Source organism: Kitasatospora sp. NPDC053308 (assembly GCF_055585785.1).
In genome coordinates, this window is sequence record NZ_JBVJJY010000009.1 from 168,531 (window position 1) to 224,247 (window position 55,717).

Consider the following 55,717-nt stretch of genomic DNA (forward strand, 5'->3'; position numbering starts at 1 on the left):
GCTCGCCGATGTGCTCGGCGACGTGCTGGTCCTTGTCCCAGCGGGCCCAGGACTGCGCGCCCCAGCCGTTGAAGATCCAGTCGGCGGCGGCCACCGAGCCCTTGCCGTCGATCAGGAAGGACGGGCCGATGTCGCGCATCCACGCGTCGTTCAGCGGGCGCTCGACGATCTCGACCCGCTCGGAGACGTACTTGCGGGCCTCGGCCGTCTCGCCGGTGTTGACGATCAGCGTCACCGGCTCGTACTTCACGATGGTGTCGGCGACGGCGGCCCACGCCTCCCGGCCGGCGTGCAGCGCCTCGGGGCTGTCGAAGGTGGGGTTGGTGGTGGGGAAGGCCATCCAGGTGCGGTCGTGCGGGTGCCACTCGGCGGGCATCCGGTAGCCGAGCGAGGCGGGCGTGGGGGTGGTGGGGGTGGTCATCGTCGAGTCCTTGGGGGCGGGGGAGATCAGGGGAGATCAGAGGAAGTAGAGCCGGCTGAGCGAGACGCTGTCGGCCGGTTCGGAGCGCAGCGGCGAGCCGTCCAGCGAGACCAGCCCGGTCTCGGTGACCTCGACGTGGCCGACGCGGGCGTTGCGCACCATGTCGCGCGGCCCGATGCCGCGGGTGCCCCGGACGCCGACGCGGCGGCGGCGGGTGGGCAGCCCGTCGGCGGGGCGGTCGAGGTAGGCGCCGTCGGCGGCGGCCTGGGCGACGAAGGCCACCGAGATGTCGGCGGCGGTGGCCCCGTGGGCGCCGAACTGCGGCCCCAGGACGAGGGGTTCGCAGCGGTCGGTGGAGGCGTTGGGGTCGCCGACCACACCGTACGCGGGGAATCCGGCCTTGAGGACGAGCTGCGGCTTGGCGCCGAAGTGGTCCGGGCGCCAGAGCACGATGTCGGCGAGCTTGCCGACCTCGATCGAGCCGACCTCGTGGACGAGGCCGTGCGCGATGGCCGGGTTGATGGTGAGCTTGGCGATGTAGCGCAGCACGCGCTCGTTGTCGTCGCCGCTCTCCGTCGTCCCGTACGAGCCGGTGCCGTCGAGCGGGCCGAGCTCCGCCTTCATCTTGCCGGCCATGGCGAAGGTGCGGCGCACGGTCTCGCCGGCCCGGCCCATGCCCTGGGCGTCGGAGGAGGTGATGCCGATGACCCCGAGGTCGTGCAGCACGTCCTCGGCGCCCATGGTGCCGGCGCGGATGCGGTCGCGGGCCATCGCGGCGTCGCCGGGCAGGTCGACCTTGAGGTCGTGCGCGGAGACGATCATGCCGAAGTGCTCGCCGAGGGCGTCCCGGCCGAACGGCAGGGTGGGGTTGGTGGAGGAGCCGATGACGTTCGGCACGCCCGCCATCTTCAGCACGTTGGGGACGTGTCCGCCGCCGCAGCCCTCGATGTGGAAGGCGTGGATGGTCCGGCCCTCCAGCACCTTCAGGGTGTCCTCGACGGACAGGCACTCGTTCAACCCGTCGGTGTGCAGGGCGACCTGGACGTCGTACTCCTCGGCGACCCGCAGCGCGGTGTCCAGCGCGCGGGTGTGGGCGCCCATGTCCTCGTGCACCTTGAAGCCGGACGCGCCGCCCTCGGCCAGCGCCTCCACCAGCGGGGCCGGGTCGGAGGACGAACCGCGGCCCAGGAAGCCGATGTTGACCGGCCAGGCGTCGAAGGCGTTGAACGCGTGCCGCAGGGCCCAGGGCGAGTTGACGCCGACGCCCCAGACCGGGCCGAACTCCTGGCCGATGATCGTGGTGACGCCGGAGGCCAGCGAGGCCTCCATGATCCGCGGCGAGAGCAGGTGGACGTGGGTGTCGATGGCGCCGGCGGTGGCGATCATGCCCTCGCCGGAGACGATCGTGGTGCCGGTGCCGACCACGACGTCGACGCCGTCCAGGGTGTCCGGGTTGCCGGCCCGGCCGATCGAGGCGATCCGGCCGCCGATCAGGCCGATCGAGGTCTTGCGGATGCCCTGGACCGCGTCGATCACCAGCACGTTGCTGATCACCACGTCGCAGGTGTCGCGGACGGCCGCGGGCTTGAGGTGCAGGCCGTCGCGGGCGGTCTTGCCGAAGCCGGCCAGGAACTCGTCGCCGGGTGCCTGGGAGTCGGACTCGACGCGGACGATCAGACCGCTGTCGCCGAGCCGGATCCGGTCCCCGGCGCGCGGGCCGTGCACGGAGATGTAGTCGTGGGGGGTGATCGAACTCATGACGGCACCTCCGCGTCGTCGAAGCTGGTCAGGTAGCCGGTCGCGCGGGCCTTGGCCAGGGCGGCCTCCTTGGCGCCGGGCGCGTCCAGCGGCCCGTCCACGAGCCCCGCGAAGCCGATCGCGACCCGCTCGCCGCCGATCGGCACCAGGCCGACCTCGACGGTGGCGCCCGGGTCGAAGCGCACCGAGGAGCCGGCCGGTACGGCCAGGTGGGTGCCGTACGCGGCGGCGCGGTCGAAGGCCAGGCGCGGGTTGGCCTCGAAGAAGTGGAAGTGCGAGGTGACCGAGATCGGCACCTCGGAGGTGTTGTGGACGGGGAGCAGCAGCGTCTCCTCGACCGGGTCGTAGCCGGCGCCGTCGCCGATCAGCGCTCCGCCGGGCGCCTCGTCGCCGAGCGAGCCGGCGCCCTTGAACGGGTCGTTGACCACGGCGAGGCGGGTGCCGTCCTCGAAGACGGCCTCGACCTGGACGACGGTGACCACGTCCGGCACGCCGGGCAGCACGTCGTCGGCGGTCAGCACGGAACGGCCGGCCTCGATGGCCTCGGCCAGGCGCCGGCCGTCGCGGGCGGCCTCGCAGACGGTGTCCGCGATCAGGGCGGTGGCCTCGGGGATGTTGAGGCGTACGCCTCGGGCTCGGCGGGCGCGGGCCAGTTCGGCTGCTGTGAAGATCAGCAGCCGGTCCCGCTCGGTGGGGGTCAGTCGCACGGTTCCTCGCTCGCGGTCGCCGGGGGAGGGGGGTCGGCTCGGGGGCCTCGGGGGCTTCCGGGGTCGATGTTAGAACGTCGTTCAAACATCTCGGGCCATTGAACCCGGACCGGGCCGCCCTGTCCAGCGTTGCCGGTCCGCGCGGGTTCGGCTCCCTGGGCGGGGGATGGGGGTGAGGGGCCCGGGCCGGGGCGCCGGACCGGACCGAGGGGCCGGGCGCGCGGCGGGGGTGGAGCAGGGGGCGCGCGGTCGGGCGCACGGCTCGTACGGGCGCGGGGTGTGCGCGGGATCGGGCGGCGGCGGGTTCGGAACGGGCCTCTGCGCTTCGCAAACCTGTCCGGCGCGGGCAGTTGGATCACGCGAACCTCCCCGTGCCCCTTTCACCCCACGTGATCGGACGCACACTGTTGCAAACGCCGTCAACTGGGCATGAGGATGGTGGTCAGATCGAGGGGGCCACCCGGCCGGCGGGGGATCCGGAGGCGGGGGCCGGATTCCAGGGCGGGGGCATGTGGTGATGGACGGTCAGTCGCGATTCCCGCGTCAGCGCACGAGTTCGGGCGACGCCTACCGGTCCGGGCCGCCCCGGGGCACGGCCGGCGGCACCGGGGCGACGGGCACCACCGGTCCCGCCGGCGCCGCGGGGGCGAACGGTGCCACCGGCTCGACCGGCTCGACCGGCTCGACCGGGACGGCCCTGCCGGGCGCGTCGGCCCCCGGCTGCGCACTGCACCGGCGGCTGCACCTGACGCTCGACGCGGCCGATCTGGTCGCGGTGGGCTCGGTGCGGCGGCGGCTGCGCACCGCGCTGAGCCACTGGGGGGTGCCGGAGCTGTCCGACACCGCCGAGCTGCTCTCCTCCGAGCTGGTCACCAACGCGCTGCTGCACACCGCCAAGGGCGCGGTCTTCGACGCGGTGCTCGGCTCGGACCACCGGCTGCGCATCGAGGTGCAGGACGGCACGAGCAGGCTGCCCGGTCGCCGGCGCGACCCGGAGGGCGAGTACGCGACCTCGGGGCGCGGCCTGATGCTGGTGGAGGCGCTGGCGGACTCCTGGGGCGTGCAGCTGAGAGGGGACGGAAAGGTCACCTGGTTCGAACTCGCGTCCCCCTGAGCCCGGTCGCACGGCCGTACGATTGTTCGCGGTCGATTGATTCGCTGTCGAAGGAAGCCCTGAACAGAAGGCGGGGCGGAAGATTTCCGGCCCGTTGGCATTGCCGCTCGGCGGAACATTGGCCAGGATGGTGGGAATGTGTGTCCACGTGCGGGAAGCAGCGGGGAGACCGAACCTCGACTGACCACCGTCCGCCGGCACCGTCCCATCCAGCACGACCCATCACATCGCCACGCGGCCCGTCCGGACGGTCGGCGCGGTCCGCCACGGCAGCGGCAGGAGCAGCATGCCCACTGAGCCCGAGTCGCCGGGGCCGGCGCTAACTCCCGGCGTGTCCGCCGCCGAGCCGCGAACCGCAGAGCCCAGAACCGCAGCACCCGGCGCCGTGGAGCCCGGAGTCGTGGAGCCGCGCACGGCGGGGCCGCGCGCCGCCGAGCCGCGCGTCGCCCACCCGCGGACCCCCGAGCCGCGTGTCGCCGAGGCCCGCGTCGCCGCGCAGCCCGCCCGGCGGTCCCACGCCGTGCGTCCGTCCCCCGGCCTCGCCGCCGCCCGGCTGGCGCCCGTGCTGTCCGGCGGACTGCCGCCCGCCTCCGCCGACTCCATGCCGGACTGGCTGGAGCCTGCGATGGCGGCCAACGGCATCGGCTCCTTCGACTGGGACATCCGCCGCGACGTCCTGGAGGGCGACCAGCGGGCCTGCGCGATCATGGGCCTGGACACCGCCGAGCAGGCCCGCTTCGACCGCACCGCCGACTCCTTCCTGGCCCTGCTGCACCCCGAGGACGCCCCGGTGGTGCGCCGCCGGGTCGAGCGGGCGGTCGCCGAACTCGGCCAGTGCGGCGCCTACTACCGCACCGTCGGGCCCAGCGGCACCATGCGCGCGGTCCGCTTCCGCGGCCGGGTGCTCGCCGACGCCTTCGGCCGCGCCTCCCGGATGGTCGGCTTCGTCTGGGACGCCACCGTCGAACTGCACAAGCGCGACCGCGCCGACCGGATGGCCCTGCTGCGCGAGGAGCGCTCCCGGTTCATCAAGGAGGCGGCCCGGGCCCTCTCCGAAGCCGTCACCGTCCGTGACGTGGCCCGGGTGTTCACCGAGCTGCCGCTGCCCGGACTGCCCCCGGACGGCCTGGTGCTGGCCTCCTTCGAAGCCGGACGGGCCAAGATCCTCGGCGCCTCGGGCTACCGCGCCGAGACGCTGGCGGTCTGGGACCGCGCCGTCCTGCCCGCCGGCCACCCGGCCGCCGAGGCGCTGCGGCACCGGGCGCCGGTGTTCGTCTCGACCCGCGAGGAGTTCCGCGACGGCTACCCCGAGGTGTGGGAGCCGACCAGCCGCACCGGCCGCGGCTCCTGGGCGTATCTGCCGCTGGTGGCCAGCGGCCGGGCGATCGGCGTCTGCGTGGTCAGCTTCGACGACGAGCGCGAGCTGGACGCGGACGAGCGCACCCTGCTGACCACCCTGGGCGGACTGGTCGCCCAGTCGCTGGCCCGGGCCCGGCTGCACGACGCCGAGCACGAGCTGGCGGCCGGCCTGCAGCGGGTGATGCTGCCGCGCACCGTCCCGTCCGTCCCGGGCGTGACCACCGCGGTGCGCTACCTCGCGGCCGGCTCCGGGCTGCAGATCGGCGGCGACTGGTACGACGTGGTGCCGCTGCCCGGCGGGCACGTCGGCCTGGTGATCGGCGACGTCCAGGGCCACGACGTGCACGCCGCCGGGATCATGGGCCAGCTGCGGATCGCGCTGCGCGCCTACGCGGCCGAGGGCCACCCGCCCGCCGCCGTGATGGCCCGCGCCTCCCGCTTCCTCGCCGACCTGGACACCGACCACTTCGCGACCTGCACCTACGCCGAGGTCAACGTGGACTACGGCGTGGTCTACGCCGTCCGGGCCGGCCACCTCGACCCGGTGGTGCGCCGCGCGGACGGCACCGCCGCCGCGGTGCCGGTGGCGGGCGGGCTGCCGCTGGGCATCGACCCGGACCAGGAGTACCGGGTCACCCGGTTCAGCCTGGACCCGGGCGAGACGGTGCTGCTCTGCACCGACGGCCTGGTCGAGGCGCGCGGCATGGACCTGGACGAGGGCATCGCCCGGCTCACCCGGACGCTCGCCCACCCGCTGCCGCCCACCGCGCAGGCGGCCCGCGACCCGCTGGAGGAGCTGGCCGACCGGATCGCCTCCCAGGCCGCCGACTCCAGCGAGCGCGAGGACGACATAGCGCTGCTGCTGCTGCGCTGGGACGGCCCGGCGGGCGGCCTCGCCGCCCAGCAGCTGCGCCGCCGGATCGGCCAGGCCGACCTGGCGCGGGTCGCCGAGGTCCGGGCCGAGCTGCGCGACGCGCTGCGCCGCTGGGGCGTGGCCGAGTTCATCGACACCGCCGAGCTGCTCTCCTCCGAACTGGTCACCAACGCGATCCGGCACACCGACCGGGACGCCATGTTCACCGCCCGGCTCTACCGGGAGCCGGAGCAGGACGGCGGACGGGCCCGGCTGCGGGTCGAGGTGGAGGACGAGTCGGATCTGTGGCCGACCCGCCGGACCCCGGGGGAGCAGGCCTCCTCCGGGCGCGGCCTGATGCTGGTGGAGGCGCTGGCGGACTCCTGGGGCGTGGAGCCGCGCGGGTCCGGCAAGCGGATGTGGTTCGAGCTCAGCGGCGCGGCGGCCTGAGCACTGAGCGCCCAGGGCGGCCAGGCGGCCAGGCGGCCAGGGCGGCGACCGGGGGGGGCGAGCGCCCTGCGTGCCTGACGTGTCCGGCGCGCCTGAAGCGTCGGGCGCGAACGAAGCGGCCGGGGCGACCCAAGCGGCCGGGGCGCCGACGGCTCCCGGACGGGATCGCCGGCGCCCCGGGGAGCGCGCGGGGCGGCGGGGTGTCAGCCGAACTGCTGCTCTAGGTCCTTCAGTTTGCGCTCCAGCGAGTCCAGCCGGGGGAGCGTCACGGTGTCCTCCTCCAGGGTCAGGTCGATGGTGCGCCGCTCCGGGCGGGCCGGCAGCCCGGGCTGGACGACCGTGCCCTCGGCGGGCTCGACCTCGCGCGGTGCGGCGGCCCGTTCCACTCCGGCCCGTTCGGTGGCGGCTGGTCGCTCGGCCCCGGGCCCGCCGGCTATGGCGGGCTCCGAGCCGGACTCCAGCTGTCGCGCGCCGGTGCCGCGGCGCCAGGAGCTGTGGGAGCGGTTGATGGCCCGGATCTCGGCCCGCTCGCGGCGCCCGGCCAACTTGCGGCGTTCCTTGTCCAGGGCGCGTTCCCGCCTGTCCTCGCGGACCTCGTCCACCGCCTCGTCCAGGCTGCGCACGCCCTCCAGGAGCATCAGCGACCAGGCCGCGTAGGTCTCGCGCGGGGCGCGCAGCCAGCGGACGATGCGGATCTGCGGCAGGGGCCGGGGGACCAGGCCCTGCTCGCGCAGTGCGGCCCGGCGGGTCTGCTTGAGCGCCCGGTCGAACAGGATCGCCGCCGAGAGGGACATCCCGGAGAAGAACTGCGGGGCGCCGGCGTGGCCGAAGCCGCGCGGGGCGTGCACCCAGTTGAACCAGGCCGAGGCGCCGGCGAAGAGCCAGACCAGCAGCCGTGAGCCGAAGGCCGCGTCGCCGTGGCTGGCCTCGCGGACGGCGAGGACCGAGCAGAACATCGCAGCGCCGTCCAGGCCGAACGGGACGAGGTACTCCCAGCCGTCGGACAGGCCCAGGTTCTGCACGCCGAAGCCGACCAGCCCGTGGAAGGAGAGCGCGGCGGCGACGGCGGCACAGCAGAACAGCAGGGTGTACGAGGCGGCCCCGTACAGGGATTCCTTGCGGCGGCGCCGTTCCTCGGAGCGCTCCCAGGAATCCGGGCCGGAGGCGCTCGCGGATCCCCGGCTGCGGAGCAGGGCCACCAGGAGCGCGCTGACCAGCAGCCCCGCGACCCCGGTGACGGCCCACCCGAGCGGTATGTCGGACAATTTCATCGCCGGAACCAGCCTCGCTTTCCTGCGTCGCGTTCCCACGTCGTGATGGCGGGGACCATCATGACGGATGCTCGGCGGTCGAATGACTGATTCGCTGTCAATGCGCTGAGGAGAGGGATTTCTGGCTCCGCGCCAATCGCATCGTCGTATGAATTCGATGTGGGCGATTCCCGGAATGACCGGCTTTTCGGTTTCCCGGTCGAAGGGATTTTCGTCAACATCGCGTGACGCGGGGGCAGCCGCCGCACATCTCCCGCGGTTCGGCGGTGTAGACGAGGCAACAGCTGGCCCGGAGCCGGTCCGTACTCGAAGCGTCCCCGTGCCCGGGCGCCGGGGGCGCGAAGCCGGCTCCCGGGGTGAAGGGGGCCGGGGCGGCGGCGGGGCCCCCGTCCGCGCCGGGCGCGTGCGCGGGGTCGGTGGGTTCCAACAGCGCGGACAGCTCGGCGCGCGCCCGTTCCGGCTCCCCGAGCAGTCCGCCCGCGTAGCAGAGCCCCTCGACCACCGCGTCGGTGGCCATCGCCCAGAGCACCCGGGGGCCGCGGCGCGCCTCCGGGCGGAAGGCGGCCAGCACCGGGGCGAGGAACCCGCCCAGGGCGCACCGCAGTTCGGCGGCCAGCGCGCCCTCGTCCGGCACCGTACGGGCGCGCGGTGAACCGGCCACCGGGTCGTCCGGCAGGCAGGCGAACTCCCCCGGGCGGACGGTCAGTTCGACGGACTCGGGCCGACGGCGCAGTGCGACGTCCGCGAGGGGGAGCAGCGGCACCCGGCGCTCCAGGAACCACGGCAGCGTGAACAGCAGGGAGACCGGCCAGACGAAGCGGTGCAGCCCGAAGCCGGCCGCGACGTCCGGGCGCAGCGGCCGCCCGTAGCGGGCGAGTCCGCGCCGGGCGTCGTGGGCGATCAGCGCGCGCACCGCCTCGGGCCGGGTGGCCAGGTCGGCGGCGCGGAGCCAGCCGCGGCCGCGCGGGGGTGGGGCGCAGCGCACGCTGAGCACGGGGGTGAGCCCGGTCAGCCGGTGGTACGAGGGGGCGCCCGGGGTGTCGGGCGCCGGAGCGGAGGAAGGGGCGTGCGCGCCGGGGGTGCGGGGAGCGGCCGGTGGGCCGGGGGTGGCCGGTGGGCTGGGGGTGGCCCGGGCGGCGGGCCGGGCGGAGGTGTCCGGGGTGCTCGCAGTGCCCGGGAGGTCGGGTGCGGAGGCGTGCGCGCCGGGGGTGCGGGGGGCGCACGGCGCGCGGCCGGGCCTGGTGCTGCTCGCGGACATGGGCAGGCCCCATCGGGTCGACCGGGGTCGCCCATGGACCGCCCGGCCGCGCCCGCCGGCGGTGTCGGTGCCGGGCGCGGCCGGACCGGGGCATGGCGGTGCCCGGGGAACGGCAAGGCGCCCCGGCCGGGGTACTGCTCCCCCCGGCCAGGTTAGGCTCACCTTAGCTGATGGTTCCCCGGGTCTCGCCGACGATGCGTCCGTCCGGGGGAGGCACCGGCGCGCGGGCGGCGCCCAGCTGGCGCGCGAGCCAGACCGGCACCCCGCCCAGGGCGTGCACCAGGCGGGTCGCCTCGGCGCGCAGCCGGGCGGCCTCGGCGGCCTCGGACACCTCGGCGAGCGCCGCGAGCGCCGGAGCCACCCCCACCGTGAACCCGAGTTGCTCGCGCAGCCGCAGGGAGGCGTCGAAGCCCTCCCGGGCGTTGCCGCGGTCCCCGCGGGAGAGCGCCAGCGCGCCCAGGTGGCGCCAGGTGTACGAGCGCAGCAGTTCGTCCCCGCGCTCGCCGGCGCCCTCGTGCGCCCGCCGGTAGGCGATCCAGGCGGCGCTGCGGTCGCGCAGCAGGTTCTCGGCGACCAGTCCGCGCCGGAAGTCCAGCAGCGGGCGGCCGGGCGCGTCCGGCGGCAGCAGGGCCGAGGTGCGGCCGAGCGCGGCCTGTGCCTCGTCCAGCCGGTCGCGCGGACCGAGCACGCTCGCCACGTACGCGAGGAAGCCGCGGGCGCAGGCGGCGGCCGCGCGCTGCTCGGTGCCGGCCGCCAGTGCCTCCGCCAGGCGCAGCGCCTGCTCCGCCTGGGTCCAGTTGGCCGCGGTGAACAGGCACTGCTCGATGAGGAGTTCGGCTCGCCCGAGGGCCGCCGACGGGTCCTGCTCGGCGGCCGGGCGCAACAGTTCGGCGGCCTCCTGCCAGCACCCCCGGGACCGCAGTCGCCACACGGTGTCGCCCGGCTCCTCCGCTGCCGCCCGCCCCCGCCCCTCCGGGCCGCTCGGACCCCATCCGTGCTCCGACAACGCCACCTCCTTGTGTGCGCCATCCGGCAGGGCACGGGCCCGCCCCTGGGGCCCTGCCGCCACGACCCGTGCGCATGGCGACGGCAGGGCGAAAGGCCCGCGCTGTGGCGGCAATTCAACACGGGGGTGAGCTTGTGCACCAGATCACGAGCGGAGGTTGTTGCGTTCGGCGGCGAAATGATCTAGTGGGGCGCCCCGGCGGTCGGCCGGCGGTCGACCGGCGGCCGGGTGGCGGTCGGGACGCCGACGAGCGGCGCCGGGGACGCGCTGTCGAGGCCGTCAGGAGGCCGTCAGAAGGCGGCCGGAGGGCGGCCGGAGGGCGGTCAGGAGGTCCAGCCGGTCTCCATCAGGGCCTCGGCGGCGCCGTTCGCGGGCTGCGGCACCCCCGCCAGGTCCAGGCTGAACAGCGCCACCAGCAGCTGTTCGCCGCGCACGGTGGCCTGGTGCGAATAACCCGCGAGGGTGAACATCGCGGCGGCCATCTCCTCGGCGTGCAGGGTCTGCAGCCAGAGGCACTCGACCGACTTCACGTCGGCCGGCTCGGTCCAGGTGTCGACCTGGGCGACCATCCGGCTGCCCAACAGGGTCACGCCGTCGCGCTCCTGGGCCTCCGTCAGTTCCAGGTCGTCGAAACCGAGCCACTCCAGGTAGCGGGCGGCGGTGAACACCGCGTCCTGGGAGGTGCGCACCGGGTGCGGCCGGAACGGCGTGCGGTGGCGGAACGGGCGGGAGCGGCCGGCGGGGGCGCCGGGCGGCGCGGGCGGGGAGGGCACCGGCGCGCCCATCGGGTGGGCCGGGTGGGGGTGGGCGGCCTGCGGGCCGGCGGCGGCCAGCGGGCCGGCCGTACCGCTGCCGAGGCGGGTGGTGCGGTCCACCGGCAGCCGGACGGTGGCACCGCAGTTGCAGGTGAACTCGGGCTGCGGCCACTGGTCGGAGCGGCCGCAGTGCGGGCAGCGCATGCTCAGCCAGGAGTCCTCCCAGGAGCGGAACCGCACCTGCACCGGCACCCCGCCGCGCAGCAGCGGCACCTTCAGCGAGGCGCCGCAGGGGCAGGGCAGCGACGGCGGCTCGTACAGGTGCTCCCGGCGGCAGGCGGGGCAGCGGATCGCCCGGGCGCCACCGCCCGCCCCCGGCCGCGAGGGGTCGTGTCCGGTGAAGTCGTCGGGCAGTCCTGCCATCGCGGGCTCCGTCCGTCGTGTGGGTGGGTGGGACGATTCCCATGCTCCCCGAAATGTCCGGCGTTGGGCGCGGAATGGGGCAATCCTCAGGGACGGATCAGGGGCCCCCGACCGTCGGGGCGGAGGCGGCCTCCGCCCCGAGGACGACGGTCAGCCGGCGGACCAGCGGGCCAGGTCGGCGGGGGTGTCGAGGTCGTCCGGGGCGGCGACGTCGGCGCACTCGACCAGGACGACCTCCGCCGCGTGCGCCGCCAGCAGGGCGCGGGCCCCGGCGTCGCCGGAGGCGCCCGCGGCGGCCTCGGCGAAGTGCCGGGCGCCGATCAGCACCGGGTGGCCGCGCCGCCCGTGGTAGGCCGCCGCGGCCAGCTCCGCGCCGCTCCGGTGCGCGGCCAGCAGCCGGGCCACCGCGGCCGGGGTGACGCCCGGGGTGTCCACCAGCATGACCAGCACCGCCGGGGCCCGCGGTGGCAGGGCGGCCAGGCCGACCCGCAGCGAGGAGCCCATGCCGCCCGCCCAGTCCGGGTTGGCCACCAGCCGGCAGCCCGGCAGGTGGGCGGTCGCCCGGACCCGCTCGCCCGCGGCGCCCAGCACCACCGTGACGTCCGCGCAACCGCCGGCCCGGACCACCGCCACCGCGTGCTCCACCAGCGGCCGGCCCCCGTACCTGATCAGGGCCTTGGGCCGCCCGCCCAGGCGCCGCCCGCCCCCGGCGGCGAGCACGAGGGCGGCGACCGGGGCGGGCCCGGCGGGGGTCGGCGCAGTCTGCATGCGCCCAGCCTGCCCCTCCGGGGCGGGCGCGCGCATTGTGCGAATCCACAACGGGACGCCGCAGGTGGCGGCCGCCCCCCGGTGGTTCGGCCGCTGGTCCTGCGGGCGCCCGCCGCCTGTACTGGGTCGATGAACACCGCACCGCACCCGCTGGTGGACCGCTTCGGCCGGGTCCACACCGATCTGCGGGTCTCGCTGACCGACCGCTGCAACCTGCGCTGCACGTACTGCATGCCGGCGGAGGGGCTGGACTGGCTCGCCCGGGCGGAGGTGCTCGACGACGACGAGGTGGTGCGGCTGGTACGGATCGCCGTCCGGCGGCTGGGGATCGCCTCCGTCCGGCTGACGGGCGGCGAACCGCTGCTGCGGCGGGGCCTGCCGGGACTGGTCGGACGGCTCGCCGCGCTCGGCGTGGAACTGTCGCTGACCACCAACGGGATCGGCCTGGGGCGCACCGCGGTCGCGCTGCGCGAGGCCGGACTGGGGCGGGTGAACGTCAGCCTGGACACGCTGCGCCCGGAGCGGTTCGCGGCCATCACCCGGCGGGACCGGCTGGCCGACGTGCTGGCCGGGATGGCGGCGGCGAAGGCTGCGGGGCTGGGGCCGGTGAAGGTGAACGCGGTGCCGGTGCGCGGGGTGAACGAGGACGAGATCGTCGCGCTGGCCGAGTTCGCCGTCGACCACGGGTACCGGATGCGGTTCATCGAGTCGATGCCGCTGGACGCCCAGGGGGCGTGGGACCGTACGGCGATGGTGACGGCGGAGGAGATCCTGGCCGCCCTCGGGGAGCGCTTCGACCTCGTCCCGGTGGGGCGGCACGGCAGCGCCCCGGCGGAGGAGTGGCGGATCGCCGGCACCGACGCCGTCGTCGGCGTGATCGCCTCGGTCACCCGACCGTTCTGCGGCGGCTGCGACCGGGTCCGGCTCACCGCGGACGGGCAGCTGCGCAACTGCCTCTTCGCGACGGAGGAGTCCGACCTGCGGGCGCTGCTGCGCGGCGGGGCGGACGACGCGGCGATCGAGGCCGCCTGGCGGGCCTCGGTGGCCGGCAAGGGGCCCGGACACGCCATCGGCAGCGCGGACTTCGTCCGGCCCGACCGCCCGATGTCGGCGATCGGCGGCTGAGACGACGCCGCACCGGGGCTTGCCGGCGCCGGGCCCGGTGTGCGCCGGGTGCGAGTCGGATGGTATTCGTGGGCGGTGTCCCCGAAGATCTCCCGGCTCCCCAGGCGCGCCCTGCCGGCCCTCGCCGCGGCCCTCGCCCTGCTGGGCGGCTGTACCGGCTCCGCCGGGGCGGGCCGCGCCGGCCCGCGGCCGCCGCTCGACGACCTGGTGGCCGCCACCGCCGCCCCGGCCCTGCGCGCCCTCTACGGCCAGCGGATCGACTGGCGGAACTGCCCCGACGAGACCGACGCCGGCCAGGACGGACCGACCATCGAGTGCGGCACGCTCACCGTGCCGCTGGACTACGCCGACCCCGGCGGCAGCACCATCGACGTCGGCCTCGCCCGGCTGCCCGCCGCCGACCCGCGCCGGCGGATCGGCGCCCTCCTGGTGAACCCCGGAGGGCCCGGCAACTCCGGCATCAGCATGGTCCGTTGGGACTGGCAGACCTACCAGCAGCTGCACGAGCGCTTCGATCTGGTCGGCTTCGACCCGCGCGGCGCCGGGGTCACCAGCCCGGTCACCTGCCTCGACGACCACACCCGCGACCAGTGGAACGCCACCGACGACCAGGCCTACGACCACGGCCGGATCCTCGCCGACGCCTGCCGGTCCCGGCAGGCCGGCCTGCTCCCGCACGTCGGCACCCGCGACACCGCCCGCGACCTCGACGTGCTGCGCGGTGCCCTCGGCGAACGCAAGCTGAACTTCCTCGGCCTGTCCTACGGCACCCACCTGGGCGCGGTCTACGCCGAGGAGTTCCCCGACCGCACCGGCCGCCTCGCGCTCGACGGCGCCGTCGAGCACGGCACCGAACCGATGCGGCTCGACGTCGAGCAGGCCGTCGCCGCCGAGACCGCCTTCCGGGCCTTCGCCGCCGCCTGCGCCACCGACGACCCGGACGGCTGCCCGATCGGCACCGACCCGGCCACCGCCCCGCAACGCCTCGCGAGGTTCCTCGACGGCCTGAGCACCCACCCGCTGCGCGCCGGCGACGGCCGCACCCTCACCGCCGCCCTCGCCTGGGCCGGCGTCCTCAACGTGCTCTACGACGGCCGGCGCTCCTGGTACCGGCTGCGCGAGGCCCTCGCCCCGGCCCTCACCCAGGGCGAGGCCGACGGCCTCCTCGGCCTCGCCGACGGCGCCAACGGCCGTGCGGAGAACGGAAGTTACACGACCGCCGCGGACGCCTTCGCGGCCATCTCCTGCGTGGACCTGCCGGCGCCCACCGAGCCCGGGCTGAGCGCGGCCCTCGCCGACCTCGCCGCCCAGGCCCCGCTGACCAGCCGGCACAACCCCCTCACCACCCTGCTCACCCCGGACTGCCGCCCCTGGCCGTACCGCTCGACCGAACGCCCGCACACCGTCCGGGCGCACGGCAGCGGCCCGATCCTGGTCGTCGGCTCCACCGAGGACCCGGTCACGCCGTACCCGTGGGCGCAGCGGCTGGCCGCCGGGCTGGAGCACGGCGTCCTGCTCACCCGGGAGGGGGACGGGCACACCGCGTACGACAAGAGCGGATGCGTCCGGTCGGCGATCACGGCGTTCCTGGTGGACGGCCGGATGCCGGCCGAGGGAACGCACTGCCCGTCCGACTGAGTCCGAGGAACGCCGGAGGGGGCGTGCCGCGTTCGCGCGGCACGCCCCCTCCGGCGTTGCGGGGTCAGGAGGTCGGGGCCGTCAGGTCGTAGAAGGTGGCCGAGCCGACCGTCCTGGCGGTGAAGTGGGCGGCCACCCAGGACTCGATCCGGGTGTTCTCCGACTGCTGCCGCTCGCCGGCGCCGGCGGCGGTGCCGGTGCCGGTGCCGGTGCCGGTGCCGGTGTCGGCGTTCGCGCCGGGGTTCGCGCCGCCGAAACCGTTGAAGCCGCCGCGGGCGCCACCGGCGATGAACCAGTGGACCTTGCCCTCCTGGACGTACTGCTGGAAGCCCGCCAGGCTCAGCGAGGGGTCGGTGCCGTTGAAGCCGCCGAGGGCCATCACCGGTTTGCCGGTGGCGAGTTGGTAGCTGGCGGCGTTCTGCGAGCCGACGGTGGCGGCCGCCCAGGTGTAGTGGTCGGCGTTCTCCTTGAGGAGGGCGGCGGCCTCGTCGCTCACCTTGGTGCCGCCGAGCAGGCCGCCCATGCCGCCGCCCATGCCGCCGCCCGGGCCGCCGGGGGCCGTCCCGCCGAAGCCCTCCGGGCCGGTCGCGCCGGGGGCACCCGAGGCACCGGGGAAGGTGCCGCCGGCGCCGCGCTGGTGGCGTCCGTTCGCCTGGTCGGAGCCGTTGCCGTTGCCGGAGCCGTTGCCCGGGAAGCCGGGGAATCCGCCGGGGAAGCCCTGCTGGCCCGCCTGGCCCCCCTGGCCGCCTTGGCCGCGCTGGCCGCCCTGGCCGAACGAACGGCCGTTGCCGCCGCCCGGGAAGCCCTTGCCGCCCCTGCGTCCGGCCCCGCCCGGTCCGAACGCGCCCTGCACGCCCGGTCCCGCGGTCACGATCGAGCCGGTGTGCGGAGTGCCGACGGTGTCCACCGCGTACGCCGCCGGACCGCCGAGCGACGCGGCCAGGCCCACCAGGCCCGCCGCCATGGCGATCCGCGCACCCGTCCGGCCGGACGCCCGTCCCGCGAGCTGCCCGCCGACCAGCGCGACCGCCGCCGCCAGCCCGCCGACGAGCACCGCCCAGCGCAGCCACGGCAGGAAGTCCGAGCTGCGGCCGAGCAGGACGAACGCCCAGACCGCCGTCACCGCGAGCGTCCCCGCCAGCACCAGCGCCCAGGGCAGCCGGTGCCGGGCCCGCCACAGCCCGTCCACGCCCATGCCGACCAACGCCGCCACGGCCGGGGCCAGCGCCACCGTGTAGTACTGGTGGAAGATCCCGGACATGAAGCTGAAGACCAGCGCGGTGGAGAGCAGCCAGCCGCCCCAGATCAGGAACGCCGCGCGGGCGGTGTCGGTCCGGGCGTAGCGGCGGGTCGCCCAGAGGCCGACCAGCAGCAGGATCAGCGCGGCCGGCAGCAGCCAGGCGATCTGCCCGCCGATGTCGGTGCCGAACATCCTGGTCAGGCCGGTCTCGCCCCAGCCGCGGCCGCCACCGGGCATCGCGCCGCCCGGCAGGTCGAGCCCGGCCGGCATCCGTCCGCCGCCGCCCACGCTGCCGCGCTCGTTGCCGTCCACCCGACCGAGGCCGTTGTAGCCGAAGGTGAGCGAGAGGAAGCTGTTGTCCTGCGAGCCGCCGATGTACGGGCGGGCCGAGGCCGGCATCAGCTCGACGATCGCGACCCACCAGCCGCCGGAGACCAGCAGCGCGACCCCGGCGAGCAGGGTCTGCCGCACCCGCCGCCAGAAGCCGGTGGGCGCCACGACCAGGTAGATCACCGCGAAGGCGGGCAGGATCAGGAACGCCGCCAGGGTCTTGGTGAGGAAGGCGAGGCCGAACATGACGCCGGTGAACAGCAGCCAGCGGGTGCTCGCCGTCTCGGTCGCCCGCACCAGCCCGTACGCCGCCAGCGTCAGCAGCAGCACCAGCAGCGCGTCCGGGTTGTTGAAGCGGAACATCAGCGCCGCCACCGGGGTGAGCGCCAGCGCGGCGCCGGCCAGCAGGCCGCCGAGCGGGGAGAAGCGGCGGCGCACCGTCGCGTACAGCACGCCGACGGTGGCCGTGCCCATCAGCGCCTGCGGGGCCAGCACCGACCAGGAGGACAGGCCGAAGACGCGCGCCGACAGCGCCATCGGCCACAGCGAGGCCGGGGGCTTGTCGACGGTGATGAAGTTCCCGGCGTCGGAGGAGCCGAAGAAGAGGGCCTTCCAGCTCTGCGTACCGGCCTGCACGGCGGCCGAGTAGAACGCGTTGGCCCAGCCCGAGGCGCTCAGGCCCCACAGGTAGAGGACGGCGGTCGCGGCCAGCAGCGCCAGCAGGGCCGGGCGCACCCAGCGCGGGTCGTCCGCGCGCCCGCGCCAGGCGCGGGCCGGGAGGGTGCGCAGCCGGCCGGACCAGGAGGCGAACCCCTTGGGCCCGGTGGGCGGCAGGGGCTGCTCGGGGAAGAGCGGGGCCGGGACCGGCCGGGCCGCACCCGACGGCGGTACCTCCGGTGGCGGGTAGTTCGCGGCCTCGGGCCACGGGTCGCCGGCCGGAGGGGAGTAGCTGCTCGTGGTCATGCGCCATACGGTGGGTGGCGCGGCTGAGAGGACCGTGAGACGGGGGTGTGAGCCGGGTGTGATCTGCGGGGCGCCGGTCCTCCGCCGGTGTCAGCGGGGGCGGGGCATGGCGGGGGCGACAGGCGCGGGTGTCAGGGCGCGGGTGTGTGTCAGGCCGACGGCGGCATGGTGATGTGCTTGCCCAGCCACTCCAGGGCCGGGGGGATCTCCCTGGTCCAGGTGTGGAAGTTGTGGCCGGCGGTGTCCAGGGTGATCGTGGACATCGTGGTCGGGGCCTTGAAGGCGGCGACCATGGCCTTGGTCTCCTCGTAGTTGTTCTCGTCGTAGGCCGTGGTCAGCAGCAGCGAGACCGGCGCCGGCGGCTGGTTCTTCAACCGCCACAGCAGGTCGTTCTCCTGCTTCAGCTGGGCGTTGCCGTCGAACAGGTCACCGGTGCTCGGGTCGTGGGCCGCGCTGTAGTAGCCGGAGAGCGCGACCGCGGCGGGGTAGGAGTCGGGCTTGCGCAGCGCGAACTTGAGCGCGCAGTAGCCGCCGGTGGAGTTGCCGATCACGGCCCGGTTGGCCGGGTCGGAGCCGATCCGGTAGGTGCCGGCCAGGGCCTTGGGCAGGTCACTGGTGAAGAAGGTCTCCACCTGCGGGCCGTTCGGCACGTCCACGCACTCGGTGTCCCGGTTGCCGACCAGGGTCGGGCGGGTCATCACCAGGATGGTCGGCGGCAGCTTCTTCTCCTCGATCGCGGCGAGCGTCGAGGCCGGGTACTGCATCAGCGAGATCAGCTTCTCCGGCGTGCCCGGGTAGCCGGTCAGCACCAGGGCCATCGGGAAGCGCTGCTTGGCGAAGTCCGGCTGGAAGTACTGCGGCGGCAGGTAGACGTACGCCTCGGTGCTCAGACCGCTGCCCGCTCCTTTGACGGCGACCTGCTGGATCAGGCCCGAGCGCTGCGGGTCCGAACCCTGGGAGGAGTAGAAGCTCTGCTGGCCGGTGACGGCCACCCCGGAGGCGTTCGGCGTGTGGTCGACCACCGTGCCCAGCTTGCCGCTGGTGCCGAGCAGGTCGGTCCAGGAGCTGTAGAAGCCGAAGTAGCTGTTGGCCACCAGCCCCATCGCGACCAGCACCGCGACCTGGGTGGCCAGGAAGGCCCCGATCCGGCCCAGCCAGGCCTTCCAGCCCTTCCCGCCGAACCGCGGCCAGAGCCACATGGTGGCGGCGAAGACGGCGATCGCGAGGACCGCGGCGATGATCTGGAGGGGGAGTCCGGTGAGGCTGAGCACGTGCCCGATCGTAGTTGACCCCGACGGGCGCCCCGGGGCGGGCCCGTCGGGTGATCGTCCGGACGCTGTTGACGGGGGTGGTTCGTGCTCGGCACCATGTCCGTTCGTGCACGCGTGGGGAGCGCGTGCCGGATGACGTCAGGGGTGGGGTCGTGAGGTCCACGGGGTCCGTGTTCCGGTTCGGTTCGGTCATCGGAGGGGTGCTGCTGCTCGCGGCCTGTTCGGGAGGCGGGGGCGCCGGGACCGCCGCGCCGAGCGCGTCGCCGACGGCCGTGCCGACGCCGTACGGGACAACGCTCGGCCAGGCCATCGAACCGATCGACACCGGCCTCGCGAAGGTGGCGGCGGCCAGGACCACGGACGAAGTCGGTGTCGCGCTCGCCACCGTCGAGTCCAGCGCCGACCGTGCCGCCCGCAACCTGAACACCGCCGCCGCGCCCGCCGGGGCCGAGCAGGCGCGCACCGAGCTGGTGAACGGCCTGAACGCGCTCGCCTCCGAGGCGTTGTCGATTCGCGTCGAGCTCAATGACAAGAAGCTGTGCACCGTCGGGGTCGTCCAGGCCAGGCTCGGCGCCGGCCAGGGCCTGGCGGCGGTCCCGGCCGCGCTGGCGAAGCTGGCGACGGCCGGCTACCAGACCGCCCTCACCGTGCCGGAGCTGCCCAAACCGCAGCCGCAGCCGCGGTCCCTGCACAACGGCACCGTGGTCCGGGACGCGGGGAACGGCGGCAACGGCACGCTGAAGTTCAACAACAACGGGGAGCTGGACGCCGTCTTCACGCTCGCGGCGGACGGCAAGGCGGTGGCGTCGGGGTACGCGGCCAAGGGGCAGGTGGCCACCATCGAGGGCGTCAAGGACGGGTCGTACGAGATCTACTACACGACCGGAGTGGACTGGGACTCCGAACTGAAGCAGTTCACGCAGAACTGCCGGTTCGTCAAGGTGGGGAAGCAGCACGAGTTCACGCCGGACGGAGGCGGGACGATCTGGACCGTCAAGCTCCGTGCGGACGACGGCAAGGGCAACGCCGACTCCTCGTCCAAGGCGGCGAGCGAGGTCCCGCAGCCCTAGGGCGTAACGGGCATACCGGGACGGGTGGTGACCGCCCGGTGGCACAACGGGCGGCGGGGAGTGGCGAGTTCGGTCGGAACCGTTGACCCCTTGTAGTGGCCATGGCACTTTCGTGCGGCGCGGGCGTCGGCGACCAGTCGTACACCCCGCGATCCCCCACAAGGAGAGCCATGTTCAAGAGACTTGTCGCGGTGGCCGGTACGAGTGCCGTGGTCGCGGGCGGGCTGGCGTTCGCCGCCGCCCCGGCACACGCCGTTCAGGCGGCCGACCTCACGAGCACCATCGCCCTGAGCAACTGCTCCGCCTCCCTGGTCCGTTACCCCACCTCGGCGGCCGGCGACCGGGCGATGATGCTCACCAACGGGCACTGCCTGCCGACCATGCCCTCGGCCGGGCAGGTCATCCAGAACGTCAGCGCCAGCCGCAGCGGCACCCTGCTCGACGGCGCGGGCAACAGCCTCGGAACCGTCCAGGCCGACAAGGTGCTCTACGCGACGATGACCGGCACCGACGTCGCGCTCTACGAACTCACCGACACCTACGGCTCGATCACCTCCAAGTACGGCGCCACCGCGCTGACCCTCAGCGACGCGCACCCCGCCGACGGCGCCGCGATGTACATCCCGTCCGGGTACTGGAAGCAGGTCTGGAACTGCTCCGTCAACGGGTTCGTGCCCACCCTCCGCGAGGACCAGTGGACCTGGCACGACTCGCTGCGCTACAACACCGGCTGCAACACCACCCACGGCACCTCCGGCTCGCCGATCATCGACTCGGCCAGCGGGCGGATCATCGGCATCAACAACACCGGCAACGACGACGGCGCGATGTGCACCCTCGACAACCCGTGTGAGGTCGCCGCCGACGGCACCACCAAGGCCGTCAAGGGGCAGAGCTACGGCGAGGAGACCTACTGGTTCACCACCTGCCTGAACTCCGTCCGGGCCATCGACCTCAACGTGGCCGGCTGCCTGCTCACCAAGCCGGCCGGCAGCGGCGTCTCGGTGACGAGCCCCGGCGACCAGTCCACGGCGGTCCAGGGCGCGGTGAGCCTGCAGATCAACGCCTCGGGCGGCACCGCCCCGCTGTCCTACTCGGCCACCGGCCTGCCCCCGGGCCTGGCGATCAACGCCTCCACCGGCCTCATCACCGGCACCCCGACCACCGCCGGCGGCTACCCGGTGACCGTGACGGTGAAGGACTCGGCCGGCAAGTCCGGCACGACCAGCTTCACCTGGACCGTGACCAGCGGTGGTGGCGGCACCTGCACCCCGGCGCAGCTGCTGGGCAACGCGGGCTTCGAGACCGGATCCGCCGCGCCGTGGACCACCTCCTCGGGCGTGGTGGACAACAGCGCGAGCCAGGCCGCGCACGGCGGTTCGTGGAAGGCGTGGATGGACGGCTACGGCTCCAGCCACACCGACACGCTGTCGCAGACGGTGAGCATCCCGGCGGGCTGCAAGGCGACGCTGAGCTTCTGGCTGCACGTCGACACCGCGGAGACCGGCACCACGGCGTACGACAAGCTGACCGTGTCGGTGAACGGCACCACGCTGAAGACCTACTCCAACGTGGACGCCGCGAGCGGCTACCAGCAGCGCAGCTTCGACCTGTCGGCCTACGCGGGCCAGACGGTCACCGTGAAGTTCACCGCGGTCGAGGACTCCTCGCTGCAGACGAGCTTCGTGATCGACGACACCGCCGTCCAGACCGGCTGAGGCCGGACCGCCCCCAGGGCCCGGCGGCTTGACCCGCCGGGCCCTTCGCACGCCTTTCCCCGGGACAGCGGCGACCTTCCCGCCGTCGAGTCCCTGACCGGGGCCGCGCCTATGCTGGCCGGATGATCAAGCCGATCGAGCTGGTGGTATTCGACTGCGACGGGGTCCTGGTGGACAGCGAGGTGATCGCCGTGGGGGTGTTGGTGCGGCTGGGGGCGGAGTACGGCTGGCCGTTGACCGAGGGGGAGGCGATCGAGCGGTTCGTCGGGCGGTCGGAGGCGGTCAACAACGCGCTGGTCGCGGAGCGGTTGGGGGCGGAGACGGCGGCGGTGTGGGGCAAGCGGTTCCACGAGCTGCACGCGGAGGCCGTGGACGCCGGGCTGACGCCGGTGGACGGCCTGCCGGAGGCACTGGACGCGATCGACCTGCCGGTGTGCGTGGCCTCCAGCGGGACGCACGAGAAGATGCGGCACACCCTCGGTCGGACCGGGCTGTACGAGCGCTTCGCCGGGCGGATCTTCAGCGCCACCGAGGTGGAGCACGGCAAGCCCGCGCCCGACCTGTTCCTGCACGCCGCGCGGAGCATGGGTGTCGACCCGGCGGCGTGCGTCGTGGTCGAGGACTCCGCGCCCGGTGTCGCGGCCGCCCGCGCCGCCGGGATGCGCGCCCTCGGGTACGCGGGCGGCGTCACGGCGGCCGAGCGGCTGGCCGGGCCGGGCACGGTGGTCTTCCGGGACATGCGCGAGCTGCCCGGGCTGATCGCCGCCGGGGCGGGCTACCAGGGGTAGGCGTCGCCCTCGCCGGCGAGGAACCGGCCGCTCGGCCCGGCCTCGGCCGCGCCGAGCTGCCGGGCGATCCGGCGGCCGCCCTCCTCGGCGGTGGCGGTGCCGCTGTGGCCGTTGAGGTCGGTCGCGCAGTAGCCGGGCTCCAGGGAGCTGACCTTGATGCCGGACTCGCGCAGCGCCCGGGCGTAGACCAGGGTGACGGCGTTCAGCGCGGCCTTGGAGGAGTTGTAGGCGAGCAGGGTCGCGTGCTCCCAGACCGGGTTGTCCGGGTCGGCGAGGAAGTCGAAGCTGCCGAGGGCGCTGGAGACGTTGCCGATCAGTCCGGCCGGGGACCGGCGCAGCAGCGGCAGCATGGCGTTGATGACGGTGACGGCGCCGAACACGTTGGTCTCGTACGTCTCGCGCACGGCGTCGACGGGGAGTTCCTCCGGGTCGCGCCGCCAGTCCCGGGCGACGCCCGCGTTGTTGACGAGGGTGTCCAGCCGGCCGTACTCGGCGGTGATCAGCGCGGCCGCGGCGGCGGCGGTCGCCGGGTCGGTGACGTCCAGGTGGACGCAGCGGGCGTCCAGGCCCTCGGCGGTGAGCCCGTCGGCGGCCGCGGCGCCGCGCTGCGGGTCGCGGGCGCCGATCAGCACGGTGTGCCCGGCGCGGGCGAGTTCCCGGGCGGTGGCGAGGCCGATGCCCTTGTTGGCGCCGGTGATGAGGACGATGCGGGAGGTGGTCATGGCCCCACCCTGGCGCGGCGGGCACGACGGTGGGAGAGCACTGTCGAGGGTGGTACCGGCGGTCCCATGGTCCGCGGCGGCCGGACGGGCGAGACTGGGGGCGTGGAACACGTGGACCGGGCGGAGCTGGCCGCCTTCCTGCGGCGCTGGCGCGCCCGGGTCCAGCCGGGCGACGTCGGCCTGCCGGCCGGTGGGCGGCGCCGTACTCCGGGCCTGCGCCGCCAGGAGGTCGCGCAGCTCGCGGGGATGTCGGTGGAGTACTACATCCGCCTCGAACAGGGCCGGGGGCCGCGGCCGTCCCGGCAGATGATCGGGGCGATCGGCCGGGCGCTTCGGCTGTCCGACGACGAACGCGCGCACCTGCACCACCTGGTGGGCGAGCCGCCGCTGCCGCCGTCCGACCTGGTCCGCGAGGTGCGGCCGGGCATCCTGCACCTGCTCGACCGGCTGGACGACACCCCGGCCATGGTCTGCAGCGCCGCCCGCGACCTCCTCGCCTGGAACGCGATGGCGGCCGCGCTGCTCGGCGACTTCTCCGCGCTGCCGCCCGGCGAGCGCAACCTGATCTGGCGCTTCTTCACCGACCCGGACACCCGTGCCCTCCACGACCCCGCCGGCCGGGCCGAGTTCGCCCGCCGGGCGGTCGCCGACCTGCGGTCCGCGGCGGCCCGCTACCCGGCCGACGGCGCCCTGCACGCCCTGGTCGAGCGGTTGTCGGCGCGCAGCGCCGAGTTCCGGGAGCTCTGGCAGGCGCAGGACGTGGAGGTCCGCCGATCGAGCCGCAAGCGGATCCTCCACCCGGTGGTCGGCCCGCTCGACCTGGACTGCGAAGCGCTGCACGACCCGCACCGGGACCAGTGGACGATCTTCTACACCGCCGAGCCCGGCACGCCCTCGCACTCGGCGCTGCGGTTGCTGAAGGTGGTGGGCAGCCAGGACCTGGCCGTGCGGGGCTGAGCCGTGCGGGCTGAGCGGTGTGGGGCTGAGCCGGACGGGCTGATGCCGGATCACCTGATGCGCTACGCCGTCCGCCGCGCAGGGGACGGCCGGATGGCGGTGGAGGCGATCGGGAGACCTCGCGGGGAGCCCGGTCCGCGGTTCCTGGACCGCGAGCGCAAGGGCGTGCCCCGGTGGTCCCCCGGCGCTTCCCGGCGGCTCTGCCGGGTGCGGACGGCCCCAAAATCTGGTTGCCGCGCCCGGCTGCGGTCGGCAGGGTCGGAGACATGGCCTCCTCCCGCACGATGCACCCCGACGAACTGCCCCTCGACGAAGCGCTGGTGCGCCGGATGGTCGCCGCGCGGTTCCCGCACTGGGCGGGCCTGCCGGTCGAGTCGATCGGGACGGTCGGGACCAGCAACGCGATGTACCGGCTGGGCGCGGAGCTGGTGGTGCGTATCCCGCGGATCCCCGGGGCCGTGGAGGACATCGAGAGGGAGGGCGTCTGGCTGCGGCGCCTCGCCCCGGAGCTGCCGGTCGCGGTGCCCGTGCCGCTGGCCCAGGCAGGGCCGGTGGACGGCTGCCCGTGGCCCTGGTCCGTCCTCCGCTGGCTCGACGGGGTGAATCCGGTGGTCGGGCAGGTGGCCGAACCCGCGCTGCTGGCAGCTGATTTGGCCGATTTCGTGTCCGCCCTGCGCCGGATCGACCCGGACGGCGCTCCCGCCTCCTACCGCAGCGAGTCGTTGCCGGACCGGGACGGTGCGGCCCGGAGGGCGATCGTGGAACTCGCGGACGTCATCGACGCCGAGGAGGCAACCTCCGCCTGGGCCGAGGCCGTTCACGCCCCTGGGCACCCCGGCCCACCGGTCTGGATCCACGCCGACCTGCAGCCGGGCAATCTGCTGGTGGGCGGGAGCGGTCGACTGAGCGCCGTCATCGACTTCGGCTGCGCGGGCCTCGGCGATCCGGCGGTGGACCTGATCGCCGCCTGGTACGTGCTGCCGGCGGCCGTCCGCCCCGCCTTCCGGCAGGCCGTGGCCGCCGATGACGCGACCTGGGCCCGCGGGCGCGGCTGGGCGCTGTCCGTCGCCCTGCTGGAGCTGGCCTACTACCGGGAGAGCAACCCGCGGATGGCGGGCATCGCCCGGCACGTGATCGGCGAGGTGCTGGCCGATCGCGCCTCGGCGGTCGATCGCGCCTCAGCGGCCTATCACGACGCACCGACTGGTCACGACTCCCCGACCGGTGACGACGCCCTGGACGGTCACGACTCGCCGGCCGGCAAGCGCCAGGCGTAGGGGAGGAGTTCGTCCTGCCAGCCGGGTGAGGCGGCGAGTTCGGCGGCGGCCCGCGGGGTGCGCAGCAGGCAGCGGTTGCGGAGCAGTTCGCGGCGCTCGGCCGGGGTGAGCAGGTGCTCCTCGGGGGTCAGCTGCCGGTAGGGGCCGAGGTCGGGGCGGCCGTCGACCGAGCCGTCCTCGGCGACGTTGAGGTGGTCGCCGGTGGGGGTGCGGTAGTCGAGGCGGAAGCCGGTGCGCCACTGGGAGTTGCCGCCCCAGCCGTGCGAGAGGTCGTGCGCCGGCCGGTCGGCGCGGCGGAACGTCCAGTAGAGGGGGAAGCGGTCGGCGACGCCGCGCTCGGCGTGCGCGGCGCCGGCCCGGATCCGTACCCGGGCGCGGTTGAACAGCAGTTCGCCGAGCATCAGTCCGGGGCGGTGGACCTCCAGGACCGCGATCGGCGCCTGCGGGTCGGCGGCCTGTTCGACGTCGACGATCTCGTGCAGGAAGGGGTCGAAGGGTCCGAGGCCGTCGACCGGCGTCATCCCGAGGCCGGTGAAGACCCGTAGGTAGTCGTCCGGTCGCGGGCCGAGCAGCAGGACGTCGGCGACCCGGCCGAGGGCGTACAGCTCCCACAGCAGCTCCTGGCCGTCGTCGTCTCCCCACCAGTGGTGGTGCGTCGCGGCGGTCCGGAGCCGTTCGACGTAGGCCGGGGCGGCCGCCCGGCCGAGCCAGCGGTCGATGTCGTCGGCGGCCGGCCCGTCGTGGTCCAGCAGGTCGTGGTAGAGCGCGCGTGCCTTCACCGGGGCGATCATCGTGAGGTTTTACCGAACGGTCAACCAATCGACGGCCTGCGGCGGATAGCGTCCGTGGCCATGAGCGTGATCGATGTGAACGACCGGGCGGCGCGGCTGCCCGAGGCATGGCGCTCCCAGGTGCTGGGGCGGGTCGGGGCGACGGCGGTGAAGGTCCTGCGGATGGACGGCCGGGAGCTGGAGCCGGAGGTGCACGGGACGGCCGAGGCGCTGTTCGTCGCCGAGGGGCGGCTCGAACTCCTCGTGGACGGCGTGGAGTCGACCGTACGGGCCGGTGAGCTGTGCGTCGTCCCGGCCGGCGCCCGGCACGCGGTGCGGGCGGGCAGCCGGGGGACGCTGCTGATCGTGGAGGTGCCGGAGGAGGCGTGATCCCCGCGACGGAGGACCGCCCCGGGTGGTGCCCCGCCCGCACGGGAGGGCGGAGCACCGCCGGGACCACGGGTCAGCCGTTCGGCCGGCCGAGGTGGCGGGCGAGGAAGCGGGCGGCGCTGTCGGCCTCGAAGCGGGGGAACTCCTTGTGCTTGCCCGCGTTGACGTGCAGGGACTTCTCCGTGGAGGCGAAGGCGTCGAACAGCGCGAGGCCGTCCTCGCGGGAGATGTGCTCGTCGTCCCACTGCAGGCCGAACTCGACCGGGACGGTGATCCGCCTCGCGTGCTCGGCCAGGGTGTCGGGCCAGTGCTGGCCGAAGACCGCGGCGGTGATCCGGGGCTCGCCGGCGACGAAGGGGATGCCGATCGCGGTGCCCATGTTGATGCCCCAGTAGCCGACCGGGCCGTCGGCGCCGATCTCCGGGAGCCGCTGGAGGGCGTCCAGCAGCGCGTGGTACTCGGGCACGGCCTGCTTCGCCAGGTGGTCGTTGTAGCGGACGACGATGGGGCCTTCGGGCTCGCCGGCCGCCCGGGCCCGGAACAGGTCGGCGATCTCCGCCTCGTCGTGCGCGGTGCGCGGCCGGTCGCCGTGCCCGGGCGCGTCGAGGACGGCGACGTGGTGGCCGTGGCCGTGCACGAGCAGTCGGGCCCGGCCCGACATCGCGGGGTGCTTCTTGTGGTTGCCGCCGCCGTGTCCCATCAGGACGAGCGGCGCGCGGTCGGCGCCGGTGGCCGGGGACCAGAGCACGCCGGGGACGCCGTCCACGGTGAAGTCGCGCTCGCGGATGCCGTTCGACACGGAATCGGCAGTGAACTGGAAGGTGTGCATGGCGGTTGCCTTTCGGGAGGGCCTTGCTGGGGAAGGCGCTCCCGGCGACGCCTGCGTCAGTCGCCGACCGTGACGGAAAGGGGGAGCACCCACGTCGATACAGCCTTCACGGGTCTCACCTCCTCTGACGGTGTCTCGGTCGGAGAGGATCCTGCCGCCCGGTCGCCCGGTCCCGCAAGTCCTTTTCCTTCAGGCCCTCGGCACCCGGTGCTGCCACTCGCGGGCGAAGACCACCGATCCCGCCTCCAGCGCCCGCAGTTGCACGGTGCTGAGGAAGTGCCCGGCGTCGCAGCGCAGTTGGGTACGGGTCTGGACGGTGACGTCCCAGCCGATGTCGGGGCGCTCCAGGCGGACGGTGTGGTCGGTGCGGGCCTGGGCGCTGAGCGGGGCGTCGGTGAGGACGCGGTAGGCGGTGACGGTGTGCTCGTCGCGGACCAGGCCGTCGGGGTGGGTGCGGGTGCCGTCGGTGGCGGGGGAGAGTTCGGTGCGCCACTCGCGGCGGCCGATGTCGTGGACGGTGAGGTGCTCGGGCCGGGCGGTGAGCGGCTCGGTGAGGCGGACGTCGAGCGGTTCGGGCAGCGCGGGGGCCTCGAAGGCGACCGGTGCGGAGCCGATGTCGGCGGCGAGGTGGCGCACGGGCAGGCTCAGCGTGGAGCGGGACGGGTCGAGGGCGTAGCCGCTGGGATCCGCGGGGGGCCACACCCAGGGCCAGTAGACGGAGGAGAAGGCGAGCCGCAGCCGGTGCCCGGCGGGGACGGTCCGGGCGCAGGCGGCCAGTTCCACGTCGGTGTCCGGCTCGTCGGGGGCGGCCGTCAGCACGCCCCGGGTGACCAGCTCCGAGGTGCCGTCCGGGCCGACGGCGCAGAGCCGGACGGCGATCAGCGGCGGGGGGCCGCCCGCGCGCAGCCGCAGCCGTACGGCCGGGGCGCCGAGCAGTTCCAGCGGCTCGGGCAGCGGCTGGGAGTCGAAGCAGACCGAGCGGCCGTCCTCCTCGCGCTGGTCGGGCGGCTGGTCGGCGGGGCGGCCGTGCGGGACGTACGCACCGGCGTTGAGGCCGGTGTGCTGCGGGGAGCGGACCCGCACGTAGCGGTCGTCGGAGGCGGTGCCGGCGGTGCGCAGCGGTCCGTCCAGGCCGTAGTGGATCTCGCGGACGTCGGGGGAGGGCCAGACGTCGTCGCTGGTCCAGCGGGTGCTGATCCAGCTGCGCAGGGCGGGTTCCTTGGCGGCGCCGGTGTCGACGCCGCGCAGCCAGTGGTCCCACCAGCGCAGGGTCTCGGGCAGGGCGTCCTCGGGCAGGCCGTGCGGCCAGGGGCCGACCAGGGCGCGGGCGGTGGGGGACTCGGCGAGCAGGCGCAGCACGAAGGAGCAGGAGGGGTCGCCCCAGCCGGCGACCGCGAAGGTGGGGACGGGGACCGGGACGGTGGTGTCGCCGGCCGCGAGCCAGCTGTCCACGGGGGGTTCCAGGGACTCCAGGCGCTCCAGCCAGCGGGTGCGCCAGACCTCGCCGACGTGCCGCGGGTCGGGCGGCAGCGCGGCGTCGGCGACCAGGGCGGTGAGCCGGGTGTGCAGGTCCGCGGCGAGGAGGGCCCCGCCGAGCCGGTGGCCTCCCTCGGGGCAGGCGGTGACCACGGCGCCGACGGTCCCCGGCACCCGGGCGGCCAGGCGCAGCGCGGTGGTGCCGGCGGCGCCGACGCCGAGCAGGCCGACCCGCCCGGCGGACCAGGGGCCGCGGGCCAGCCAGTCGACGACGACGGCGCCGTCGGTGAGTTCCTGGTCGCCGCCGGGCTCGCCGGGGGTGCCGCCGGAGTTGCCGTGCCCGCGGGTGTCGACCCGCAGGGTGGCGTAGCCGTGGCCGGCGTACCAGGGGTGGCGGCGGGCGTCCTCGGCGGCGGTCCGGTCGGTGAGGCGGTCGCCGGAGTACTCCAGCAGCGCGGGGACGGGCTCGTCGGTGACCGGCCGCCACAGGCGGGCGGCCAGCTGCGTGCCGTCGGGCAGCGGGATGCGGACGTCCTCGCGGGTGGTGCGGAAGGGGTACGACGGCATGGCCGCTCCCATCGGGTCCCGGGCCGGGTGGGTGCCGGCGGGCCCGCGGCGCGCGGGTCGTGCGGGTGTCGCTCGGTGCGTGCGCGCCGCGGGGCGTCGGCATTCCGACCCTAGGGGAGGAACCGGCCGTTTTCCTGGTGAGGGACCCGGCTCCCCGGGGAGCCCGTGGGACCCGGGGAGCCGCGGCGGCCTCAGGCCTTGCTCAGCCAGGCGGTGGCGTTGAGGGCGAGGGCGGCGTCGGTGCCGGCCGGGTCGTCCCAGCCGTCGTACAGGGTGTTGCCGGACTGGCCGGTGCCGTCGTCGATCGGGGAGCTGTCGCCCCAGACGGCGACCCGGCCGGAGCCGAAGGTGCTGGTGACGAAGAAGGCGCCGGTGGTGCCGCTGGAGCCGGTCCGGTAGACGAGGCCCTTGACCGAGGGGTTGTCGGCGGGCTTGAGGGTGAAGGTGGTGCCGTTGCGCAGGATGGAGCCGGTGACGGTGCCGAAGGGGCCGTGCAGGACCGGGTCGGTGGCGTCGTTGACCGCGCGCGGGTTGTCGGTGGTGATGTTGAGCAGGTCGACCGAGAAGCCGAACGGGTCGTTGTTGTTCACCCCGTTGCTGGTCAGCAGGTCGTTGATGATCTTCGGCGAGTCCCAGCCGTCGTTGTTGCGGTCGCTGTTGACGTGGTCGGAGACCAGGAAGAGTCCGCCGCCGTTCTGGACGAACTTCATGATCGCGGTCTTCTCGGCGGCGCTGAACCGGATGTTGGGCTCCGGGACGACGAAGGTGTCGAAGTTGGCGAGGTCGAGCGCGCCGCCGGTGCCGTAGGTGATGGTGGAGCCGGACGGGAGGGTCTTGAGGCTGTACTGGCCGGTCTTCTGCAGGGCGACGCCCCAGGCGGACAGCGCGCCCGTCCAGCTCTTCTCGGTGGTGGGGTTGGCGTTCTGGGCGAGCGGGTCGGGCTGGCTGGTGCTGATGATCCAGTCGGCGTTGCCGGCGGTCTCGGCCTTGCTGTTGTCGAACAGCACCCGGTGCGGGGTGGCGGTGACGCCGGTGGGGGCGGCGGTCCTGGCCGGGGCGGCGGTGGCGGCGGGGGCGAGGGTGGTGAGGCCCGCCGCGAGCAGGGCCGCGCCGGAGAGGGCCGCGACGGTGCGGATGCGGATCGTCATGTGCCGTTCCTCCGTGGGGAGTCGAGGTTTTCGGCGCCCGAGTTTTCGCGCGTAGAACGGGAGTATCCGCGCGTAGAGCGGCGGGGGATAGGCCCGGGAGGTGACGGGGTCCTGTACGGATCGTGGCGATCCCGGGGTGGGGGGAGACGGTTCCGTAATTGCGCATGACTTGCAACTGCTCGCCCCGAAGCGGAAAGATGGCCCAGCTTCGCCCGTACCGCCCGTACCGCCGAAAGGACAACCCGATGACCGCCGCCCCCCGCTGGCGCGACCGGCTCACCCGTGAGGAGTGGATCCGCCTGGCCGGAATGGGCGGATTCATCCTGGCCCTGCACGTCATCGGCTGGTTCACCCTGCTGGCACTGGTCGCGCCCGAGCACTACGACGTCGGCGGCCAGGTGTTCGGCGCGGGCATGGGCCTGACCGCCTACACCCTCGGCATGCGGCACGCCTTCGACGCCGACCACATCGCCGCCATCGACAACACCACCCGCAAGCTGATGGGCCAGGGCAAGCGGCCGCTGTCGGTCGGCTTCTGGTTCTCGCTCGGGCACTCCTCGATCGTCTTCGGCCTCTGCGCGCTGCTGGCCCTCGGCATCCGCTCGCTGGCCGGCCAGGTGGAGTCCGACGACTCGACGCTGCACGAGATGACCGGCCTGATCGGCGTGACCGTCTCCGGCACCTTCCTGCTGCTGCTCGGCCTGATCAACCTGGGCGCCTTCAACGGCATCCTCAAGGTGTTCCGCCGGATGCGCGAGGGCGAGTACGACGAGGCCGAGCTGGAGCGCCAGCTGGAGCGGCGCGGGCTGATGAACCGCATCCTAGGCCGGGTGACCAGGGCGGTCACCAAGCCCTGGCACATGTACCCGGTGGGCCTGCTGTTCGGCCTGGGCTTCGACACCGCCACCGAGGTGTCCCTGCTGGTGCTGGCGGGCGGCGCGGCGGCCTTCTCGCTGCCCTGGTACGCGCTGCTCACGCTCCCGATCCTGTTCGCGGCCGGGATGAGCCTGCTGGACACCATCGACGGCTCGTTCATGAACTTCGCCTACGAGTGGGCGTTCTCCAAGCCGGTCCGCAAGATCTACTACAACCTGACCGTCACCGGCCTGTCGGTGCTGGTCGCCCTGGTCATCGGCTCGATCGAGCTGATCGGCCTGCTCGGCGAGAAGCTGGACATCAGCAGCGGGCCGATCGCCTGGATCGGCGGGCTGGACCTCAACTTCGTCGGCTACGCCATCGTCGGGCTGTTCGTGGCGACCTGGGCGGCGGCGATCGCGTACTGGAAGTTCGGCAACGTCGAGGAGAAGTGGTCGGCCGGGCTGGCCGCGGCTTCGGCCCCCGCCGTCGAGTCGGAGTAGGTCCCCTCCGGCGGATCCGGTCCGGCGTCGCGCGCCCGGCGGGATCCGCCCCCCAGGCCCTGTCCGGCGGGATCCGCCGGGCGGGGCCTGTTCCGATCCGCCGGGCAGGGTCTGTTCCGATCCGCCGGGCGGGGCCTGTCGGGCGAGGACGAACCGGGGGACCGGTGACCGGGGTCTGGTCACCGGCCCCCGGGGCTTTCCGGGGCGGCCCCTCCCGGCTCCCGCCGGGGGTCCGCCCGGCGGGGCGAGATCCGCCGGACCGGGCCTACCGCAGCGCGGCCAGCACCGCGTCCGCCATGACCTTCTCGCCGGTCGCGTTCGGGTGGAACGGGACGGCGGGCGAGCCGGGCAGCGCGCCCTCGATCCAGCGGTCGTCCGAGCAGACGTCGTGCCCGACGGTCGGCGTCGCGGTGTCGACGTACGTCGCGCCGTTCGCCGCCGCGGTGGCCTTCAGGGCGCCGTTCAACTCGGTGAGCACGCCGTACATGTACTCGACGTCGCCCGGCGTCACCGGCTGGCGCAGGACGCACCGCGAGCCGTCGGCGGGCAGCACGGACGGGTAGCCGACCAGCAGCACCTTGGCGCGCGGGGCCTTGGCGTGGATCTGCCGGAGCGTGTCGGCGATCTGCGGGGCGATGGTGGTGTCGATCCGCTCGGCCAGGTCGTCGTTGCCGTACTGCCAGGACCACGTGCGCCAGTCCCAGTAGCCGTGGTGGTAGACGTCCTTGCAGGGCGTGCCGAGCGGGTTGACCACGGCGCCGGCGACGCAGGTGGCGACGAGTTCGCCGAGGCCGAGGTCGCTCGCCGCGAGGTCGTTGCCGCCGATCCCGAGGGTGACCAGGTCGGCGTCGCCGGTCAGGCCGTCCAGCTGGGGGTCGTTGACCTTGATGAACGCGTCGTACTGGGACTGCGTCAGGTGCTTGACCTTGGCCGCCGAGCAGGTGACGTCGGTGTACGCGCCCGCCTTGAGCGCGGCGGCGACGAGGTGGCCGTAGTTGTGGTCGGAGCGCAGGCAGAGGCCGGCCGACTGGCCGGGCACTCCGGCGCCCGCGGCGTAGGAGTCGCCGAGCGCGACGTAGTGCTTGGGGGCGGGCGCGGCGGCCTGCGCGCTGGTGGAGGTGAGCGCCAGGGCGGCACCGACCGCGACGGCGGCGAGCGCCGTGGAACGGCGGAGGTGCCGGGAATTCCGGGCAGGGCGGAGCACGGTTCCTCCTGGGGGAGAGAAACGACGGGTGGGGGGTCGTGCCGAGCCGGGCCACAGCTACTCGCAGGTAAGTTACCGCCAGGTTTCGGGGGCGTCCATGGTTTGCGCGGAAATTGCCGAAATTCCGTCAGATGGAGTCCGGTGATATTTCGAATTTCGCTCCACCGTGTATCGGAGGTATTTCCGAAACGCCGTGGAGCGGAATTCACGCACTCGCTTGTCACCCGGCGGTCCCCGGGCGGTTGACCTTGCGTCACCGCAGGCCGCAGTATCGGGCGCACAGCGACGGCGGCCCGCGGAACCGCCGCCACCGCGAGCCGCGACGGAGGACTGCGCATGCCCCTGGACGCCGACGTCATCGTCATCGGAGCGGGACTCGCCGGCCTCGCCGCCACCGCCGAACTCGCCGACGCCGGACGGAAGGTGATCCTGCTCGACCAGGAACCGGCGGCGTCCTTCGGCGGACAGGCGCACTGGTCCTTCGGCGGCCTCTTCCTGGTCGACTCGCCCGAGCAGCGCCGGATGCGGATCCGCGACTCGCACGCCCTCGCCTGGCAGGACTGGCTCGGCACCGCCGGCTTCGACCGTCCAGAGGACGCCTGGCCGCGCCGCTGGGCCGAGGCGTACGTGGACTTCGCGGCGGGCGAGAAGCGCTCCTGGCTGCACGGCATGGGCGTGCGCTTCTTCCCGGTGGTCGGCTGGGCCGAGCGCGGCGGACTGCTCGCCGACGGGCCCGGCAACTCGGTGCCCCGCTTCCACATCACCTGGGGCACCGGCCCCGGCCTGCTGGCCCCCTTCGTCCGCCGGGTCCGCGAGGCCGCCGCCCGCGGGCTGGTCGACCTGCGCTTCCGCCACCGCGTCACCGGACTGTCCGCCACCGCCGGCGCCGTCGACACCGTCACCGGCGAGGTGCTGGAGCCGAGCCCGGCCACCCGGGGCGAGGCCAGCTCCCGCGTGGTCGCCGGGCACTTCGAGCTGCGCGCCCAGGCGGTGGTGGTCGCCTCCGGCGGCATCGGCGGCAACCACGACCTGGTCCGCAAGGCCTGGCCCGCCCGGCTCGGCACCCCGCCCGCCACGCTGCTCTCCGGCGTGCCCGCGCACGTGGACGGCCTGATGCTGGACATCGCCGGCGCGGCCGGCGCCAGTCTGATCAACGGCGACCGGATGTGGCACTACACCGAGGGCATCGAGAACTGGGACCCGATCTGGGCCCGGCACGGCATCCGCATCCTGCCCGGCCCGTCCTCGCTCTGGCTGGACGCCCGCGGCCGACGGCTGCCCGTCCCGCTGTTCCCCGGCTTCGACACCCTGGGGACGCTGGAGCACATCATGTCCACCGGGTACGCGTACACCTGGTTCGTGCTCAACCAGCGGATCATCGAGAAGGAGTTCACCCTCTCCGGCTCCGAGCAGAACCCCGACCTCACCGGGAAGTCCGTGCGGGGCGTGCTCGGCCGCGCCCTGCCCGGCGCCCCCGGGCCGGTCCGCGGCCACCTGCGGCACGGGCGGGACTTCGTCGTCGCGGCCGACCTCGCCGACCTCGCCCGGGGCATGAACGCCAAGACCCGCGAGCCGCTGATCGACCCGGACGAACTGCGCCGCACCGTCGAGGAGCGCGACCGGCAGCTGGCCAACCCCTTCGCCAAGGACCTCCAGGTGACCGCCATCCACGGCGCCCGCCGCTACCTCGGCGACCGGCTGGTCCGCACCGCCGCCCCGCACCGCCTCCTCGACCCGGCCGCCGCCCCGCTGATCGCCGTCCGGCTCTCCGTCCTGACCCGCAAGTCGCTGGGCGGGCTGGAGACGGACCTGTCCTCGCGCGTGCTGCGGCCCGACGGCGAGGTGCTGCCGGGGCTGTACGCGGCGGGCGAGGCGGCGGGCTTCGGCGGCGGGGGCGTGCACGGCTACCGCTCCCTGGAGGGGACCTTCCTGGGCGGCTGCCTCTTCTCCGGCCGCACGGCGGGCCGGGCGGCGGCGCGGGCGGTCGGTTAGCGGCGCGGGCGGTCGGGTGACGGTGCCGACGGTCGGGTGACGGTGCCGACTGTCGGCCGGCGGCGCGGGCGGTGGAGCAGCGGGCCGGGTCCCGCGGGGCGGGGCTGCTACGCGGTGCGGCGGCGGGCGGCGCCGACGACGGCTCCGACCAGCCCGCCGAGGCCGAGCGGTACGCCGAGGGAGAGCAGCACGACGGCACCGACCAGCTTCCCCGGCAGGGCGGGCGTCCCCGGGCCGCTGTGCCAGACCACCCGGCCGCCGGTCAGCTTGGCCAGCTCGACGGTGCCCTGCTGCCCGCTCTGCGCGGTCAGCCGGGAGTCGATGGCGTGCGCCCGCTGGTCGCCCATCAGGAAGGCCCGCCCGGGCGGGACGGTGACGTCGAAGTCCGCGTAGCAGCTGTCCGCCAGGCGGGCGGCCGGCTCGTCCGGCGGCTCCCCGTTGAGGGTGAGCCGGCCATCGGCGCAGACGGCCCGGTCCCCGCCGAGGGCCACCACCCGGGAGACGACCGGGTGGTCGAGCATCCAGGGGGAGTCGACGAGGTAGACCTCACCGCGTCGGACGTCCCGGGCCGCGACCCGGTCGGACAGCATCAGGTCGCCCGGCCGCAGACCGGGGCGCATGGTGTCCCCGGCCATCCGGTGGACGGAGTAGCCGCCCGACAGGACGACGGCGAGCCCGAGCGCCGCGCACAGCAGCCCGGCGATCCCGACGACCCCGACGGCCGCCGGCACCCCCGGCCCCGACCCTTCCGCTTCGGCGTCCGCCGTCCTCCCCTGCCGCGACCCGTGCGCATCCCCGGGGCCTGTCGGACGCCCTCTGACCGGCGGGTACAGTGCGGGGCGGAGCGCGCGTGCCGGTGCGGGCGCGCCGCCGACCACGAGGGGGGACCAGGACCGATGAGCCGCCGAGAGCGCGACCGCGACGGCGCCCGGGAGCACGGCCGGAAGCGGGGTGCCGGCTCCCCGGTGACCGTCACGGTCTGCCGCGGCTGCTGCTGCGGCACCGAGGCGAAGCACCCCGGGGTGGACCACGCGGGGCAGTACGAGCGGCTGCGGACGGCGGTCGGCGCGGCGGGCCGGGTCCGCGCGGTGACCTGCCTGGACGTCTGCTCCCAGTCCAACGTGGTGGTGGTCGGCCCCTCCAGCGAGGGCCGGGCCGCGGGCGGTCGGCCGGTCTGGCTCGGCTTCGTGCTGATGGACGAGATGATCGACGACATCGCCGCCTGGGTCCGCGCGGGCGGTCCCGGTGTTGCCGAGCCGCCCGGGATGCTGGACCTGCAGCTGATCTCGGTCTCCCGCCGGGTCCGCGAGGCGCTGCCGGAGTAGGCCCCGTCCGTCGGGTCGGGCGACCTTTCCGTGCCGGAGCAGGCGCCGTCGTCCGGCTCGCTGCTGACCGGCCGTCGGATCCTGCGCCCCGGGGTGGCGGGGCGCCCCGCACCACTACCATGACCGGTGGCATCGAGCCGAGCCGCGCGAGGGAGGAAGACGATGACGACGGTCTGCCGCATCTGCGCGGGAACCGGCCGGACCGCCGGCCTCAGCTGCCGGACCTGCCAGGGCACCGGCACCACCGAGGTGGGCGGCGGGGGCGGCAACTGCTTCCTCTGCGACGGCACCGGGGTGTACGTGCGCTACCGGGTGGACGCGGCCGGCGCCAAGCAGGCCTACCGGGACGAGATCTGCCGCACCTGCGACGGCACCGGGAACCGGGCCGCGACGCAGTGGGACGAACCCTCCTGACCCTTCGGCGCGGGTCCTCGCCGGAGGACGGTCCGGCCGACGCCCGCTCAGGTCGCGGGACGGGCGGGAGCCATGATCCGGCGTCGGGTCGACGCGAGCACGTCCTTTACCGAACCATGGTCGAACATTGGTGTTCGAATGGGGGACACGCTGCGACCCGTTCACCCGACGTCCGCGTGCGCTCCACGCGCCGCTGACAGAGTCCCGCGCATGGATATCCCCAACATGGGCGTGCCGGCCAAGCTTGCCGACCGCATGAGCATGGCCGAGCAGCACGAGTACCTGCGGGCCCGCTTCTCCCGCCGCCGGATGCTGCGCGCCGGTGCCGTGACCGTCGGCGCCGTCGCCGTCGGCGGTGCCCTGGGCAGCGGTACCGCCTTCGCCGCTCCGGCCGGCCCGCAGCTGCTGACGGGCGGTACGACGGACGGCATCGACGGCGCGCTGGTCGCGCCGGTCGGCCGCCACCTCCAGTTCGGCCCTGAGCCGGACACCCAGTTCCGCATCTCCTGGCAGGTCCCGGCGCCGGTCAAGAAGCCGTTCCTGCGCTACGGCCGGACCCCGTGGGAGCTGAGCCACAAGGTCCAGGCCGAGGTCCGCGCCCTGCACACCCCGGCGCTGACCCCGACCGGCCGGCCGGTGGACCAGTACTACCTGCACGTGGCGCTGGAGGACCTGCACCCCGACACCACCTACTACTACGGTGTCGGCCACGAGGGCTTCGACCCGGCCTCGCAGCAGCAGATCTCCACCCTGCACACCTTCCGCACCGCGCCCTCCCGCGACCACCGCTGGGGCAAGGTGTACGAGCCGTTCACCTTCACCGCCTTCGGCGACCAGGGCGTCAGCGCGCACGCGGCGGGCAACGACCACATCATCAAGGCGCAGAAGCCGGCCTTCCACCTGCACGCCGGTGACATCTGCTACGCCGACCCGGCCGGCTCCGGCACCGACCCGGACAAGTCCGTCTTCAACGCGAAGACCTGGGACGACTTCCTGGTCCAGACCGAGACGGTCGCCGCCGAGATCCCGTGGATGGTCGCCTACGGCAACCACGACATCGAGGCCTGGTACTCGCCCAACGGCTACGGCGGCGAGAACAGCCGCTTCTTCCTGCCGAACAACGGCCCGGACCCGCGCAACGTCCCCGGCGTCTACACCTTCCGCTACAAGAACGTCGGCGTCATCTCCCTGGACGCCAACGACGTCTCCTACGAGATCCCGGCGAACCTGGGCCTCTCGGCGGGCAAGCAGACCAAGTGGCTGGAGCGCACCCTCAAGGACCTGCGCAGCGACGAGACCGTCGACTTCATCGTGGTCTTCTTCCACCACTGCGCCTTCTCCACCACGGTGGCGCACGCCTCGGAGGGCGGTGTCCGCGAGGCCTGGGTGCCGCTGTTCGAGAAGTACCGGGTGGACCTGGTCATCAACGGGCACAACCACATCTACGAGCGCACCGACGCCATCCTGGGCAACAAGGTCTCGAAGCAGGTGCCGAGCGGCGCCACCATCGAGCCCGAGAAGGACGGCGTGGTCTACGTGACCGCGGGCGCGGCCGGTCGCAGCCTGTACAAGTTCGACGTGCCGGACACCTACGAGGGGCACGAGAACCACCAGGACGAGGTCACGACCTACTACTGGAGCAAGGGCCGGGTGAAGACCCCCGAGACCATCCAGTGGTCGCGGGTCCGCTACACCGGCTACTCCTTCATCAGGGTCGACGTCACCCCGGCCCACCTGGGCCAGAAGTCGGTCATGAAGGTCACCGCGCTGGCCGAGGACGGCACGCAGATCGACAACTACTCGATCCTGCGGAAGGTCGGCGAGGGCTGGGACTCCGGCCGCGACGACGACGGCGAGGGCGGCGGCTGGGGCTGGTAGTCCCGGGCGGTCGTCACCGGCCCCGGCGTCGAGGGAGGACCTCGGCGCCGGGGCCCGCCGTTTCAGCGGCGGGGACCGTACATGAGGACGGCGACCCCGGCCAGGCAGATCAGCGCGCCCACCACGTCGTAGCGGGTCGGCCGGAAGCCGTCCACCAGCACGCCCCAGAGCAGCGAGCCGGCCACGAACACCCCGCCGTACGCGGCCAGCACCCGGCCGAACTGGCCGTCCGGCTGCAGCGCGGCGACGAAGCCGTACGCGCCGAGCGCCACCACCCCCAACCCGGCCAGCCACCAAGGCCGTTGCTCGCGCACGCTCTGCCACACCAGCCAGCAGCCGCCGATCTCGGCGAGCGCGGCGAGGGCGAACAGGGCGACGGAACGCAGGACGGTCATGCCCCGAGCGTAGGGCGCGTGGCGCGCGTAGGGCGCGCCGTGCTGCTCAGCTCTGCCGGTACGTCGCCAGGAAGCGGCCGATCCGGTTGATGGCGGTCTCCAGGTCGTCGGCGCGGGGCAGGGTGACGAAGCGGAAGTGGTCCGGGCGGGGCCAGTTGAAGCCGGTGCCCTGGACGACGTGGATCTTCTCGCGCAGCAGCAGGTCCAGCACGAAGCGCTCGTCGTCGACGATCCGGTGCACCGCCGGGTCCAGCTTCGCGAAGGCGTACAGGGCGCCCTTGGGCTTGACGCAGCTGACGCCGGGGATCTCGTTGAGCGCCCGGACGGCGATGTCGCGCTGCTCGGTGAGCCGGCCGCCGGGCAGCACCAGGTCGTTGATGGACTGGTGGCCGCCGAGCGCGGCCTGGACGGCGTACTGGGCGGGCACGTTGGGGCACAGCCGCATGCCGGAGAGCATGGTGAGGCCCTCCAGGTAGTCGGAGGCGTGCTGCTTGGGACCGGAGACGACCAGCCAGCCGCTGCGGAAGCCGGCCACCCGGTAGGCCTTGGAGAGGCCGTTGAAGGTGAGGGTGAGCACGTCGTCGGCGAGGGCGGCCAGGCAGTGGTGCTCGGTGTCGTCGTAGAGGATCTTGTCGTAGATCTCGTCGGCCAGGACCATCAGCTGGTGGCGGCGGGCCAGGTCGAGGATGCCCTCCAGCAGTTCCTTCGGGTAGACCGCGCCGGTCGGGTTGTTGGGGTTGATGACGACGATCGCCTTGGTGCGGGCGGTGATCTTGGCGGCGATGTCGTCCAGGTCCGGGTACCATTCGGCGCCTTCGTCGCACAGGTAGTGCACGGCCTTGCCGCCGGCCAGCCGGACCACGGCCGTCCAGAGCGGGTAGTCGGGCATCGGGACGAGCACCTCGTCGCCGTCGTCGACCAGCGCGGTGACGGCCATCTGGATCAGCTCGGAGACGCCGTTGCCGAGGTAGACGTCGTTCACGTCGACGCCCTGGACCCCGCGCTGCTGGTAGTACTGCACGACCGCGCGGCGGGCCGGCAGGATGCCGCGCGAGTCGCTGTAGCCGTGCGCCTTGGGCAGGTTGCGGATGATGTCCTGGATGATCTCCTCGGGCGCCTCGAAGCCGAACGGGGCCGGGTTGCCGGTGTTCAGCCGCAGGACGGTGTGTCCGGCCTCCTCCAGGGCGTTGGCCTGGTCGACCACCGGGCCCCGGATCTCGTAGCACACGTCCTTCAGCTTGCTGGACTGCCGAAACTCCATCTGCGGCCTCCCGACCGTCACCACCGCTCCGTTGCTTCTGCTTTGTTCTACCAAGTTGGCACTTGGAAAGTCCAACCTCTTGGCTATGCTGATCCACATGTCACGCCGAAGCTACGACCAGTACTGCGCCGTCGCCCGCGCCCTGGACGCGGTGGGGGAACGCTGGAGCCTCCTGATCGTCCGTGAACTCCTCGGCGGTCCGCGCCGCTACACCGACCTGCACGCCGACCTGCCCGGCGTCTCCACCGACATCCTGGCCGCCCGGCTCAAGCAGCTGGAGGCCGAGGAACTGGTCGCGCGGCGGCGGCTGGAACGGCCGGCCAACGCGACGGTCTACGAACTGACCGGGCGCGGGCGCGAATTGCGGCCGGTCATCGAGGCGCTGGGGGAGTGGGGCCTGGCCGCCCTCGGCGAGCAGCGGCCCACCGACGCCGTGCGCGAGCACTGGTTCACGCCGCAGCGGGCGGCGGCCGAGGCGGCGGCGGTCGTCGCCTCGGGCTGACGGCGGGCGACCGGGGCGTGCCGTGGCCGTGCCGTGGCCGTGCCGATGGGGCATGGCGGTGAGGGTGTGGCTGTGGCTGTGGCTGTGGCTGTGGCTGTGGCGGTGGCTGTGGCGTGGAGGTGGCCGGGGGCGGGGCGGCGGCAAGGCCCCCGTCGCCGGCCGCCGTCCCGTGACCCCAGGGTGGGGCGGAGCGATAAACGAACGGTGGACGTGCGATGAGCGCCGAGGCCAGGGGCCTGGCCGCGGGGGCGCACAGCCGCACACGTACGATCATCGGACCGCGAAGCCGTCCCAGGAGAGCGGAGGCCACCCCGTGCCCACCCCGTACCGCAGTTACGCCGACTACGTCGCCCTCGGTGACTCCTTCACCGAGGGCATGTGCGACGACCTGCAGCCCGACGGCCACTACCGGGGCTGGGCCGACCGGGTCGCCTCGGCGCTGGCGGCCGAGCGCGCGGACGGGGACTTCCGGTACGCCAACCTCGCCGTCCGCGGCAAGCTCATCGGCCAGATCCACGACGAGCAGCTCGCCCCCGCCGTCGCCATGGGCGCCGGGCTCGTCACCCTGGCCGGCGGCTTCAACGACGTGCTGCGCCCCGGCTGCGACATCGACCGGGTCGAGCGGCTGCTCGGCCGCTGCGTCGCCGAGCTGCGCGCCACCGGCGCCACCGTCGTCCTGTTCACCAGCACCGACCCCACCCGCCGACTCGCGGGCAGCGCCCGGCTGCTGCCCGCCATCCTGCGGATGAAGGCCTTCGTGCAGGAGCTGGGCCGACAGGACGGCATCGTCGTGGTCGACCTCTTCTCCGCGCCCTGCTTCGACGACCGCCGGCTCTGGGCCGAGGACCGCCTGCACCTGTCGCCCGAGGGCCACCGGCGGGTCGCCGAGGGCGTGCTGGAGGCGCTCGGCCGCCCCGCCTCCTTCGACTGGCGCGCCCCGCTGCCCGTCGCCGCCCCGCCCGGCCTCGCCGCGCGGCTGCGGGCCGACGCCCGCTGGCTGCGCACCCACCTCGGCCCGTGGATCGGTCGCCGCCTGACCGGGCGCTCCTCCGGCGACGGCCGCCCGCCGAAGCGCGCCGAGCTGCTGCCGTACTCCTAGACCTCAGGTGCTCCGGCGCTCCGGTCCTCCAGTCCTGCGGTCCTCCGGCCCTCCCGCGTCGGGTCCAGGACCAGGCTCGCCATCGGGGAGCGGGTGGTCCAGCCGAGCGCGGTGTAGAGCGCCTGGCCGTCCGGCGTGCCGACCAGCACGCCGGTGCGCGCGCCCCGCTCGTGCGCGGCGGACTGCAGCGTCCGCATCACCAGGGCGCCCAGTCCGCGGCGGCGGAACTCCGGCGAGGTGGTGATCTGGTCCGGTACGGCCACCGGGCCGGCCAGACCCGCCTGGCCGCGGGCGGCGAGGTGCCCGGCGTCGGTGCGCACCAGGGTCCGCAGGACGCCGCCCCGCTCCCAGGTGGTCACGGTGAAGCCCGCCGGCGGCTCGGGCCGCGCGGGGGCGAGCGGGGTGCTCATCAGGAAGCCGGGCAGGTCCAGCCGCCACTGCGGGCCCAGCCAGGGGAGCACGGTGGCGTCCTCGGCGAACAGCTTCAGCCAGGTGTCGGGCGCGGTGGCGTTCCCGGCGACCTCGCGGACCTCGGCCTCGGTCGGTTCGGGCAGCACGTGCCGGCCCACCTCGCCGGAGGGCGCGCCGACGTCGATGCTCCAGCCCCAGGGCCGCTCCATCGGCTCGGCGGAGCCGCGCGAGACGACCCAGCCCGATATCCACATCCGGACCAGGTCCCTGACGTCCGGCTCCTGCATGGCGCACCCCCGTGTGTAATGGTCTCTCCAGCTCTACGCATATTACCGCCGGTGGGGATGGTCTGCCCAGTAGGATTTCCGGGTTCACGGCGCCGCCCCGGCGCCCGGCTGGAAGGACCCCGGAACGTGCGCGAGACCGAGTCGCCGCAGGCCCCCACGGCGGCCGCGCCGACCCCGCTGGTGTCCGACTGCGGCAGCTGCTTCGGACTCTGCTGCGTCGCCCTGCCGTTCTCCGCCGGCACCGACTTCGCCGTGAACAAGGCCGCCGGCAGCCCCTGCCGCAACCTGCGGACCGACTTCAGCTGCGGCATCCACGCCCGGCTCCGCGACAGCGGCTTCCAGGGCTGCACCGTCTACGACTGCTTCGGCGCCGGGCAGCGTGTCTCCCAGGTGACCTTCGGCGGCCGCAGCTGGCGCGAGGAGCCGGACAGTGCCGGGCCGATGTTCGAGGTCTTCCCGATCGTTCGGCAGCTCCACGAACTCCTCCGCTACCTCACCGAGGCGCTCACCTTCGAGGCCGCCCGCCCCGTCCACGACGAGCTGCGGCAGGCCCTGGCGGACACCGACCGGCTGGCCGGCGGCACCCCCGAGGAGATCCTCGCCGTCGACGTGCCCGCGCACCGCCGGCGGGTCAGCGAACTCCTGCTGCGCGCCGGTGAACTCGTCCGCGCCGAGGTGCCGCGCCGCCGGGACCACCGCGGCGGCGACCTCTTCGGTGCCCGCCTGCGCGGCGCAGACCTGCGGGGCGCCAACCTGCGCGGGGCGCTGCTGGTGGCCGCCGACCTCTCCGGCGCCGACCTCCGGCTCGCCGACCTGATCGGCGCCGACCTGCGCGACGCCAACCTGGCCGGCGCCGACCTCAGCACCGCCCTCTTCCTCACCCAGACCCAGCTGCACGCCGCCCGCGGCGACGCCGCCACCCGCCTCCCGGCCGGGCTCACCCGTCCCGCCCACTGGGCCACCACGGCGGTGCCGGTGCCGGTGGCGGCCCCGGCGTCCGGGCGCCGGCCCTCCGGGTCCGGCAAGGGCGGTGGCCGGCCGGCCCGAGGGCGTCGCCGCTGACGACGTGACCTCCGGGTCCGTGGGCGCCTCCGCGTCCTCCGGGCTCCCCGGGTCCTCCGGGTCCGTGGGGGTCCTCCGGGTCCGTGGGGGTCCTCCGCGTCCTACTGGCCGACCCGGCCGTCGATGCACTCGCGCAGCAGGTCGGCGTGCCCGCAGTGGCGGGCGTACTCGTCGATCCGGTGCACCAGCAGCTCGCGGACCGCGACCCCGTGCTTCCCGGGCCGCTCGCCCAGGTCCGGGAACCCGGCGAGCAGGGCGTCGGTCGCGGCCTGCTCGCGCTCCAGGTCCCGGAAGGCGGCCTCGACCACCGCCGGCTCGGCCACCGCCCCGTCGAAGTCCGCGTCGCCCGGGCCGTACAGCTTCGGCGGCCGCTCGCCGTCCGTGACCCAGCTGCGCCAACCCCGCTCCACCTCGGCCAGGTGGCGGACCAGCCCGAGCAGCGACATCGTCGACGGCGGCACCGAGCGGCGGGCCAGTTGCTCGGGGTCGAGGCCCTCGCACTTCATCCGCAGCGTCAACCGGTAGTTCGTCAGGCAGTCGTTCAGGGCGCCGAGTTCGCCGTCCGGACTCGGCCCGTCGCTGTTGCGCGGGTCGTCGTCCGGATCGGCCCACATGTCGGGGTGGACGGTCGCCTCGGTCCATCGCGTGGGTCGATCGGTCATGACCGCATCGTCGCGCCTCGCTCCCCGTTTCCGCCAGCGGGTTATCGCCGGCGCCGCGTCAGCGGGACGGGCGGCGAAGCGATTGCCGGCGAGGGGGGTTCCGGAGAGGGGGTTCCGGCGAGGGGCCTTCCGGCGGCGGGGGCGCGGCGGGCGAGTCCGCGCGGCGTCAGCCGGTCAGCAGCCGGGCGCGCAGGGCATCGACCTGGCCGCGGTCGATGCCGACGGTGCCGGTGAGGTAGCCCTCGACCGAGCCGTGGCGGGCGGCCAGGTCGGCCAGGGTGAGCCGGATGACCGCCTCCGGGGCGCGCCCGTAGCCTGGCCAGCGCAGGGTGCGACCGGGGTGGGCGGCGTGCCAGTCGGCGACGAGCTGCGGGGTGGCGAGCTCGGTGAGGGCGAAGTCGGCGGCGATGTCGTCCTCGGCGACGCCGAGCAGGGTGAGCAGCAGGGCGGCGATGAGACCGGTGCGGTCCTTGCCGGAGGCGCAGTGGAAGACCACGGGGGCGTCGGCGGCGGCGATCACGTCCAGGACCTGGCGGATCTCCTTCACCCCGTCCTCGGCGACCTCGGCGAAGCGGTCGGCGAGGTAGCGCCAGGGGTCGAGCTCCGGGTCGATCTCGGCCTGGTCGTACGGGCGGTGCTCGATCGACAGGTTGTGGTACTCCAGTCCGTCGAACTCCGGGACCCGGCCCTTGGCGCCGATCTCCCACGGGTAGCGGAGGTCGATCACGGTCCGGACGCCGAGGCCCCGGAGCCGGTCGAGGTCGGCGGGCGAGGAGAGCTTGCCGAGCGAGTCGGAGCGGTAGAGCAGGCCCCACCGTACGGTCCGCCCGCCGGCGGCCGGATAGCCGCCGAGGTCGCGGAAGTTGTGCAGGGCGTCGAAGGCGAGGTGACGTGTGGTCATGCCCGGCACTCTAGGCCAGGGGCGTCGGCCGGTGAGGGGCCGGCGGCAGCCCCGGGAGAGGAGGTCGAAGGCGCGGGTGGCGTCGCGGGCGGCCTCGGCGTGCAGGTCGTCGGCGGTGCGGCCGTCGTCCTGGTGGCGGCGCCGGTTGTGCGGGGCGAGGACGCGCTGGGCGGCGGTGACCCAGGGCGGCCGGGCCCGGCGTAGGCGGGGTGGCGGAGCGGATCAGGAGGAGGCCCGGCGTGCCCGGCGGGCGGTGACCTCGATCTCGATCCGCATCCGGGGGTCGGCGAGCCCGCACACCTGCATCGTGGCGGCCGGGCGGACCGCACCGAAGCAGCGGCGCAGCACCGGCCAGCAGGGCTCGAAGTCCGCACGCTCGGGCAGCAGGTAGCGCACCCGGACCACGTCCGCGAAGCCGCAGTCCGCCTCGGTCAGCGCTGCCTCGATGGTGCGCAGGCACTGCTCGGCCTGCTCCACCACGTCCTCGGAGATGGTCATCGTGGTGTAGTCGAACCCGGTCGTCCCGGAGACGTGCACCCAGTCGCCGTCCACCACGGCCCGGGCGTAGCCGATCTGTTCCTCGAAGGTCGAACCGCTGAGGATCGCGCGTCGCTCTGTCATGCCGGGAACGCTAGGTGAGCTCCGGAGATACGTCCAACACTCCTGGCGGGGCGATCTGATATCCCTGGCGGTATGGAGCGTCCCGAACTCCCCCTGCCGCAACTGCACGCCTTCGCCGTCCTCGCCGAGGAACTGCACTTCGGCCGCGCCGCCGCCCGCCTGGGCATCGCCCAGCCGCCGCTGAGCCAGCGGATCCGGCGGCTGGAGGACAAGGTCGGCCACCCGCTGTTCCGCCGTGACCCCGGGGGCGTCACCCTGACCCCGGCCGGCCGGGAACTCCTGCCCGCCGCACGCCGGGCGCTCACCGACCTCGCGGACGCGCTGGCCGCCGCCCGCGCCGTCGGCAGCGGCGAGGCCGGCCGGCTGCGGATCGGGTTCTCCGCCTCCCTCGCCCTCACCGTCCTGCCCGGACTCCTGAACACCTTCCGGCGGCGCCACCCCGCCGTACGCCTGGACATGCGCGAGATGACCAGTGCCCCGCAGCTCACCGCACTGCGCGAACGGACCATCGACGTCGGCTTCCTGCGCGAACCGCCGGCGGACCGGCCGGACCTGCGCTTCCGTACCCTCCTCACCGAGCCGTTCGTGGCGGTGCTGCCGGCCGGCCACCCGCTGGCCGCCCAACGGGCCGTCCGCATCGAGCAGTTGGCGCAGGAGCCGTTCGTGCTGCTGCCCCGGGAGGACGGGCCGCAGCTGTACGACCGGATCACCGGTCTGTGCGCCGACGCGGGCTTCACCCCGACGATCGCGCAGCACGCGGTGGAGTGGCAGACGGTCTGCGCCCTGGTCGGCGCCGGCCTGGGCGTCTCCCTGGCCCCGGCGAGCATCCGACGGATCCGACTGCGCGGCGTGGCCTTCCGCCGGACGGAGCCCGAGGGCACCCGGACCCGGGTCGCCGTCGCCTGGCGCACCGACGACCCCGACCCCCTGGTGCGCCACCTGCTCGCCGCCGCCACCGAGACGCTCCCGCCCAGGACGTAGGGGCCGTCCTCGTCCGCGGGCCGGCTCCCCCGGCCCAGGCCGGGAAGTGCGGTGGAGCCCGTACCTCGCCGCGTGGTCGCCCGTCGCCGACGCCCTCCGGGTCGCCAGCCGGGAGGTGGCCCCAGCCCGGCCTCCCGGGGGGGCAGCTGTCGGGCGGCGTCGGTGGTGGGTGTCCCGGCGGCTCGGGGCGGGGTGTCAGGCGCTGCGGTTGGCGAGGACTTCGCGGACGACGTGGCGGGCGTTGGCGGTCCGGGCCTGGTCGGTGTGGCGGTAGTACGGGATCGTCACCAGGGCGATCGAGAAGGCCCAGGCGCGGCCGCGGGCCCACATGGCGTCGTCGGCGCGCAGGGCGGCGCGGAAGGCGGGGCGGGCGGCGGCGGGCAGCAGGTTCCAGGCGGCGATCAGATCGGCGGTCGGGTCTCCGACTCCCATCAGGGCGAAGTCGATGACGGCGGCGAGTCGCCCGGTGCGGGAGAGCAGCAGGTTGCCGGGGGTGAGGTCGCCGTGCATCCAGACCGGCGGCCCCGCGTAGTCGGGGAGTTGAAGTGCCTTGTCCCACACGGCCGTTGCCGCGACGGTGTCGATCGAGCCGGCCAGCTGGGCGATGGCCGCGCGGGTCGCGCCGTCCCGGGAGGCGAGCGGGACGCTGCGGTGGCCGGCCGGGGCACCGGTCGGGTCGACGGCGCGGAGGGCGTTGACGAAGCCGGCCAGGTCGCGGGCCAGTGCGCCGGGTGCGGCCAGGGCACCGACCGTCGGGTTGGTGCCGTCGATCCAGCGCAGCACCGACCACTCCCAGGGGTAGCCGGCGGCGGGCCGGCCGAGGGCGAGCGGGGCGGGGACCGGCAGCGGCAGTCGCGGTGCCAGCCTGGGCAGCCACTGGTGCTCCCGCCGGACGTCCCCGGCCGCCCACGCCATCCGGGGCAGCCGGACGGCGAGTTCGGGCCCGAGGCGGAACATCGCGTTGTCCGTCCCGGCGGAGCCGACCGGGGTGATCGGGAGGCGCTCCCACTGCGGGAACTGCGCGGCTATCAGACGTCTCACCAGGGCCGCGTCGACCACCGGCTCGTCGGGGTGCATCCGGGTGGCAGCGCACATGCCCGGCAGCGTACAGCGCCGGTCGTTTCCGTTCAGCCGTATTCCGGAACTGTGCGCAGCCCTGTCCTACGGCATGGTGACCGGTCTGCAGACCGCGGGAGAGCGCCGGGCCCTGCGCGCGGCCCTGGCGGCGCTGCTGAGCGTCCCCGGCTCCTCCTGCCGGACGATCCACCGGATCCAGGCCCGCCAGGTGACGCAGTACCGCACCACCAGCGGCAGCGGAGGCAGCAGCAGCGGCGGCACCGCGCAGGGGGCCTTTCGACGACCAGGGCTCCGGACCGGCCACCCGCCGCCGGCAGATCGCCCACGCGGGCTTCCGCTACGGCGGCGAGGTCGACGCCGTCCGGGACGGCCCGGACCGGATCCGGTCGACGAGCGAACAGCCCGACGAAGGTGATCGACGTGGCCGCCGACGGCCGGCCCAGGGCGTCGCTCACGCCGGAGTGACCCGCGGCCGGTGGTCGCTCACGCCGGCGAGACGCGCGCTCCGACGGTGACCCGCACCCCGATCGTGCCGCCCTTGCCGAACCGCAGCACGTTCGCGGTCAGCGCGATCGCGCACAGCAGCCCGTACTTGCGCCGCAGCAGCTTGCGGTAGGCGGGCGCCCGGTGCGGGTCGAGGACGGCGGTGGCCGGGACCTGCGCGCCGAGCAGGTTGCCGCGGATGTCGCTCGGGCCGACCAGCACGTCCGTGCGGTTCCGCAGACGCTTGACCTTGCCGGTCTTCGTCACGGTGGTGAAGACCAGCGCGTCGCCGTCCCGCGCGACCCAGACCGGAGTGGCCACCGGGGTGCCGTTCTTCCGATAGGTGGTGAACAGCAGGTACTTGGCGGCGGCGAGTCGCTCCAACTCGGCGGCTGCGTCCAGAGTGTCCATGCCCGTCAGCCTAGGAAGCCGCACCTGGGCATCACTTGAGCCTTCGTGGGGCCGCGCCGGGTCCGCCGCGAGCGGCATCGAGTCCGCCCCGAGCCGCCCCGAGCCGCTGCGATCCGCCGCGATCCGCCGCGAGCCGCGTCGAGTCCGCCGCGCCCCGCCGCGTGACCGTCCGGATTCCGCCCGGACTCCGCGCCCGGCCCGCCCGGAACCGCCGGCCGGGCCCGTCGGCCGGGCCCGCCGCTCCCGGCCGGCGTTCCGGCCGCCACGCCCGGCCGCCGCGGGTGCGGCCGGGCGCCGTCGTCGGCACCTGCCAGAATGCAGGGCGTACGGCGAACGCACTGAAGGAGAAGGTGACCGGCTTCGTGACCACGCCAGTCGAACAGGTGGCCCGGCAGGCCCAGCAGGCGATCGAGCGCAAGATCGCCGAGGAACTGGGCGTCCGCGAGGGGCAGGTGAAGGCGGCCGTCGACCTGCTCGACGGCGGTGCGACCGTCCCCTTCGTGGCCCGCTACCGCAAGGAGGTCACCGGCTCCCTCGACGACGCCCAGCTGCGTGCCCTGGAGGAACGGCTGCGCTACCTGCGCGAGCTGGAGGAGCGCCGGGCGGCCGTCCTGGAGTCCATCGAGTCCCAGGGCAAGCTGGACGACGCGCTGCGCGCCCGGGTGCTGGCGGCCGACTCGAAGGCCCGCCTGGAGGACATCTACCTGCCGTTCAAGCCGAAGCGGCGCACCAAGGCGCAGATCGCCCGCGAGGCCGGGCTGGAGCCGCTGGCCGACGCCCTGCTCGCCGACCCGACCCAGGACCCGGCGGCGCTGGCCGCGCAGTACGTCAACGAGTCGGTGGCGGACGGCGCCGCGGCGCTGGAGGGCGCCCGGTCGATCCTGGTCGAGCGCTTCGGCGAGGACGCCGACCTGGTCGGCTCGCTGCGCGAGCGGATGTGGAGCCGCGGCCGGCTGGTGGCCACCGTCCGCGAGGGCAAGGAGCAGGACGGCGCCAAGTTCGCCGACTACTTCGACTTCGCCGAGCCGTACACCAAGCTCCCCTCGCACCGCATCCTGGCGATGCTGCGCGGCGAGAAGGAGGAGGTGCTCGACCTCGAACTCTCACCCTACGACGGCGAGTCCGACGGGGACCTGCCCGGGGAGAACGACTACGAGCAGCGGATCGCCGCCCGCTTCGGGATCGCCGACCGCGGCCGCCCGGCCGACAAGTGGCTCGTCGACACCGTCCGTTGGGCCTGGCGGACCCGGATCCTGGTCCGGCTCGGCATCGACCTGCGGGCCCGGCTGCGCGCCGAGGCCGAGGACGAGGCGGTGCGGGTGTTCGCCGCCAACCTGCGCGACCTGCTGCTCGCCGCCCCGGCCGGCACCCGCGCCACCATGGGCCTGGACCCGGGCTTCCGCACCGGGGTGAAGGTCGCCGTGGTGGACGCCACCGGCAAGGTCGTCGCGTACGACACGATCTACCCGCACCAGCCCGCCAACAAGTGGGACGCGGCCCTGCACACCCTGGCCGTCCTGGCGAAGAAGCACGACGTCGACCTGGTCGCGATCGGCAACGGCACCGCCTCCCGGGAGACCGACAAGCTCGCCGAGGACCTCATCAAGCGCCACCCGGAGCTGAAGCTCACCAAGGCGATGGTCAGCGAGGCCGGCGCCTCGGTCTACTCGGCCTCCGCCTTCGCCTCGCAGGAGCTGCCGGACCTGGACGTGTCCATCCGCGGTGCGGTCTCGATCGCCCGCCGGCTGCAGGACCCGCTGGCCGAACTGGTCAAGATCGACCCCAAGTCCATCGGCGTCGGCCAGTACCAGCACGACCTGAGCGAGGTGAAGCTCTCCCGCTCGCTGGACGCCGTGGTCGAGGACTGCGTCAACGCCGTCGGCGTGGACGTCAACACCGCCTCGGCACCGCTGCTCACCCGGGTCTCCGGCATCACCGGCACGCTGGCCGACAACATCGTCGCCCACCGCGACGCCAACGGCCCCTTCCGCACCCGCAAGCAGCTCAAGGACGTGGCCCGGCTCGGCCCCAAGGCCTTCGAGCAGTGCGCGGGCTTCCTGCGCATCCCCGGTGGCGAGGACCCGCTGGACGCCTCCAGCGTGCACCCCGAGGCCTACCCGGTGGTGCGCCGCATCCTGGCCGCGACCGGCGGTGAGCTGCGCGGGCTGATCGGCAACGGCGCCGCGCTGCGGGCGCTGAGGCCCGCCGACTTCGCCGACGACACCTTCGGCGTCCCGACCGTCACGGACATCCTCGGCGAGCTGGAGAAGCCGGGCCGGGACCCGCGCCCGGCGTTCCGCACCGCGACCTTCAAGGAGGGCGTCGACAAGATCGGCGACCTGGAGGTCGGCATGGTGCTGGAGGGCGTGGTCACCAACGTCGCCGCCTTCGGGGCCTTCGTGGACGTGGGCGTCCACCAGGACGGCCTGGTGCACGTCTCGGCGCTGTCCCGGACCTTCGTCAAGGACCCGCGCGAGGTGGTGAAGCCCGGCGACATCGTGAAGGTCCGGGTGCTCTCGGTGGACGTGCCGCGCAAGCGGATCGGGCTCACGCTGCGGCTGGACGACGAGGTCGGCCGCGAGCGCGGCGGCCAGGGCGGCGAGCGCGGGGGGCAGGGCGAGCGCCAGGCCCGCCCGCCGCGCCAGGAGCGGCGCGGGGGCCAGGGCGGTCAGGGTGGACGCGGCGGTCAGGAGCGGCGCGGCGGTCAGGGCGGCCAGGGCGCTCAGGGCGGACGCGACCGGGGCGCCGGCGTGCCGCCGGCGAACAGCGCCATGGCGGACGCGCTGCGCCGGGCCGGCCTGGCCGGGGGCGGCGACGCCGGCTCGGGCGACCGGCGTTCCGGGCGGCGCTGAGTCCGCAGGGACGGACCACGGCCCGCGTCCGGTGGACGCCTCGCGCGTCCACCGGACCCGGGCCGTGTCGCGCCCTTCGGGCGGTCAGGCCAGGATCTTGGCCTTGGCCTGTTGGTACTCCTCCTCGGTGATGGCGCCCTTGTCCTTCAGGTCCGCCAGTCTCGCGAGGTCGTCGACGTGGCTGCGGCCACCGGCGCCGCCGTCCGGTCCGGACGCGGCCGCGTCCCGGATGTAGGACTTGAACGCGGCCTGCGCCTCCTGGGCCTGTTCGATGTCGCGCTTGGTCATCGACTGCCCCCGGGCGATCAGGTAGACCAGGACGCCGATCAGGGGCAGGAGGATCACCAGGACCAGCCAACCGGCTTTGCCCCAGCCGCTGAGGTCGTGGCTGCGGAAGATGTCCGTGATGATCTTGAACAGCAGGAAGAACCAGAGCACCCAGAGGAACAGCTCCAACATCGTCCAGAAGATGTTGAGCAGCGGGTAGTCGGTGCCGGCCAGGAGAGAGGTGTCCATGGCTGAGTCATATCACCGCAAAAAGGACATCGCTCCCCGCTGCTCAGCCATCCCAGTGATCTTCGGCCCGGCCCGGAATACCCCGCCCGGAACACCCGCCCCGAGATGGCCCACCCGGAGTAGCGCACCCGGAACACCCCGCCCGGAGCACCCCGCCCGGAAGACCCCGCCGTCCAGGCGTTCCGCAGCCCGGGACGGCTCAGCCGCGTCCGGCGCGCCGCCGGAGCTCCACGGCCAGCTCGATCAGCTCGCCCCACCAGGCGTCGTGCCCGCTCAGCAGCAGCCGCCGTGCCTCGGCGGCCGGGACGGCGCGGACCTCGACCACCTGCTCGCCGTCCGCCGGGTTGGTCGGCGAGGAGTCCAGCGCGACCTCGCCCCAGCCCCACAGCCAGGCCTTCTCCGGGTGCGGCTGCCACGGCCGGTACGGCACCGGGTCGTCGGTGCGGCAGCGGTGCGCGCCCAGCCAGCCCGGCTCGCCGAGCAGCCGGGCGCCCGCCTCCTCGCGCAACTCGCGCTCCAGGCAGCGGGCGACGCTCTCGTCCTGCTCCCGGGTGCCGCCGGGGAGGAACCAGTGGTCCCGGTCGTCCCGGCAGAGCACCACGTCGCCGTCCGCGAAGCCGACCAGGTGGATGTTGGTGACCAGTGCGTCCGGCGGCAGCTCGGTGGAGAACTGCGCGTCGTACCGTCCCCAGCTCCAGTACTGCGGGGCGTGCAACGCGGGGAAGCGGGCGGCGAGTTCAGCGGCTCTGGCAGAGGTGTCCGTGCGGTCCGTGGTATCGGTCATTCGGTGATCGTAGTGCCGGCCGGGAAACGCCGGGGGGCGGTCGGATGGACGAGGGCGATGTCGGAGGTGGAGATGGCGCGCGGCCGGCGCGGGCGCGGCGTGGCGGCCGGGGCGCCGACCCAACTCCCCAGCGAGATCTCGGCGGTGATGCCCGGGCCGAAGCCGGCGAGCAGTCCGCAGGTGCCCTCGGGCACGCCGCCGTCGGCGAACAGCCGGGCGAGGGCGTCGAAGACCACGGCGCTGGCGATGTTGCCGCGTTCGGTGAGCGTCGCGCGGCTGTGGCGGAAGGCGGCCGGCTCCAGGTGGAGGAAGCGGCACAGGTCGTCCAGGATCCGCGGGCCGCCGGCGTGCACGATGTAGAAGCCGAGCCCGGAGACGTCCCAGCCGTGTTCCCCGGCCAGGCCGCGCAGCGCGGGTGCGAGCAGCTCCATCGTGCCGGGCACCCGTTTGTCCAACTGGAAGTGGAAGCCGGTGTCCTTCACCCCGTACGAGATCCAGTTCTCGGTGCCCGGGACGAGGTGCGAGCCGTTGCGCTCGATCTGCACGCCGCGCCCGCCGCGGTCGCGCATCACCACGGCGGCCACCGCGTCGCCGAACAGCCCGTTGGAGAGCAGCGAGCCGACGGAGAGGTCGGTCGGCTGGTAGCAGAGCGAGCAGAACTCGCAGGCGACGATGAGCACGTTGGCGCCCGGGTAGCCGCGGCAGAAGTCGTGCGCGCGGTTGACGGCGGCGCCGCCGGCCGCGCAGCCCAGCTGGGCGATCGGCACCTGGCGGGTGTCGGAGCGGAACCCCATGGTGTTGATCAGCCAGGCGGTCATCGACGGCATCATGAAGCCGGTGCACGACACGTAGACCATCAGGTCGATGTCCCGGGCGGTCAACTCGGCGTGCGCGAGGGCCCGTTCGACGACCTCCGGGACGCGCCGCTTGGCCTCGCGCTCGTACACCTCGTTGCGGACGGTGAAGCCCGGGTGGGTGAGGGTCCGCTCGATCGGCTGGACCAGGTGCCGGGTCCGCACCCCGGTGTTCTCGATCAGCCGCAGGGCCAGGCCGAGTCGGGGGTGGCCGGCATGCAGGGTGCGGGCGAGGTCGAGGGTCTCGTCGAGGGTGATGACGTGCTCGGGCACGGCGATGGCGGGGCGGCAGAGTGTGGCCATGGGTGAGGGTCTCCCCGGTGCGGGAACGGTGGGGTGGTGGGGGAGGGGACTACCAGGCCACCGGCAGGGCGCGCGGGAAGCGCCAGATCGAGCCGGAGTTCCAGTCGAGTTCGTCGGGTTCGACGGCCAGCCGCAGCTCGGGGAAGCGCCGCAGCAGGGTGCCGATGGCGACCTGCAGCTCCATCCGGGCCAGGTGCGAGCCGAGGCAGTGGTGCTGGCCGTAGCCGAAGGCCATGTGGGTGGGCGTGCCGCGGGAGAGGTCCAGCTCGTCGGGGCGCTCGTACACCGACGGGTCCCGGTTGGCGGTCAGGTAGGAGACGTGCACGGCCTCGCCGGCCCGGATCAGGGTGCCGCCCAGCTCGACGTCCTCGGTGGCCACCCGGGCGATGCCGACGCCCTGGCGGAACGGGATGAAGCGCAGCAGCTCCTCCAGGGCCCGCGGCAGCATGTCCGGCTGGGCCCGGAGCTTGGCGAGCTGTTCGGGGTGGGTGAGCAGGGTGTAGGTGATGTTGCCGAGCTGGTAGGTGCTGGTGTCGTGGCCGGTGACCAGCAGGACCATCGCCATGACCGTCAGCTCGTCGGGGTCCAGCAGCTCGTCGCCGTCGCGGGCGGTGGCGAGCGCGCTGATCAGGTCCTCGCCGGGGCGCGCCCGACGGGCGGCGGTCAGCTCGCTGAAGTAGCCGCGCAGCGCGGCCTTGGCGGCCTCCTGGCCCGCCCGGCTGTCCGGGCCCATCCGCATCATCGCGACGGCGTGGCCGCGCAGTTCGGGGCGGTCGGCCTCGGGGATGTCGAGCAGCTCGCAGATGGTGGTCAGCGGGAGCCGGTCGGCCAGGAAGCGCATCAGGTCGGCGGGGGCGCCGTGCTCGGCCATCTCGTCGTAGTAGCCGTCGACGGTCCGCTGGGTGCTCGGGCGCAGCCGCTCGACCTGGCGGTTGGTGAAGCCCTGGGCGACCAGCCGGCGCAGCCGGGTGTGGCCGGGCGGGTCCATCAGGTTGATCGCCTCGGCCTGGGCGATCGGAGCGGGCGTCATCCGCGGCAGGTCGCGGCCGATGCCCGCCGCGCGGCTGAACCGGCGATCGGTGGTGACCACCCGGACGTCCTCGTAGCGGGTGGCCAGCCAGGCCTCGCCCTCGCCGTACGGGAGCCGGATCCGGGCGACCGGGGCCTCGGTGAGCAACCGCTTGAGGAGGGGGTCGAACTCCAGGCCGTCGGTGTGGTGGAAGGGGCAGTCCCACACGGGGGCGGTGGTGGTCACGGGCCTGTCCAATTGTCCTCGTCCTGCCGGGGAATGCCGCGCCCGGGGTGGTTCCTCGGTTCGGCGCGGACATGCCGATGTTCCCCCCAAGAACGGGCAAAAGGGTGGATCGGGCGGGGAGTTAGCTCTAATGAGTGAGCTGGCTGATTGTCATGCGAACCGTCTCCTCCGGTGGATGAGTTGAGGCTGGTTCCCGCGGGACACAGCGGTCCGGGGGGAACCGCCCGGCGACCGTCGGCGTCCCAACTGCCGCTGGAACCACGGCGATCGCGGAGCTCCTACGTGGGGGAGGGCGCCGCGGGCGGGGGACGGGGCGTCGGCACGGGAGGCGCCGCGGGCGGGGGACGGGGCGTCGGCACGGGAGGCGCCGCGGGCGGGGAGGCGCCGTGAGAGCGGGAGAGACTGTG

At 74.4% G+C, this 55,717-nt stretch carries 47 protein-coding genes and 3 pseudogenes (1 of these 50 running past the window's edge); 21 read left to right on the forward strand and 29 right to left on the reverse strand.

What is annotated here, in order from left to right; genetic code table 11:
• The 3 genes in view from ACZ6Y7_RS21630 to ACZ6Y7_RS21640 are tightly spaced (at most 36 nt apart) and all read right to left on the reverse strand, a layout consistent with a single transcriptional unit that may run on beyond the window.
• Positions 1-421: the beginning of an agmatine deiminase family protein gene (locus ACZ6Y7_RS21630; protein WP_465759522.1), read on the reverse strand. The gene continues 635 nt to the left of window position 1, outside the view; only the first 421 of its 1,056 coding nucleotides appear in the window; the start codon lies at positions 419-421; its stop codon lies beyond the left edge, outside the window.
• A 36-nt stretch (positions 422-457) separates the two neighbouring features.
• A complete protein-coding gene (locus ACZ6Y7_RS21635; RefSeq protein WP_465759523.1) occupies positions 458-2,179 on the reverse strand; it encodes an urease subunit alpha in 1,722 nt (573 codons plus the stop codon).
• On the reverse strand, positions 2,176-2,886 hold the full coding sequence (locus ACZ6Y7_RS21640) for an urease subunit gamma (protein WP_465759524.1): 711 nt from the start codon (positions 2,884-2,886) through the stop codon (positions 2,176-2,178). The genes ACZ6Y7_RS21635 and ACZ6Y7_RS21640 overlap by 4 nt, the downstream gene beginning before the upstream one ends.
• A gap of 517 nt (positions 2,887-3,403) precedes the next feature.
• Here ACZ6Y7_RS21640 and ACZ6Y7_RS21645 point away from each other — a divergent pair.
• On the forward strand, positions 3,404-4,000 hold the full coding sequence (locus ACZ6Y7_RS21645; protein WP_465759525.1) for an ATP-binding protein: 597 nt from the start codon (positions 3,404-3,406) through the stop codon (positions 3,998-4,000).
• Between the two features lie 400 nt (positions 4,001-4,400).
• On the forward strand, positions 4,401-6,662 hold the full coding sequence (locus tag ACZ6Y7_RS21650; protein WP_465759526.1) for a SpoIIE family protein phosphatase: 2,262 nt from the start codon (positions 4,401-4,403) through the stop codon (positions 6,660-6,662).
• A gap of 203 nt (positions 6,663-6,865) precedes the next feature.
• On the opposite strand, the gene ACZ6Y7_RS21655 is transcribed toward ACZ6Y7_RS21650, so the two are convergent.
• From ACZ6Y7_RS21655 to ACZ6Y7_RS21675, 5 genes are all read right to left on the reverse strand, one after another.
• On the reverse strand, positions 6,866-7,933 hold the full coding sequence (locus tag ACZ6Y7_RS21655; protein WP_465759527.1) for a DUF2637 domain-containing protein: 1,068 nt from the start codon (positions 7,931-7,933) through the stop codon (positions 6,866-6,868).
• A 214-nt stretch (positions 7,934-8,147) separates the two neighbouring features.
• Complete coding sequence (locus tag ACZ6Y7_RS21660; protein ID WP_465759528.1) at positions 8,148-9,191, reverse strand: (2Fe-2S)-binding protein; 1,044 nt, start codon at positions 9,189-9,191, stop codon at positions 8,148-8,150.
• Positions 9,192-9,354: 163 nt separating this feature from the next.
• Positions 9,355-10,122, reverse strand: coding sequence for a hypothetical protein (locus ACZ6Y7_RS21665; protein ID WP_465759529.1), 768 nt, complete (start codon positions 10,120-10,122; stop codon positions 9,355-9,357).
• 398 nt (positions 10,123-10,520) lie between these two features.
• Positions 10,521-11,375, reverse strand: a complete 855-nt coding sequence (locus ACZ6Y7_RS21670; protein WP_465759530.1) for a hypothetical protein — start codon at positions 11,373-11,375, stop codon at positions 10,521-10,523.
• Positions 11,376-11,525: 150 nt separating this feature from the next.
• Positions 11,526-12,143: a nucleotidyltransferase family protein gene (locus ACZ6Y7_RS21675; protein WP_465759531.1), complete on the reverse strand. Its 618-nt coding sequence runs from the start codon at positions 12,141-12,143 to the stop codon at positions 11,526-11,528.
• Positions 12,144-12,272: 129 nt separating this feature from the next.
• Between ACZ6Y7_RS21675 and moaA the strand changes: the two genes are divergently transcribed.
• Positions 12,273-13,268, forward strand: coding sequence for a GTP 3',8-cyclase MoaA (gene moaA / locus ACZ6Y7_RS21680; protein WP_465759532.1), 996 nt, complete (start codon positions 12,273-12,275; stop codon positions 13,266-13,268).
• A 75-nt stretch (positions 13,269-13,343) separates the two neighbouring features.
• The gene (locus ACZ6Y7_RS21685; protein ID WP_465759533.1) at positions 13,344-14,906 is read left to right on the forward strand and encodes an alpha/beta hydrolase; all 1,563 of its coding nucleotides are present in this window, start codon (positions 13,344-13,346) and stop codon (positions 14,904-14,906) included.
• A 64-nt stretch (positions 14,907-14,970) separates the two neighbouring features.
• On the opposite strand, the gene ACZ6Y7_RS21690 is transcribed toward ACZ6Y7_RS21685, so the two are convergent.
• Positions 14,971-17,439, reverse strand: a complete 2,469-nt coding sequence (locus ACZ6Y7_RS21690; RefSeq protein ID WP_465759534.1) for a glycosyltransferase family 39 protein — start codon at positions 17,437-17,439, stop codon at positions 14,971-14,973.
• A gap of 149 nt (positions 17,440-17,588) precedes the next feature.
• Positions 17,589-18,710, reverse strand: coding sequence for an alpha/beta hydrolase (locus tag ACZ6Y7_RS21695; protein ID WP_465759535.1), 1,122 nt, complete (start codon positions 18,708-18,710; stop codon positions 17,589-17,591).
• Positions 18,711-18,880: 170 nt separating this feature from the next.
• On the opposite strand from ACZ6Y7_RS21695, the gene ACZ6Y7_RS21700 reads away from it, so the two are divergent.
• From ACZ6Y7_RS21700 to ACZ6Y7_RS21715, 4 genes and pseudogenes are all read left to right on the forward strand, one after another.
• Positions 18,881-19,780, forward strand: a complete 900-nt coding sequence (locus tag ACZ6Y7_RS21700) for a hypothetical protein (RefSeq protein WP_465759536.1) — start codon at positions 18,881-18,883, stop codon at positions 19,778-19,780.
• 350 nt (positions 19,781-20,130) lie between these two features.
• A pseudogene (locus ACZ6Y7_RS21705) lies at positions 20,131-20,568 on the forward strand (trypsin-like peptidase domain-containing protein); the annotation flags it as partial.
• 201 nt (positions 20,569-20,769) lie between these two features.
• Positions 20,770-21,498: pseudogene (locus ACZ6Y7_RS21710) on the forward strand (Ig domain-containing protein); the annotation flags it as partial.
• 122 nt (positions 21,499-21,620) lie between these two features.
• Positions 21,621-22,286 (forward strand): HAD family hydrolase, encoded by a 666-nt coding sequence (locus ACZ6Y7_RS21715; RefSeq protein ID WP_465759537.1) that lies wholly within the window; start codon positions 21,621-21,623, stop codon positions 22,284-22,286.
• Here the strand turns inward: ACZ6Y7_RS21715 and ACZ6Y7_RS21720 are convergent.
• Positions 22,274-23,008: an SDR family NAD(P)-dependent oxidoreductase gene (locus tag ACZ6Y7_RS21720; protein ID WP_465759538.1), complete on the reverse strand. Its 735-nt coding sequence runs from the start codon at positions 23,006-23,008 to the stop codon at positions 22,274-22,276. The genes ACZ6Y7_RS21715 and ACZ6Y7_RS21720 overlap by 13 nt on opposite strands.
• Positions 23,009-23,110: 102 nt before the next feature.
• Between ACZ6Y7_RS21720 and ACZ6Y7_RS21725 the strand changes: the two genes are divergently transcribed.
• Positions 23,111-23,965, forward strand: coding sequence for a helix-turn-helix transcriptional regulator (locus ACZ6Y7_RS21725; RefSeq protein ID WP_465759539.1), 855 nt, complete (start codon positions 23,111-23,113; stop codon positions 23,963-23,965).
• 266 nt (positions 23,966-24,231) lie between these two features.
• Positions 24,232-25,242 (forward strand): aminoglycoside phosphotransferase family protein, encoded by a 1,011-nt coding sequence (locus ACZ6Y7_RS21730; protein WP_465759540.1) that lies wholly within the window; start codon positions 24,232-24,234, stop codon positions 25,240-25,242.
• Here ACZ6Y7_RS21730 and ACZ6Y7_RS21735 read toward each other — a convergent pair.
• Positions 25,209-26,033, reverse strand: a complete 825-nt coding sequence (locus ACZ6Y7_RS21735) for a hypothetical protein (protein WP_465759541.1) — start codon at positions 26,031-26,033, stop codon at positions 25,209-25,211. The two genes, ACZ6Y7_RS21730 and ACZ6Y7_RS21735, sit on opposite strands and share 34 nt — an antisense overlap.
• Before the next feature lie 60 nt (positions 26,034-26,093).
• Here ACZ6Y7_RS21735 and ACZ6Y7_RS21740 point away from each other — a divergent pair, with 60 nt between their 5' ends.
• Positions 26,094-26,402 carry a cupin domain-containing protein gene (locus tag ACZ6Y7_RS21740; RefSeq protein WP_465759542.1) on the forward strand — a complete coding sequence of 103 codons (309 nt, stop codon included), beginning with the start codon at positions 26,094-26,096 and terminating at the stop codon, positions 26,400-26,402.
• Between the two features lie 73 nt (positions 26,403-26,475).
• On the opposite strand, the gene ACZ6Y7_RS21745 is transcribed toward ACZ6Y7_RS21740, so the two are convergent.
• From ACZ6Y7_RS21745 to ACZ6Y7_RS21755, 3 genes are all read right to left on the reverse strand, one after another.
• Positions 26,476-27,231 (reverse strand): alpha/beta hydrolase family protein, encoded by a 756-nt coding sequence (locus tag ACZ6Y7_RS21745; protein WP_465759543.1) that lies wholly within the window; start codon positions 27,229-27,231, stop codon positions 26,476-26,478.
• Positions 27,232-27,420: 189 nt separating this feature from the next.
• On the reverse strand, positions 27,421-29,274 hold the full coding sequence (locus ACZ6Y7_RS21750) for a CocE/NonD family hydrolase (protein ID WP_465759544.1): 1,854 nt from the start codon (positions 29,272-29,274) through the stop codon (positions 27,421-27,423).
• A gap of 191 nt (positions 29,275-29,465) precedes the next feature.
• On the reverse strand, positions 29,466-30,422 hold the full coding sequence (locus ACZ6Y7_RS21755) for a hydrolase (RefSeq protein WP_465759545.1): 957 nt from the start codon (positions 30,420-30,422) through the stop codon (positions 29,466-29,468).
• A 245-nt stretch (positions 30,423-30,667) separates the two neighbouring features.
• Between ACZ6Y7_RS21755 and nicT the strand changes: the two genes are divergently transcribed.
• On the forward strand, positions 30,668-31,780 hold the full coding sequence (gene nicT, locus ACZ6Y7_RS21760) for a Nickel transporter NicT (protein WP_465759546.1): 1,113 nt from the start codon (positions 30,668-30,670) through the stop codon (positions 31,778-31,780).
• A 265-nt stretch (positions 31,781-32,045) separates the two neighbouring features.
• On the opposite strand, the gene ACZ6Y7_RS21765 is transcribed toward nicT, so the two are convergent.
• Positions 32,046-32,984 (reverse strand): SGNH/GDSL hydrolase family protein, encoded by a 939-nt coding sequence (locus ACZ6Y7_RS21765; protein WP_465759547.1) that lies wholly within the window; start codon positions 32,982-32,984, stop codon positions 32,046-32,048.
• 336 nt (positions 32,985-33,320) lie between these two features.
• Between ACZ6Y7_RS21765 and ACZ6Y7_RS21770 the strand changes: the two genes are divergently transcribed.
• Complete coding sequence (locus ACZ6Y7_RS21770) at positions 33,321-34,976, forward strand: FAD-binding dehydrogenase (protein WP_465759548.1); 1,656 nt, start codon at positions 33,321-33,323, stop codon at positions 34,974-34,976.
• Positions 34,977-35,083: 107 nt separating this feature from the next.
• Here the strand turns inward: ACZ6Y7_RS21770 and lepB are convergent, their stop codons facing one another.
• A complete protein-coding gene (gene lepB / locus ACZ6Y7_RS21775) occupies positions 35,084-35,707 on the reverse strand; it encodes a signal peptidase I (RefSeq protein ID WP_465759549.1) in 624 nt (207 codons plus the stop codon).
• 165 nt (positions 35,708-35,872) lie between these two features.
• Here lepB and ACZ6Y7_RS21780 point away from each other — a divergent pair, with 165 nt between their 5' ends.
• The 3 genes from ACZ6Y7_RS21780 to ACZ6Y7_RS21790 all read left to right on the forward strand — a co-directional run bounded on the left by ACZ6Y7_RS21780 (position 35,873) and on the right by ACZ6Y7_RS21790 (position 38,593).
• Positions 35,873-36,301, forward strand: coding sequence for a (2Fe-2S) ferredoxin domain-containing protein (locus ACZ6Y7_RS21780; RefSeq protein WP_465759550.1), 429 nt, complete (start codon positions 35,873-35,875; stop codon positions 36,299-36,301).
• 162 nt (positions 36,302-36,463) lie between these two features.
• Positions 36,464-36,715 carry a hypothetical protein gene (locus ACZ6Y7_RS21785; protein ID WP_465759551.1) on the forward strand — a complete coding sequence of 84 codons (252 nt, stop codon included), beginning with the start codon at positions 36,464-36,466 and terminating at the stop codon, positions 36,713-36,715.
• 210 nt (positions 36,716-36,925) lie between these two features.
• Positions 36,926-38,593 (forward strand): purple acid phosphatase family protein, encoded by a 1,668-nt coding sequence (locus ACZ6Y7_RS21790; protein ID WP_465759552.1) that lies wholly within the window; start codon positions 36,926-36,928, stop codon positions 38,591-38,593.
• Between the two features lie 62 nt (positions 38,594-38,655).
• Here the strand turns inward: ACZ6Y7_RS21790 and ACZ6Y7_RS21795 are convergent, their stop codons facing one another.
• Positions 38,656-38,988 carry a YnfA family protein gene (locus tag ACZ6Y7_RS21795; RefSeq protein WP_465759553.1) on the reverse strand — a complete coding sequence of 111 codons (333 nt, stop codon included), beginning with the start codon at positions 38,986-38,988 and terminating at the stop codon, positions 38,656-38,658.
• Between the two features lie 46 nt (positions 38,989-39,034).
• Positions 39,035-40,249, reverse strand: coding sequence for a pyridoxal phosphate-dependent aminotransferase (locus tag ACZ6Y7_RS21800; RefSeq protein WP_465759554.1), 1,215 nt, complete (start codon positions 40,247-40,249; stop codon positions 39,035-39,037).
• A gap of 97 nt (positions 40,250-40,346) precedes the next feature.
• Between ACZ6Y7_RS21800 and ACZ6Y7_RS21805 the strand changes: the two are divergent.
• Positions 40,347-40,733 (forward strand): annotated as a pseudogene (locus ACZ6Y7_RS21805) (winged helix-turn-helix transcriptional regulator); the annotation flags it as partial.
• 331 nt (positions 40,734-41,064) lie between these two features.
• Positions 41,065-41,850, forward strand: coding sequence for an SGNH/GDSL hydrolase family protein (locus ACZ6Y7_RS21810; RefSeq protein WP_465759555.1), 786 nt, complete (start codon positions 41,065-41,067; stop codon positions 41,848-41,850).
• On the opposite strand, the gene ACZ6Y7_RS21815 is transcribed toward ACZ6Y7_RS21810, so the two are convergent.
• Entirely contained in the window at positions 41,847-42,548 is a 702-nt protein-coding gene (locus ACZ6Y7_RS21815; RefSeq protein ID WP_465759556.1) for a GNAT family N-acetyltransferase, read from the reverse strand. The genes ACZ6Y7_RS21810 and ACZ6Y7_RS21815 overlap by 4 nt on opposite strands.
• A gap of 126 nt (positions 42,549-42,674) precedes the next feature.
• Here ACZ6Y7_RS21815 and ACZ6Y7_RS21820 point away from each other — a divergent pair, with 126 nt between their 5' ends.
• Entirely contained in the window at positions 42,675-43,610 is a 936-nt protein-coding gene (locus ACZ6Y7_RS21820; RefSeq protein ID WP_465759557.1) for a pentapeptide repeat-containing protein, read from the forward strand.
• 101 nt (positions 43,611-43,711) lie between these two features.
• Here the strand turns inward: ACZ6Y7_RS21820 and ACZ6Y7_RS21825 are convergent, their stop codons facing one another.
• The 3 genes from ACZ6Y7_RS21825 to ACZ6Y7_RS21835 all read right to left on the reverse strand — a co-directional run bounded on the left by ACZ6Y7_RS21825 (position 43,712) and on the right by ACZ6Y7_RS21835 (position 45,794).
• Positions 43,712-44,272: a DinB family protein gene (locus ACZ6Y7_RS21825; protein ID WP_465759558.1), complete on the reverse strand. Its 561-nt coding sequence runs from the start codon at positions 44,270-44,272 to the stop codon at positions 43,712-43,714.
• Positions 44,273-44,438: 166 nt separating this feature from the next.
• The gene (locus ACZ6Y7_RS21830) at positions 44,439-45,173 is read right to left on the reverse strand and encodes a tyrosine-protein phosphatase (protein WP_465759559.1); all 735 of its coding nucleotides are present in this window, start codon (positions 45,171-45,173) and stop codon (positions 44,439-44,441) included.
• A gap of 222 nt (positions 45,174-45,395) precedes the next feature.
• Entirely contained in the window at positions 45,396-45,794 is a 399-nt protein-coding gene (locus tag ACZ6Y7_RS21835) for a RidA family protein (protein WP_465759560.1), read from the reverse strand.
• 72 nt (positions 45,795-45,866) lie between these two features.
• Between ACZ6Y7_RS21835 and ACZ6Y7_RS21840 the strand changes: the two genes are divergently transcribed.
• Positions 45,867-46,775 (forward strand): LysR family transcriptional regulator, encoded by a 909-nt coding sequence (locus tag ACZ6Y7_RS21840; protein ID WP_465759561.1) that lies wholly within the window; start codon positions 45,867-45,869, stop codon positions 46,773-46,775.
• 195 nt (positions 46,776-46,970) lie between these two features.
• Here ACZ6Y7_RS21840 and ACZ6Y7_RS21845 read toward each other — a convergent pair whose 3' ends face one another.
• Together ACZ6Y7_RS21845 and ACZ6Y7_RS21850 are read right to left on the reverse strand one after the other, a co-directional pair.
• Positions 46,971-47,870, reverse strand: coding sequence for an aminoglycoside phosphotransferase family protein (locus ACZ6Y7_RS21845; protein ID WP_465759562.1), 900 nt, complete (start codon positions 47,868-47,870; stop codon positions 46,971-46,973).
• Between the two features lie 465 nt (positions 47,871-48,335).
• Entirely contained in the window at positions 48,336-48,746 is a 411-nt protein-coding gene (locus ACZ6Y7_RS21850) for a PPOX class F420-dependent oxidoreductase (RefSeq protein ID WP_465759563.1), read from the reverse strand.
• Positions 48,747-49,108: 362 nt separating this feature from the next.
• Here ACZ6Y7_RS21850 and ACZ6Y7_RS21855 point away from each other — a divergent pair, with 362 nt between their 5' ends.
• Positions 49,109-51,598, forward strand: coding sequence for a Tex family protein (locus tag ACZ6Y7_RS21855; RefSeq protein ID WP_465759564.1), 2,490 nt, complete (start codon positions 49,109-49,111; stop codon positions 51,596-51,598).
• Between the two features lie 84 nt (positions 51,599-51,682).
• Here ACZ6Y7_RS21855 and ACZ6Y7_RS21860 read toward each other — a convergent pair whose 3' ends face one another.
• The 4 genes from ACZ6Y7_RS21860 to ACZ6Y7_RS21875 form a co-directional block, all read right to left on the reverse strand.
• Positions 51,683-52,114: an SHOCT domain-containing protein gene (locus ACZ6Y7_RS21860; protein ID WP_465759565.1), complete on the reverse strand. Its 432-nt coding sequence runs from the start codon at positions 52,112-52,114 to the stop codon at positions 51,683-51,685.
• A gap of 199 nt (positions 52,115-52,313) precedes the next feature.
• Positions 52,314-52,898: an NUDIX hydrolase gene (locus tag ACZ6Y7_RS21865; protein WP_465759566.1), complete on the reverse strand. Its 585-nt coding sequence runs from the start codon at positions 52,896-52,898 to the stop codon at positions 52,314-52,316.
• Entirely contained in the window at positions 52,895-54,055 is a 1,161-nt protein-coding gene (locus ACZ6Y7_RS21870; protein ID WP_465759567.1) for a type III polyketide synthase, read from the reverse strand. Before ACZ6Y7_RS21870 ends, ACZ6Y7_RS21865 begins: the two co-directional genes overlap by 4 nt.
• Before the next feature lie 49 nt (positions 54,056-54,104).
• A complete protein-coding gene (locus ACZ6Y7_RS21875) occupies positions 54,105-55,310 on the reverse strand; it encodes a cytochrome P450 (protein WP_465759568.1) in 1,206 nt (401 codons plus the stop codon).
• Positions 55,311-55,717 lie beyond the last annotated feature (407 nt).

Bases quoted from the DNA above. Each gene is read 5' to 3' on its own strand.
- ACZ6Y7_RS21635 (WP_465759523.1), bottom strand. From the start codon at position 2,179: ATGAGTTCGATCACCCCCCACGACTACATCTCCGTGCACGGCCCGCGC.
- ACZ6Y7_RS21645 (WP_465759525.1), top strand. From the start codon at position 3,404: ATGGACGGTCAGTCGCGATTCCCGCGTCAGCGCACGAGTTCGGGCGAC.
- ACZ6Y7_RS21655 (WP_465759527.1), bottom strand. From the start codon at position 7,933: ATGAAATTGTCCGACATACCGCTCGGGTGGGCCGTCACCGGGGTCGCG.
- ACZ6Y7_RS21660 (WP_465759528.1), bottom strand. From the start codon at position 9,191: ATGTCCGCGAGCAGCACCAGGCCCGGCCGCGCGCCGTGCGCCCCCCGC.
- ACZ6Y7_RS21670 (WP_465759530.1), bottom strand. From the start codon at position 11,375: ATGGCAGGACTGCCCGACGACTTCACCGGACACGACCCCTCGCGGCCG.
- ACZ6Y7_RS21675 (WP_465759531.1), bottom strand. From the start codon at position 12,143: ATGCAGACTGCGCCGACCCCCGCCGGGCCCGCCCCGGTCGCCGCCCTC.
- moaA (WP_465759532.1), top strand. From the start codon at position 12,273: ATGAACACCGCACCGCACCCGCTGGTGGACCGCTTCGGCCGGGTCCAC.
- ACZ6Y7_RS21690 (WP_465759534.1), bottom strand. From the start codon at position 17,439: ATGACCACGAGCAGCTACTCCCCTCCGGCCGGCGACCCGTGGCCCGAG.
- ACZ6Y7_RS21715 (WP_465759537.1), top strand. From the start codon at position 21,621: ATGATCAAGCCGATCGAGCTGGTGGTATTCGACTGCGACGGGGTCCTG.
- ACZ6Y7_RS21720 (WP_465759538.1), bottom strand. From the start codon at position 23,008: ATGACCACCTCCCGCATCGTCCTCATCACCGGCGCCAACAAGGGCATC.
- ACZ6Y7_RS21730 (WP_465759540.1), top strand. From the start codon at position 24,232: ATGGCCTCCTCCCGCACGATGCACCCCGACGAACTGCCCCTCGACGAA.
- ACZ6Y7_RS21735 (WP_465759541.1), bottom strand. From the start codon at position 26,033: ATGATCGCCCCGGTGAAGGCACGCGCGCTCTACCACGACCTGCTGGAC.
- ACZ6Y7_RS21740 (WP_465759542.1), top strand. From the start codon at position 26,094: ATGAGCGTGATCGATGTGAACGACCGGGCGGCGCGGCTGCCCGAGGCA.
- ACZ6Y7_RS21745 (WP_465759543.1), bottom strand. From the start codon at position 27,231: ATGCACACCTTCCAGTTCACTGCCGATTCCGTGTCGAACGGCATCCGC.
- ACZ6Y7_RS21750 (WP_465759544.1), bottom strand. From the start codon at position 29,274: ATGCCGTCGTACCCCTTCCGCACCACCCGCGAGGACGTCCGCATCCCG.
- ACZ6Y7_RS21755 (WP_465759545.1), bottom strand. From the start codon at position 30,422: ATGACGATCCGCATCCGCACCGTCGCGGCCCTCTCCGGCGCGGCCCTG.
- nicT (WP_465759546.1), top strand. From the start codon at position 30,668: ATGACCGCCGCCCCCCGCTGGCGCGACCGGCTCACCCGTGAGGAGTGG.
- ACZ6Y7_RS21770 (WP_465759548.1), top strand. From the start codon at position 33,321: ATGCCCCTGGACGCCGACGTCATCGTCATCGGAGCGGGACTCGCCGGC.
- ACZ6Y7_RS21780 (WP_465759550.1), top strand. From the start codon at position 35,873: ATGAGCCGCCGAGAGCGCGACCGCGACGGCGCCCGGGAGCACGGCCGG.
- ACZ6Y7_RS21785 (WP_465759551.1), top strand. From the start codon at position 36,464: ATGACGACGGTCTGCCGCATCTGCGCGGGAACCGGCCGGACCGCCGGC.
- ACZ6Y7_RS21790 (WP_465759552.1), top strand. From the start codon at position 36,926: ATGGATATCCCCAACATGGGCGTGCCGGCCAAGCTTGCCGACCGCATG.
- ACZ6Y7_RS21795 (WP_465759553.1), bottom strand. From the start codon at position 38,988: ATGACCGTCCTGCGTTCCGTCGCCCTGTTCGCCCTCGCCGCGCTCGCC.
- ACZ6Y7_RS21800 (WP_465759554.1), bottom strand. From the start codon at position 40,249: ATGGAGTTTCGGCAGTCCAGCAAGCTGAAGGACGTGTGCTACGAGATC.
- ACZ6Y7_RS21815 (WP_465759556.1), bottom strand. From the start codon at position 42,548: ATGCAGGAGCCGGACGTCAGGGACCTGGTCCGGATGTGGATATCGGGC.
- ACZ6Y7_RS21825 (WP_465759558.1), bottom strand. From the start codon at position 44,272: ATGACCGATCGACCCACGCGATGGACCGAGGCGACCGTCCACCCCGAC.
- ACZ6Y7_RS21830 (WP_465759559.1), bottom strand. From the start codon at position 45,173: ATGACCACACGTCACCTCGCCTTCGACGCCCTGCACAACTTCCGCGAC.
- ACZ6Y7_RS21835 (WP_465759560.1), bottom strand. From the start codon at position 45,794: ATGACAGAGCGACGCGCGATCCTCAGCGGTTCGACCTTCGAGGAACAG.
- ACZ6Y7_RS21840 (WP_465759561.1), top strand. From the start codon at position 45,867: ATGGAGCGTCCCGAACTCCCCCTGCCGCAACTGCACGCCTTCGCCGTC.
- ACZ6Y7_RS21845 (WP_465759562.1), bottom strand. From the start codon at position 47,870: ATGTGCGCTGCCACCCGGATGCACCCCGACGAGCCGGTGGTCGACGCG.
- ACZ6Y7_RS21850 (WP_465759563.1), bottom strand. From the start codon at position 48,746: ATGGACACTCTGGACGCAGCCGCCGAGTTGGAGCGACTCGCCGCCGCC.
- ACZ6Y7_RS21860 (WP_465759565.1), bottom strand. From the start codon at position 52,114: ATGGACACCTCTCTCCTGGCCGGCACCGACTACCCGCTGCTCAACATC.
- ACZ6Y7_RS21865 (WP_465759566.1), bottom strand. From the start codon at position 52,898: ATGACCGATACCACGGACCGCACGGACACCTCTGCCAGAGCCGCTGAA.
- ACZ6Y7_RS21870 (WP_465759567.1), bottom strand. From the start codon at position 54,055: ATGGCCACACTCTGCCGCCCCGCCATCGCCGTGCCCGAGCACGTCATC.